The 57,671-nt window shown below is 56.4% G+C and carries 44 protein-coding genes, 2 tRNA genes, 1 other RNA gene, 1 pseudogene and 1 riboswitch (2 of these 49 running past the window's edge); of the genes and pseudogenes, 15 read left to right on the top strand and 33 right to left on the bottom strand.

Features of this window, described 5'->3' with window-relative positions; translation table 11 throughout:
* The 18 genes from B5F22_RS00310 to glgB all read right to left on the bottom strand — a co-directional run.
* A protein-coding gene (locus B5F22_RS00310; protein ID WP_087230267.1) for a DUF3267 domain-containing protein crosses the window boundary here: on the bottom strand, window positions 1-274 show its 5' end (the start). Its footprint begins 359 nt before the window's first position; only the first 274 of its 633 coding nucleotides appear in the window; the start codon lies at window positions 272-274; its stop codon lies off the left edge, out of view.
* Between the two features lie 998 nt (window positions 275-1,272).
* The gene (locus B5F22_RS00320) at window positions 1,273-2,136 is read right to left on the bottom strand and encodes a class C sortase (RefSeq protein ID WP_087389582.1); all 864 of its coding nucleotides are present in this window, start codon (window positions 2,134-2,136) and stop codon (window positions 1,273-1,275) included.
* Window positions 2,123-4,063, bottom strand: coding sequence for a SpaH/EbpB family LPXTG-anchored major pilin (locus tag B5F22_RS00325; RefSeq protein ID WP_087389584.1), 1,941 nt, complete (start codon window positions 4,061-4,063; stop codon window positions 2,123-2,125). Before B5F22_RS00325 ends, B5F22_RS00320 begins: the two co-directional genes overlap by 14 nt.
* A gap of 15 nt (window positions 4,064-4,078) precedes the next feature.
* Complete coding sequence (locus B5F22_RS00330; protein WP_143482138.1) at window positions 4,079-5,593, bottom strand: SpaA isopeptide-forming pilin-related protein; 1,515 nt, start codon at window positions 5,591-5,593, stop codon at window positions 4,079-4,081.
* A 278-nt stretch (window positions 5,594-5,871) separates the two neighbouring features.
* Window positions 5,872-6,546, bottom strand: a complete 675-nt coding sequence (locus B5F22_RS00335; RefSeq protein ID WP_087389588.1) for a hypothetical protein — start codon at window positions 6,544-6,546, stop codon at window positions 5,872-5,874.
* A 343-nt stretch (window positions 6,547-6,889) separates the two neighbouring features.
* Window positions 6,890-6,974: transfer RNA gene (locus B5F22_RS00340), tRNA-Leu, on the bottom strand.
* A gap of 47 nt (window positions 6,975-7,021) precedes the next feature.
* A complete protein-coding gene (locus tag B5F22_RS12175) occupies window positions 7,022-7,333 on the bottom strand; it encodes a hypothetical protein (protein ID WP_158096558.1) in 312 nt (103 codons plus the stop codon).
* A 730-nt stretch (window positions 7,334-8,063) separates the two neighbouring features.
* Window positions 8,064-8,726, bottom strand: a complete 663-nt coding sequence (locus B5F22_RS00350) for a hypothetical protein (RefSeq protein ID WP_087230251.1) — start codon at window positions 8,724-8,726, stop codon at window positions 8,064-8,066.
* A gap of 227 nt (window positions 8,727-8,953) precedes the next feature.
* Entirely contained in the window at window positions 8,954-11,122 is a 2,169-nt protein-coding gene (ppk1, locus tag B5F22_RS00355; RefSeq protein ID WP_242955017.1) for a polyphosphate kinase 1, read from the bottom strand.
* Window positions 11,095-11,994: a hypothetical protein gene (locus tag B5F22_RS00360; protein ID WP_087389596.1), complete on the bottom strand. Its 900-nt coding sequence runs from the start codon at window positions 11,992-11,994 to the stop codon at window positions 11,095-11,097. The genes ppk1 and B5F22_RS00360 overlap by 28 nt, the downstream gene beginning before the upstream one ends.
* A gap of 177 nt (window positions 11,995-12,171) precedes the next feature.
* A complete protein-coding gene (locus B5F22_RS00365; protein WP_242955018.1) occupies window positions 12,172-13,443 on the bottom strand; it encodes a glucose-6-phosphate isomerase in 1,272 nt (423 codons plus the stop codon).
* A 35-nt stretch (window positions 13,444-13,478) separates the two neighbouring features.
* The gene (locus B5F22_RS00370; protein WP_087389602.1) at window positions 13,479-14,390 is read right to left on the bottom strand and encodes an ROK family glucokinase; all 912 of its coding nucleotides are present in this window, start codon (window positions 14,388-14,390) and stop codon (window positions 13,479-13,481) included.
* A 38-nt stretch (window positions 14,391-14,428) separates the two neighbouring features.
* Window positions 14,429-16,264, bottom strand: a complete 1,836-nt coding sequence (locus B5F22_RS00375) for a glycoside hydrolase family 13 protein (protein ID WP_087389604.1) — start codon at window positions 16,262-16,264, stop codon at window positions 14,429-14,431.
* 33 nt (window positions 16,265-16,297) lie between these two features.
* A complete protein-coding gene (locus B5F22_RS00380) occupies window positions 16,298-18,703 on the bottom strand; it encodes a glycogen/starch/alpha-glucan phosphorylase (protein WP_087389607.1) in 2,406 nt (801 codons plus the stop codon).
* A 120-nt stretch (window positions 18,704-18,823) separates the two neighbouring features.
* Entirely contained in the window at window positions 18,824-20,254 is a 1,431-nt protein-coding gene (gene glgA, locus B5F22_RS00385; protein ID WP_087389609.1) for a glycogen synthase GlgA, read from the bottom strand.
* A complete protein-coding gene (gene glgD / locus B5F22_RS00390; RefSeq protein WP_087230226.1) occupies window positions 20,251-21,369 on the bottom strand; it encodes a glucose-1-phosphate adenylyltransferase subunit GlgD in 1,119 nt (372 codons plus the stop codon). The genes glgA and glgD overlap by 4 nt, the downstream gene beginning before the upstream one ends.
* Window positions 21,370-21,383: 14 nt before the next feature.
* Window positions 21,384-22,574 carry a glucose-1-phosphate adenylyltransferase gene (locus B5F22_RS00395; protein ID WP_087230223.1) on the bottom strand — a complete coding sequence of 397 codons (1,191 nt, stop codon included), beginning with the start codon at window positions 22,572-22,574 and terminating at the stop codon, window positions 21,384-21,386.
* A 47-nt stretch (window positions 22,575-22,621) separates the two neighbouring features.
* A complete protein-coding gene (glgB, locus tag B5F22_RS00400; RefSeq protein WP_242955019.1) occupies window positions 22,622-24,604 on the bottom strand; it encodes a 1,4-alpha-glucan branching protein GlgB in 1,983 nt (660 codons plus the stop codon).
* A gap of 283 nt (window positions 24,605-24,887) precedes the next feature.
* Here glgB and B5F22_RS00405 point away from each other — a divergent pair.
* The 3 genes from B5F22_RS00405 to thiC all read left to right on the top strand — a co-directional run bounded on the left by B5F22_RS00405 (window position 24,888) and on the right by thiC (window position 28,357).
* A tRNA-Ser gene (locus B5F22_RS00405) sits at window positions 24,888-24,978 on the top strand.
* A 139-nt stretch (window positions 24,979-25,117) separates the two neighbouring features.
* Window positions 25,118-26,830 (top strand): ABC-ATPase domain-containing protein, encoded by a 1,713-nt coding sequence (locus B5F22_RS00410; RefSeq protein ID WP_087389616.1) that lies wholly within the window; start codon window positions 25,118-25,120, stop codon window positions 26,828-26,830.
* 37 nt (window positions 26,831-26,867) lie between these two features.
* Window positions 26,868-26,972: riboswitch (TPP riboswitch) on the top strand.
* A gap of 80 nt (window positions 26,973-27,052) precedes the next feature.
* On the top strand, window positions 27,053-28,357 hold the full coding sequence (gene thiC / locus B5F22_RS00415) for a phosphomethylpyrimidine synthase ThiC (RefSeq protein WP_087389619.1): 1,305 nt from the start codon (window positions 27,053-27,055) through the stop codon (window positions 28,355-28,357).
* A gap of 45 nt (window positions 28,358-28,402) precedes the next feature.
* Here thiC and B5F22_RS00420 read toward each other — a convergent pair whose 3' ends face one another.
* From B5F22_RS00420 to B5F22_RS00435, 4 genes and pseudogenes are all read right to left on the bottom strand, one after another.
* On the bottom strand, window positions 28,403-29,842 hold the full coding sequence (locus B5F22_RS00420) for a hypothetical protein (RefSeq protein ID WP_087389622.1): 1,440 nt from the start codon (window positions 29,840-29,842) through the stop codon (window positions 28,403-28,405).
* Window positions 29,843-29,967: 125 nt separating this feature from the next.
* On the bottom strand, window positions 29,968-30,363 hold the full coding sequence (locus B5F22_RS00425; protein WP_087389623.1) for an arsenate reductase ArsC: 396 nt from the start codon (window positions 30,361-30,363) through the stop codon (window positions 29,968-29,970).
* 35 nt (window positions 30,364-30,398) lie between these two features.
* Window positions 30,399-30,833: pseudogene (locus B5F22_RS00430) on the bottom strand (permease); the annotation flags it as partial.
* 84 nt (window positions 30,834-30,917) lie between these two features.
* Window positions 30,918-31,205, bottom strand: coding sequence for a metalloregulator ArsR/SmtB family transcription factor (locus tag B5F22_RS00435; protein WP_204210464.1), 288 nt, complete (start codon window positions 31,203-31,205; stop codon window positions 30,918-30,920).
* Window positions 31,206-31,405: 200 nt separating this feature from the next.
* Between B5F22_RS00435 and B5F22_RS00440 the strand changes: the two genes are divergently transcribed.
* From B5F22_RS00440 to B5F22_RS00455, 4 genes are all read left to right on the top strand, one after another.
* On the top strand, window positions 31,406-32,071 hold the full coding sequence (locus B5F22_RS00440; RefSeq protein WP_087369345.1) for an ABC transporter ATP-binding protein: 666 nt from the start codon (window positions 31,406-31,408) through the stop codon (window positions 32,069-32,071).
* Window positions 32,072-32,084: 13 nt separating this feature from the next.
* Window positions 32,085-35,255: an FtsX-like permease family protein gene (locus tag B5F22_RS00445; RefSeq protein ID WP_087389629.1), complete on the top strand. Its 3,171-nt coding sequence runs from the start codon at window positions 32,085-32,087 to the stop codon at window positions 35,253-35,255.
* 74 nt (window positions 35,256-35,329) lie between these two features.
* On the top strand, window positions 35,330-36,832 hold the full coding sequence (locus tag B5F22_RS00450; RefSeq protein WP_087389632.1) for a Y-family DNA polymerase: 1,503 nt from the start codon (window positions 35,330-35,332) through the stop codon (window positions 36,830-36,832).
* Window positions 36,829-37,263 carry a hypothetical protein gene (locus B5F22_RS00455; RefSeq protein ID WP_087389635.1) on the top strand — a complete coding sequence of 145 codons (435 nt, stop codon included), beginning with the start codon at window positions 36,829-36,831 and terminating at the stop codon, window positions 37,261-37,263. Before B5F22_RS00450 ends, B5F22_RS00455 begins: the two co-directional genes overlap by 4 nt.
* Before the next feature lie 38 nt (window positions 37,264-37,301).
* Here B5F22_RS00455 and B5F22_RS00460 read toward each other — a convergent pair whose 3' ends face one another.
* The 11 genes from B5F22_RS00460 to rnpB form a co-directional block, all read right to left on the bottom strand.
* Window positions 37,302-39,008: a hypothetical protein gene (locus tag B5F22_RS00460; protein ID WP_087389638.1), complete on the bottom strand. Its 1,707-nt coding sequence runs from the start codon at window positions 39,006-39,008 to the stop codon at window positions 37,302-37,304.
* 122 nt (window positions 39,009-39,130) lie between these two features.
* A complete protein-coding gene (trxA, locus tag B5F22_RS00465; protein ID WP_275532466.1) occupies window positions 39,131-39,463 on the bottom strand; it encodes a thioredoxin in 333 nt (110 codons plus the stop codon).
* Window positions 39,464-39,511: 48 nt separating this feature from the next.
* Window positions 39,512-41,809 carry a molybdopterin cofactor-binding domain-containing protein gene (locus B5F22_RS00470; protein WP_087389641.1) on the bottom strand — a complete coding sequence of 766 codons (2,298 nt, stop codon included), beginning with the start codon at window positions 41,807-41,809 and terminating at the stop codon, window positions 39,512-39,514.
* 3 nt (window positions 41,810-41,812) lie between these two features.
* Window positions 41,813-42,286 (bottom strand): 2Fe-2S iron-sulfur cluster-binding protein, encoded by a 474-nt coding sequence (locus B5F22_RS00475; RefSeq protein ID WP_087389645.1) that lies wholly within the window; start codon window positions 42,284-42,286, stop codon window positions 41,813-41,815.
* A 1-nt stretch (window position 42,287) separates the two neighbouring features.
* Complete coding sequence (locus B5F22_RS00480; RefSeq protein ID WP_087389648.1) at window positions 42,288-43,079, bottom strand: FAD binding domain-containing protein; 792 nt, start codon at window positions 43,077-43,079, stop codon at window positions 42,288-42,290.
* 118 nt (window positions 43,080-43,197) lie between these two features.
* On the bottom strand, window positions 43,198-43,776 hold the full coding sequence (locus tag B5F22_RS00485; RefSeq protein WP_087389651.1) for a nucleotidyltransferase family protein: 579 nt from the start codon (window positions 43,774-43,776) through the stop codon (window positions 43,198-43,200).
* Window positions 43,777-43,846: 70 nt separating this feature from the next.
* A complete protein-coding gene (locus B5F22_RS00490) occupies window positions 43,847-45,190 on the bottom strand; it encodes an RsmF rRNA methyltransferase first C-terminal domain-containing protein (protein WP_087389654.1) in 1,344 nt (447 codons plus the stop codon).
* A gap of 28 nt (window positions 45,191-45,218) precedes the next feature.
* Complete coding sequence (locus B5F22_RS00495; RefSeq protein WP_087389658.1) at window positions 45,219-46,016, bottom strand: HAD family hydrolase; 798 nt, start codon at window positions 46,014-46,016, stop codon at window positions 45,219-45,221.
* Window positions 46,017-46,129: 113 nt separating this feature from the next.
* A complete protein-coding gene (locus B5F22_RS00500) occupies window positions 46,130-46,834 on the bottom strand; it encodes a queuosine precursor transporter (RefSeq protein WP_087389661.1) in 705 nt (234 codons plus the stop codon).
* A complete protein-coding gene (locus tag B5F22_RS00505; RefSeq protein ID WP_343223903.1) occupies window positions 46,831-47,544 on the bottom strand; it encodes a radical SAM protein in 714 nt (237 codons plus the stop codon). The genes B5F22_RS00500 and B5F22_RS00505 overlap by 4 nt, the downstream gene beginning before the upstream one ends.
* Before the next feature lie 237 nt (window positions 47,545-47,781).
* An RNA gene (gene rnpB, locus B5F22_RS00510) (RNase P RNA component class A) lies at window positions 47,782-48,133 on the bottom strand.
* A gap of 104 nt (window positions 48,134-48,237) precedes the next feature.
* On the opposite strand from rnpB, the gene murD reads away from it, so the two are divergent.
* The 8 genes in view from murD to B5F22_RS00550 are tightly spaced (at most 47 nt apart) and all read left to right on the top strand, a layout consistent with a single transcriptional unit that may run on beyond the window.
* Window positions 48,238-49,629, top strand: a complete 1,392-nt coding sequence (murD, locus tag B5F22_RS00515) for a UDP-N-acetylmuramoyl-L-alanine--D-glutamate ligase (RefSeq protein ID WP_087389668.1) — start codon at window positions 48,238-48,240, stop codon at window positions 49,627-49,629.
* Window positions 49,626-50,663, top strand: coding sequence for a M20/M25/M40 family metallo-hydrolase (locus B5F22_RS00520; protein WP_242955020.1), 1,038 nt, complete (start codon window positions 49,626-49,628; stop codon window positions 50,661-50,663). Before murD ends, B5F22_RS00520 begins: the two co-directional genes overlap by 4 nt.
* A complete protein-coding gene (locus B5F22_RS00525; protein WP_087389671.1) occupies window positions 50,660-51,685 on the top strand; it encodes a M42 family metallopeptidase in 1,026 nt (341 codons plus the stop codon). Before B5F22_RS00520 ends, B5F22_RS00525 begins: the two co-directional genes overlap by 4 nt.
* Before the next feature lie 15 nt (window positions 51,686-51,700).
* The gene (locus B5F22_RS00530; protein WP_087389674.1) at window positions 51,701-52,705 is read left to right on the top strand and encodes a M42 family metallopeptidase; all 1,005 of its coding nucleotides are present in this window, start codon (window positions 51,701-51,703) and stop codon (window positions 52,703-52,705) included.
* Window positions 52,706-52,710: 5 nt separating this feature from the next.
* Complete coding sequence (locus B5F22_RS00535; RefSeq protein WP_087389677.1) at window positions 52,711-53,961, top strand: methionine gamma-lyase family protein; 1,251 nt, start codon at window positions 52,711-52,713, stop codon at window positions 53,959-53,961.
* Window positions 53,962-54,008: 47 nt separating this feature from the next.
* The gene (gene yunB / locus B5F22_RS00540) at window positions 54,009-54,665 is read left to right on the top strand and encodes a sporulation protein YunB (RefSeq protein ID WP_158096559.1); all 657 of its coding nucleotides are present in this window, start codon (window positions 54,009-54,011) and stop codon (window positions 54,663-54,665) included.
* Between the two features lie 25 nt (window positions 54,666-54,690).
* Window positions 54,691-56,712 carry an NAD-dependent DNA ligase LigA gene (gene ligA, locus B5F22_RS00545; protein ID WP_087389679.1) on the top strand — a complete coding sequence of 674 codons (2,022 nt, stop codon included), beginning with the start codon at window positions 54,691-54,693 and terminating at the stop codon, window positions 56,710-56,712.
* Between the two features lie 18 nt (window positions 56,713-56,730).
* On the top strand, window positions 56,731-57,671 hold the 5' portion of the coding sequence (locus tag B5F22_RS00550) for an aminotransferase class I/II-fold pyridoxal phosphate-dependent enzyme (protein ID WP_087389681.1). It continues 238 nt past the right edge of the window; the window shows 941 of its 1,179 coding nt (coding positions 1-941); it begins with the start codon at window positions 56,731-56,733; its stop codon lies off the right edge, out of view.

The raw sequence follows: 57,671 nt of genomic DNA on the forward strand, positions 1-57,671 counted from the left end.
CATGCAGAACAATCAAGACGACAAGCAGAGGAAAGAAGCTCCATCCGATACGAAAAGACAAAAGATCTCCCGAAAATTTGGTGCAGAGATATATTACTCCAACAATCACACAGAATGGCAGCATCATCAGAGGCCCCACGACATTGGCGAAAATAACCCCCACAGTCAGGTCCCGTTTACGATAACCATCTGCACTCATTTTTTGGGAAATCTGTTCCAATCGTTTTTTTCGTTCCTGCTCTTTATGCGTTAGTTTACGTTCCTGTTTTTGCATTACCCTTTCCTCCTGATTGGAGATTGGTGTTTGCCTTAGAATATCACAGACTACTCTTGCTGTAAACTGCTTTCCTCCGCTTAACCCACCAGAGACCCACCGGGACAGCCACGGCCAGCATGGCAAGGTAGATGCCAAATCCGATGCACAGAGCTGTGCGGTATTCGCTCCACCAACTGCTTTCCCCATGAAATCCAGTTCCTTTTTCCAAATTATCGAGGATATACGATGCATGCAATCAGTGTAGTCAACCACGCTACAGCAATGCACAGGAACATAACGAATACGGGAATATTTTTCTTATTATTCTTATGCGACTCCTGTTCGGTGGTGCGACAAGCTATCATGATATTCAAGAAATTTCCTAACACTACGACTACCAAGGAAAGAATATAAAATTTCAATGGCAGAAACCCGAACAAACACAATACATTCCAAACAAAGGCCAACAGGAAAACGGTGCTAAGTATAAGGCATTGGTTCTGAGTTTTCATAGCTTCCACCCTCCATAGCTGAAGTATAGTTTTTATCGGAATATCATCCATATCCGCTGCAAACATATCTGCCTTACAGCGTGAGCACTCTATCTCGTTTTTTCTTTACGGTTTTAGAGAACAAATAAAACTGATATGGTAAGGTAATAACCGCTTGGGACACACATACGGGCAATATTCACAATATTCATGTCGTATTGCCCACACATGAGGAAATCACTTTTGCTTATCGAATATGCTCCCTATTTTCATGCCAAAAAGAAACCCAGCAAAGCCGATTACCGCTGACCAAATGCTACCTGTAAAATAGATTGCAATTCCTGTCCCGACTGTGCCAATTAGACTACCAACCAAAGCGCCTAAACTTTCACATCTCATGATATATCCCCCATTATGTTTTATTAGTTGTCCTCCATTTTTCGTTCGTAAATGCTGACTTTTCTATCATCGTACTATAAACCCTTTGTGCTGTAAACCCTTTTTCCTGCGGTCCAGTCAGACTTCCTATTCTTTCTTCCTACGAGTGAACCTCCAAACGCCAATGGGAACAGCTATCGCCAACATAGCAAGATAGATACCAAACCCGATGCACAGTCCCATACGGTATTCCCTCCACCAACTGCTTTCGTGGTTCGTGGTCTCTGTAGCTGGAATTGCTGAGTCCTCCGCTGTCCACTCTGTTCGGGCACCACGGACCAGCAGGCGATGGGAGTTTATCCCGTAGGGGGTACAGGTGAGCAAGGTCACATAGTCCCCGTTGGGGTCAATCCCGATCTGGCTCACGTCATCGGGGAGCACCACGGAAATCTGATCCACCTCATAGGCCAGAGTTTCGTCCAGTACACGCAGGAAGAACACATCTCCTTGTGTGAGCTGATCCAGGTCGGAGAGGAGCCGGGATGAGGCTAGGCCGCTGTGGCCTGCCAAAACCGCATGACTTCCCTCCCCTCCCACCGGAAGGGAGCTGCCCTCCACCACCCCCACACCAGCGGTGAGGGTAGTGGATTGGGTGCCGTAGTACACGGGCAGAATCACGTTGATAGCGGGAATCTCCAGGGTGGCCAGCATCCCGCCTCCGGTGGGGTCCAGGGCAGTTAGTATTGTCTCGTCCGGGGTTGGCGCACCAGAGACAGAGAATCCGGCCACCGAGCAGCTCTGCTCCAGCAGCTCTCGGTTGTAGTCTCGGGCCAGCTCCAGGGCCACCTGGGTGTCCTGGTTGTCCAGCGCTTCCGCAGCTGCCTCATACTCCGTGATGACCTGGGAGCGTGTTTGCCCCGAAAGCCAGTTGCTGGCCATGGGGTAGAGCATCATCCCCATAGCCAGCACACAGCCCAGCCCCAACAAAAGAGGAGCTTTACTTCTTTTCATCCAGCTCACCCTTCCGCTTCCAGTAGCGAAGGGCGATACACCCGGTGAGCATCCCGCTGGCCAGCACGATGCCTACCACAGTGGTCACCATGGTGCCTTTGCCGCCAGTCTCGGGCAGATCAAAGCCACGGGTGTTGAGGACGGTCAGGGGAACCAGGGCATTGCCGCTGTCCCCCATGGCCTCCATGGTGGCGGAATAGCCGTCCACGGTGGCGGTGGCGGTGAGGGAGCCCACCTGCACACCGGGGGTGTACTTGGTGTCGATGTCCACGGTGATCACATCTTCCAGCAGGGTGTAGCCAGCATCGGTCTGGGTCTCAGTAAGCTGGTAAGTGTCCTCCTCCACACCATACAGATACAGGTGGCCGGTCTCATTAGGGGTCATGCGGGTGGCTTCGTCCACGTTGGTGGTGGTGCCGGTGGCATAGTACACACCCTTTGCAGGGTTGGCCTCTGCCACCACATAGTAGTTGCCGGTGACGTTGGTCACATTCTGGGCAATGAACTGGACGGCATCAAAGTTGGTGCCTCCGGCGGAGAACTTCTTGGTGAGGTGGATGCCATAGCTGTATACCTTGGCTTCGTCGGTGAGGGTGTCAATATAGTCCTGGCTGGTGCGCTCCCAGGTGAGGGTGACGGTATTGGGATTGCCCTCGTCACCCAGGATCATGTCCTCGGTGCTGTTGATCTTGGCGGTGTAGTACACCACGCAGGTCCAGTCGGAGTAGCGGCCTTCCTGCTGGCTGTTGTCCACGGGGGTATTGATGCGTTCCAGACCAGCCTCGTTGAACTGGAGGGTCATCATAGTGGAGCCGTCACTGCCACTCATATAGGACACATCGAAGTATGTACCCTGTCCCTTCTCATTGCACTCCCAGATCTCCACAGCAGTGGCACCCTGGGTGGCAGGGGTGTTGGGGGTGGCAACGGTGTAGTCCTTCTGAGCCGCCTCATAGCTCTCGTACCAGCAGACTTTCACGTCAAACTGGTTGTACTCCAGGCCGGGAGAGAGAATATCCTCGAAGCGGTACTGGGTGAGCTGGGTGGCGTTGGAGGTGATGGTGGGCAAGGTGGACAGGTAGCGGTAGCCCATCACATCTCCGGTGCTGCCGGTGGCTACATCCCGGTAGCCCAGCCCGTCGATGTCGCCGGAGAAGCTGATGCCGTGGGCCAGGTCTGCCACCTCTTTCTCCAGGGTGGGGTTCCCGGTCTCGTTCTTGGGGTAGACATGGACATCGTAGAACCAGCCGTCCCAGGTCTGGGTGTCCGTCATGGGCAGGGACACCAGGAAGGGGTTGACGGTGGAGGTGACATTCTCCGGCACCTCCGTCTCCACCACCAGATACAGGCCCAGGTCCAGGCCGTCCACGGAAGTGGTGCCGGTAATGTCATCGGTGAGAGGCATGGCGGTGCCACTCTGGTTGGCCTCCGCCTCCAGAGCATCCTTGGTGGCTCGGCGGTTGGCGGTGAGCTGTTCCTCCAAAGCGTCGATCAGGGTATCAGAGGTATACCAGGGGATGCCATCCTCGGTTTTCACCACGTCCTCCGAGGTGAGCCCCAGAGTGTCCCGCACATCTTCGTTGTCCACCCCGCAGATGACCTGAAGGGTGGCATTGGCAGCATTTTGGTCGGAATACATGTCGATGCCCCCCAGGCGCAGGTACGTAAACTCCACACCGCCCAGGGTGTAGTCCTGGAGCATGGTCTCCGCCTCGGGATTTTCCTTGCCAGTGGCCACCAGCCCACCGGTGCTTACCCCTGCCTGAGTGGCGGCGGTGAGGTCATACTTGGTGACGGTGAGACTGGCGGTACGTCCGTAGTCAATGGTGGCATCCTGGGGGGTATAGGCCAGGGCCGTTCCGGACAGGCCAAGGGCGGCACACAGGGCCAGACCCATGGCGGTAAAGCGATGCATCTTCTGTTTCATGATTCATTGTCCTCCTCAGTGTTTAATTTGATGTTTTTTATACACAACCAGCCCGGTGACGCACAGGAAGGCCAGGGCCAGTCCGGCACTCATCAGCCAGACGGCATAGCCTCCTGTGGCGGGCAGGCGATACACCAGGGTGTTGCGCAGGTCGTAGGTGAGATGGTAGTAGTAGTTGGTGCCATTGCTGTAGTACACCTCATCACTGGTGATGTCCTTGGCTCCGGCTACCCCATAGGGCAGGGTGATGGTGACGGGCTGGGGCAGAAGCTGATAGCCTTCCTCTGTCTGGATTTCCCGCAGGGTGTAAGTGCCAAAGGGGATGTTCACCAACTCCACCCGGCCTTTCTCATCGGTGATAAGGGTGTCGGTACCTTGCCCAGGGACAAACTGGCCGCCCTGCACCACCAGAGCGGCATAGCGTCCATCCTCCTGCTGGCTCCAGGTCACCACGTTTCCCTGGTTATCCAGCAGTTGGAGTTTCACCCCAGAAAGGTCCTGGTCTCCCTGCCCGGACTTGTGGATGGTGAGCATCCCCAACGGCTGGGTGCGCAGCTGTAAATAAAAAACCACCGGGTCTTGGACTCCGGTGGCTAAGGTCTGGCCCACGCCGTTGGACCAGATGAGCAGGGCTCCTGTATTTTGGGGAACATTCTTTCGCACGGTCAGGGTAACGGGATCGGTGATCTCCTGGGTGGTGGAGAAGGTATAGGTGTTTCCCTGACGGGAGACGGTAATCCCGCTGGTAGAGGGAAAGGTGATGTCACAGCCGGTGTTGTTGGTATCTGTGAGGGTCACTGTGTATTTACCGCTGATGGCATCATACTGCATGCTGTGAGCCATATTGAGGCCCACATCCGTGCTGGCAAAGCTGGGAATCACTCGATGTTCAGCCATTTGGTCCAGCATCCAGTTGTAGCAGTTCTTAGCCGGATGTCCCTCGATCCACTTCACATAGTTGTCTGCCTCGATGGTTTTGCCCCCATAGGATAGATCGGAAATGGATGTAGGGCTGGTGCGGATGCCGCTCTGGGCCTCCCAGATGATGATCTGGGTGGCAAAAGCAAAGTCGTCCACGTTGAAGGCACATCCCACCTCACTTTCGGTGGGCATATAGCTGGGGTTTTCCGGGTTATAGCCGTAGAGCATGGCCAGCATGATACCTTCACGGGCTGTGGGGGAGAGCAACTTGAGGTAGTCTGATGTACCAGCTTCTCCAGAGGTGTAGTCACCTCCGTCAAAGGCTTTGCCGGACTCGATGCAGTAGGCCAGGGTGTCTCCCACATAGTACTTGTTGTTGGTATAGCTGCTGGTTTGGGTTGCCGTCATAATCTTTTTACTGCCGTCAGTGTAATAACGCATGAAACTGAATTTTAACAGAGCGTACTTATGGCCGGTGATGGAGGTGTAGGGCTCTCCCTCCCAGGTGTTGACCACCTCACCGGGAGACCAGGCCGACATGGTGGCCAGCAGGGGCATTGCTTCCTCTGTGGTAGCCTCAACGGTGGGTTCAGCTGCCTCTGTCACCACCTCTTGGGATGGCTGCGTTTCTGGGGGTGCCGCTGCTCCAGGCAATACCCCGAGACACAGAGCACCGCACAGAGCTGTGGTAAGGATGCGTTGGATGAGTTTCACTTGTATCACGTCCCTTCTGAATTGAAATGATCTGTCTCATCTCTGTAAAAGTGATCCGGGTTCCTCGCTATCATAGAGGGGAATCCCGTGTGAAGTAATGGGGCATGGGCAATGTCCTCCTTTCGCCGAAATAGAAAAAGCGCCGGAGTCTTGGTTAGAACTCCGACGCAATTTCACATGGTCTGCTGGGGGATATAAGGTTGTGCGAGTTGCTGTTCCTGCTCTTTGATGCGATCGACAACATCGGGTATGCCATTTTCAATCTGATCCTGAATACCCCGGATGCATGCCTCCTGTTTGGGAGACAGGTTCAGGTTGGTGTTTAGGGTATCAGCGCAGCAATGAAAGATTTCGGTAAGTTGTTCCTGATTGAAAACTTGGTACTTGGGGACAAGGCCGGAACGGATAGCAAAGTCTTGCTTGGCAGCCAGGTAATTGTCTTGAAAGTAGTGGCCGTAGTTGAGACCTGTCCAGCGGAAGTCCCGGTCCCAGGTGACAAAGTGGATGCCGAATTTGGTCTGGTGCCCAGCCAGCACAGTCCCGTTGAAGTCGGCCAGAACTCGAAAGTCTCCGGTCAGTCCCTGTGCCCTCAAGGGGGGAGCCTGCTCCAGCAACGTCATGTATTCCCTCGCTGTACCGGCCAGATGGGTTGCCTGCTCACAGGCCTGTTCCCGTTCCAAAGTTGCCACATCCTCCTGTCGGTAGCGTACACCGCCGCCCTCTGTGATCCTGCAAAGAGGGTGGCCATCCCACTCCACAGGTAACAGACTATCCTGTCCTGCTTGGGTGGTGAATCCTTCTCGCTGAAGGACTCTGCGTAGCTCCTGAAAAAATACTGCTCGATCCATTTTGATTACCTCCTTGGGCTTAGCGCCCTTTTTGAATTTTGCTGGAAATGAAAAAAGGCGCCAATCTGATGGTCAGTCACGACCAACAAATTGACGCCTAGAAACGCTGTATATTCTATTTGGAGAAGAGTAGCGTCCTTTTTCAAACTGCTTTGTTCAAAAAGGGCGCTGTTTGCCTATATCTGTGCCAACGGCAGGGAAGAGGGGGTTCGAGTCCCACCAGTCGGGGGAAACAGGCCGTTGGCATCTATGGAATTTTCGGTGAAATTTTGAGAGAAAAAATCCCGGAAACGGTTGATGCCGTAGGCGTTGCGCCTACGGCATCTATAGTGTTTGGATAACATGGTGCGGGCATGGGGACTCGAACCCCAACGCCGGAAAGCACGAGAACCTAAATCTCGCATGTCTACCAATTCCATCATGCCCGCATATATGAGCGGCGGATATAAATCACCGCTTTTTATAAAAAGCTTTCTTAAATTTCGCAATATTTAACCATATCAAGTTTGGGCCTCAGATACCTGTCGGTAACATCTTCGCGCAGGTGATAATTACCTAAGAAGGCGTTACAGTGAGGACAGTGGTTTGCTGCATACGGAACGGAGACATAACTTGATTTTACTAAGCTGATATAAGGGAAATTTCCACTTTTTAGTACAATTGAATCGAGATTCTCATCATCACCTAACAGTTTTATTGGATAATTGAGGGCTAAAGAATTATCATCGAAATACGGATTTTCCTTATGTGAGGGCATTTCTGCGTAAATCCATCTGACCATATTCATATCTAGAGGGAACGTAACATCTATGTCATATTCTCGAAAGACAAGATATGTGAAATAAGTTACATCATTACCGCAGTGATAGCAGTTAGAATTATATTTATATATTATCATTCTAACCTCCATATCCGATCACTCAAATAACATTACCCAAATCCCGTATGTTTACCAATTTCATCATGCCCGCATATTCAATTTTCCTATTTTTTTGTTCGGGTAGTTTTGCGAATCACCATGTAGACAGACATAAGCAACCACGCTGTGAACCCAACCTGGATGCCAATGCCAACGACAGAGTCCAGCTGGAGCCGAAACAGAATTTGCATAACCAGCATGACCACCACGGCACATAGACACAGAGCTACCAGCACAAGCATCCACAAAACTGCATACTTCATATAGAATAACATAAGCACCAACCTCCCATTTGCGGTTCACAAAACTGCAGGGGTGTGGGACTAACATATTTCGTTTCCCTCTATTTTTACTCGGAGAGGGGATGCCCGAGGCGGAGTATTGCGCTTGATCCGCATCTGTAAAAACAGGCCATGCCTGCTTTTACCTGATTAATGAATAATTCTTCACTGAGGTGACAGCACCTAAATCCAGCGCGTCTGCCAATTCCATCATACCCGCTTATATGAGCGACAGGAGTTTTTCCTGTCGCTTTTGATATCTCGTTTTTGCTTGAGAAGGATAGATGCAGACAGCACATCCTGCTTGCGCTGCTCTTTCACCCTTCTTTTTCGGTACCGTCCGAATACTCGTATACATCGTATTCCCCGCAGTACGCGCATACGCCCATTCTTGGGGAATTGACCACGGGCAGTGCGCATCCTTCGTGCTCGTGGGACGCCATACATTTCTCGCAGAAAAACGGGTACTCCTCCATCGCGTCACATTCACAGCAGACGTAATCCGCCGCCTCGCCGCACTGTCCGCACTCGAAAAGCAAAGGCAGATTCCGAGCCAGCAAACGGACAGCCTTGCGCTGTTTGGGACGGGACACAGGATGCAGAAACGTAATCCGAAGCTCTGTCGTACTGCCGAAATCATACTCGTAAAAGAGAACGGAACCGGTCGGAATGCGCTCCAGCTTTGTGCTCTTCCCTATCTCCACCCCGCCGCGTTGATAAAATGCGCTCATATGCCCACAGCACTCAAGCCAGATCTCCCGCAAAAAAGTATCCAGCGTTTTAAGCGTAGAGGTCAGCGGCATATCGAGGTACAGCCAATACACCTTATCCTCGGCGTCCTCCACCTTAAGGAGGACACATTTCTGGTTCTCCGCTTCCTCCCCGCCAGAATGTCTGGAGGAAAAATGCTTCAAAAAACCCGATTTTGCAACGATTGCGCCACAGAGATAGCAATGCCCTTTTGTCATCTGACTTTCCATACCACACCTGCACTTTCTTCACTGAGGTGACAGCACCTAAATCCTGCACGTCTGCCAATTCCGTCATACCCGCATATATGAGCAGCAGGAACTCCCTGCCGCTATTTTTACAAAAACTTCTTCACTGAGGTGACAGCACCTAAATCTCGCATGTCTACCAATTCCATCATACCCGCATATCTCATTATGACTACGGGTATGGAGTATACCACAGAATTGGGGAAATTTCAATACTTTCTTGTAATGGTCCAGGGGAAGCGATCCTTCAGCCGCTGCAATAGGGAGCCCTGGGTCTTGGACTTAGCAGGTGCGGAGCTAGGCTGTGCCGTATGAGAAGAGGTACGCATAAACTCCTCTTGACTGTTGAGAGGAGAGACGGTACTGGTTTTTCTCAGATAGCTTCCGTCGCTGAGCATGGAACTGGCCTTTACATTGTCCAGCAACTGGGTGCGGAGAATCCATTCCAGCTGGGATTTTACCTGTGGGTCGTCGATGGGGCAGGCAATCTCAACCCGGCGCAACAGATTTCGGGTCATCAAGTCCGCCGAAGAGATGAAATACTTGGCCTGTTCTCCCCGACCAAAGCAGTAGATGCGGGCGTGCTCCAGATAGCGGCCCACAATGCTGGTGACGTGGAGGCTCTCGGTTTTTCCGGGAATTCCGGGCCGAATACAACAGATGCCCCGGAGAATCAGCTGTACCTCTACGCCTGCTTGGCTGGCTTGCTGAAGCTTGTTGATAATGGCCCGTTCTGTGAGGGAATTGGCTTTGATGCAGATATATCCCTGATGTCCCAAGATAATCTGTTCATCCATGTGGTCTAAGAGAGCCTGGTGAATACCGTTGGGGGAGACCAGAAGGCGCTGATAGCTGCCGTTGAGATTGCTCACCAGCATATTGCGGAAGAAAGCGGCACCGTCCAGGCCAATCTGCTTATCAGCAGTCATAAAGCACAGATCCGTGTACATAGCACAGGTCTTTTCGTTGTAGTTTCCTGTGCCGATCTGAGTGATATAGTTGAGGGTATCGCCCCGGCGCATGGTAATCTGGCAGATCTTGCTGTGACACTTGTAATCCTCTACGCCATAAATGACCCGGCATCCGGCTTCTTCCAGCACTTTGGACCAGGCGATGTTGTTGGCCTCGTCAAAACGGGCTCGCAGCTCCATGAGTACGGTGACTTCTTTCCCATTTTCCGCCGCTCGACAGAGAATACGGGCAATCTTGGAAGAAGAGGCCAGACGGTAGATAGTCATTTTAATGGCGATGACATCCTTGCGCTCGGCGGCCTCTTGAAGCAATTGCAGGAAGGGGTTGACGGAGTCAAAGGGATAGAACAGGAGTCGGTCTCGCTGCTGAATCTGTTGAATCATGCTCTGCTTGGGGTTCAAATCCTCCGGTTGGCGAGGCTGATAGGGAGGAAAGAGGAGTTTCTCACTGACATCAGCAGGCAGCTGACCAATCAGGGCAAAGACATAGCTCATGTTCAACGGAGAGCGGTCCACAAACACCTGGTGCGCTTCCAGGTCCAATCTGTCCCGTAAAATGTCCAGAAAGGCCTGAGAAATGGGCCGAGAGACCTCTAGGCGCACCGCAGACTGTTTGCCCCGAAGATGGAGCAGCTTGCTGACATGGTTCCGGAAGTCCTCTTCGGTGGTGTCCTCAAACTTATCTACGTCAAAGCTGATATCTGCATTGCGGGTGACACAGATGACACAGCTGTCTGCCACCTTGTATCGCTCAAAGAGGGAGGGTGCCCAGTGGAGGAGCATCTGTTCCATACGGAGATAGCGGCCATTGGAATTGGGCAGCATGAGAAAAGCGGGCAGGGAGGCAGGGAGGGGGACAAATCCCAGGGAAAGTCGATCTTTTTTCTCCCGTAACAGCAGAGAAATGTAAAGCCGCTTTGTTTCCAGGTGGGGGAAGGGGTGGTGGGAGTCCACAATCTGGGGAGAGAGGGTGGGAAGTACGTTGGCGGTGTAATACCGGGAGACGTACTGCTGTTCCGCCTCTGTCAGCTGGTCCATGGACACATCCACGATGCCCTCTTCTTCTAGCTGAGTGCAGAGGGACTCGTAGAGATGGTTTTTTAGGTCGATGAGGGGAGGAATGGTCTCGTAGACACAACGCAGCTGCTCCCGGGGAGACATGCCGCTTTTGTTATCCCGCTCTTTGTTGTTGGAAATGGCAGCCAGGTCGAAGAGACTGCCCACTCGAATCATAAAGAATTCATCCAGGTTGCTGGTGAAGATGGAGATGAATTTCAGGCGCTCCAACAGCGGCACGGTCTGATCCGCTGCCTCTTCCAACACGCGGCGATTAAACCGCAGCCAGCTCAGTTCTCGGTTTTGGGTGTAGCTGTAATCTTTCATAGTTTTGACTGTATCTTCTGGCATAAATAACCCTCCCGGACACCGTACCGACTGACGATGACCTCGTTTGCTTGACAAGTTTTCACCACATGGCGCAGAATCATCAGGCCAGGGATGAGTGTGTGCAGCCGCTCAGGTGCTGCCTTCAAAATCAGATCGGTGGCCGTGCGCTGGTCGGAGCGGAGTAGGGCAAATACCTCATCCAGCTGGTCAGCGGTGACAGACCGGCAGGTCTGGGGCAGCTGGAAGACCGTGCGGGACAGCTTCAAAGCGGCTCGGGCAGAGCCGCCCACCGCTGCAATTTGATGGGAAGTAAGGTCCTGGGCAGGCAGTTTGCCCAGCTCCCGCTTCAAAGCTTTCTCCATGCGATCATAGGAGCCGTTTCCGGGAAGAATCCGCTTGACACAGTCCCGGTACAGCTTCAGTGAGCCAATGGGGAAGCTGGAGGCCTGGTTCACCTGGCCATGTTCAAACTCCACCAACTCGGTACTGGCGCCGCCAATGTCCACAAACAGTCCACTGTCCATGGCAGTGTCCTGCATGGCACCCACATAACCGAACGTGGCCTCCTCCTCGCCAGAGAGCACCTCGATGGGGAACCCCACCATCTGGCTGATGGCGGCAGCAGCCTGCTGGGAGTTATGGACGTTACGCAGGGAGGCGGTGGCAAAGGCGGAGATGTTGGTGATCTCCAGGTGGTCCAGCGTCTTTGCAAAGGAGAGCAGTCCAGCTCCAGCTCTGCGGATACCTTCTTCCGTCAGGATGCCGTGCTCCATATAATTGGCCAGCCCGGCCATAATCTTTTCTTTAAACAGAACGGTAAAACTCTCTTTTTCCACGGAATACACCGTCAAACGCATGGAGTTAGAACCGATATCAATCACTGCATGCTTCATGTCTATCCTCCTGTTATATGATCTTCACAGCGGTTTTAGCTGTGAAATGGACGTAATACACCACTATCTATACTTTACAAAACCTGTGTCAAGATTTCCTGTCGTATTTTGTAAAGAGTATGTAAAAACTCCTATGGCTGCCCAGAGACAGCCATAGGAGTTTGCACGAAAGAAAAATTAGGGACGGCCCAGGAGAGCAAACATGTTCTTCTTATAGGCCTCCACGCCGGGCTGGTTGAAGGGGTTGACCTGCAGCACGTGGCCGCTGATGCCGCAGGAGAGCTCAAAGAAGTAGAAGAGCTCGCCCAGAGTGCGGGCATTCATCTTAGGGCTGCGCAGGACCATAGCAGGAGCGCCGCCGTCGTGGTGAGCGGCCAGGGTGCCCTGGCAGGCCATCTCACGGACAAAGCTCAGGGGCTTGCCTGCCAGATAGTTCAGGTTGTCGCCGTCGTCGTCGCAGTGGGGCACAGCCACGTCACAGCCAGTGTCATCCACATAGATCACAGTCTCGAAGAGAATGCGCTCGCCGTCCTGGATGAACTGACCCATGGAGTGCAGGTCGGTGGTGAGCTGCACGCTGGCGGGGAAGATGCCCTTGCCATCCTTGCCCTCGGACTCGCCGAACAGCTGCTTGAGCCACTCGCCGAAGAAGGTATAGGAGGGCTCGTAGTTGCAGAAGATCTCGATCTTCTTGCCCTGGCGATACAGCAGGTTACGAGCGGCGACATACTGCCACACGGGGTTGTCCATGGAGCGCAGGTCATACTTCTCCATAGCCTCGGCAGCGCCGGCCATCAGCTCGTTGATGTCGGTGCCGGACACAGCGATGGGCAGCAGGCCCACAGCGGTGAGGACGGAGAAGCGGCCACCCACCTCGTCGGGAATGACAAAGGTCTCCCAGCCGTTCTTGTCGGCCACGGACTTCAGAGCACCACGGGCCTTATCGGTGGTGGCGTAGATACGGCTGTTGGCCTCAGCGCCGTACTTCTTCTCCAGGTGCTCACGGAAAATACGGAAGGCGATGGCGGGCTCAATGGTGCCGCCGGACTTGGAGATCACGTTGATGGACCAGCTGCGGTTGCCGATGCGGCGCATGACCTTCTGAATCTCATTGGGGCTGAGAGAGCAGCCGACAAAGCAGATATCGGGACCGTCGGAGGGGAAGATCTCCAGGGCAGTGCGGGCCCCCAGGTAGGAGCCGCCGATGCCGATGACCACCAGTACCTCGGAGTCAGAGCGAATCTTCTTGGCGGCCTTGAGGATGCGGTCAAACTCCTCCTTGTCATAGGCCTCGGGCAGACGCACCCAGCCGGTGAAATCGGAGCCGGGGGCGGAACTATCATACAGCTTGGCGTGAGCGGCGGCCACTTCGTCGGTCATAGCGGTCAGCTGCTCCTGGGATACGAAACCATCCAGATGAGACAAATCCAACGTTAACATAGTGTGCAACTCCTTGTGAAAAAATTTACCCTTGGTTAAGGGAATTAAGCATGATAGAAGAACAGACCAGCGCCGCCATAAATTCCGGCGTTGTTGCCCAACTGGGCCAGAGCAAAGGTGGCCTGACGGGCAGGGGAGAACACGTTTTCCCGGTAGACATCCACCACGGGGTCCATGAGGATAGAGCCAGCAGCAGACACACCACCGCCGATGATAAAGATCTCGGGGTTGACGATGCAGCCGATCATAGCAGAGGCCACACCCAAGGCCTTGGCTGCGGTCTGAATGACCTCCATGGCCTGCTGGTTCCCCTCCTTGGCTGCGTCAAACACGTCCTTAGCGGTGACTTTCTCCATGTCCTGGAAGGGCTGGAACTCCCGGGCGGCACGGATGATGCCGGTAGCAGAGGCGGTGACCTCCAAGCAGCCATACTTGCCGCAGGAGCACTGCCAGTCCTGGTGGAAGCTCATGGGCATATGGCCAGCTTCACCGCCTGCACCGTTGGCGCCAGAGATGATTTGGCCGTTGGAAATAATGCCACAGCCAATGCCAGTGCCCACGGTGAGCATGGCCAAGCTCTTGCGGCCTTTGCCGGCACCGTGCCACAGCTCGCCCAGAGCGGCCAAGTTAGCGTCGTTTTCCACCTTTACCACCAGACCGGTGCGGCTGGACAGCTCGGTGGCCACGTTGATATCCCCCCAGCCCAGGTTGACGCAGCCCTTGACCTGTTCCTGGTTGAACACAGGTCCGGGGACGCCCACGCCTGCACCTACAAAGGCACAGTCGTCGAATTGCGCCTTTACCTGCTGGATTTCCTGAGCAATCCGGTCAAACATGGCGGCAGGGTCACGGGGAGAGGGAAATTCGCTCTTGTGCAGCAGAGGGCCTTCTTCGTCCACAAGCCCCAGCTTCACGGATGTTCCGCCGATGTCCACGCCAAAACACACTTGCTTCATTGCGCTCAACTCCTCTTTTTCTTGTCGTCAAGATACGCTTATTCCAAAATAATGGCAACACCCCAGGGCTCCAGATGCAGCAACCGCTTTTCCATATTGATATAGGACTGGAACAGCAGCTGTCCCGTGATGGGGAGGGTCATGGGGTCGGAGCCTCCGTTGACAATGGTGTGAATCCGCTGGCCGTTCAAGGTGCGGATGAAATGAATGACATGATCGTTAGGGTTTTCAAAGGTGATATGGCCTCGTTTGAGGGCGGCATATCTGCCTTTGATGCGGCTGAGAGACTCATAGGCTGTCTGCAGAGAGGTCAACTCACGTCCCCAGGGGAAGCACCGGCGGTTAAAGGGGTCTTCAAACCCTTCCAGCCCGGCCTCATCTCCGTAGTAGATACAGGGCATACCAGGCAGCGTGAACTGCAGCGCCGCCGCTGCGCACTCCCGCCGTACCGCCCAGAGTTTGGCGTCCTCACTGAGGAATCGGTTGGCCTTTTCCTGCTTGGAGCCGTCAAAGCTGTCGCCCAACAGGGTGAGGATGCGGGGGGTGTCGTGAGTAGACAGGCTGTTCATGAGGCAGTGGAGAACCTCCTGGGGATAGTGCTCCACCACCGACATGATGTTGGCCCGGAATCTGTTGGCATCCGGCTGGGCCAAGAAGGAGAGAATGGCACTGCGGAAGGGATAGTTCATCACCGAGTCCAGTTCTCCGTGGGAGAAATACTTTCTTCGGGCTCCGTAGCTGATCTTGTTGGAGGCATCCTCCCACACCTCACCCAGAAGCAGTGCCTCAGGGTTCAGCTCCTTGAGACGCTGGCGGAACAGGGCGATGAAGTCGTCGGGCAGCTCGTCGGCCACGTCCAGACGGAAGCCATCGGCGCCTAAGCTCATCCAGTGGGCAATGACGCTATTCTCTCCTGTGATGATGTGCTCCAGAAAAGCCGGGTCCATCTCATTGACGCAGGGGAGGGTGTCGATGCCCCACCAGGAGGTGTAGCGGTTGGGGTACTCCTGGAAATCAAACCAACTGCGGTAGGGGGAATTGGGGTCACTGACTGCACCGTGTCCGAAGATATGGTTGCGGTCAAAGTACACGCTGTTGCTGCCGGTGTGGGAGAACACGCCGTCCAAAATCACCTTCATACCCAGCTTGTGGGCGTCGGCACACAGGGCGGAAAAGTCCTCCTCGGTCCCCAACATGGGATCGGGACGCATGTAGTCGGCAGTGTCATAGCGGTGATTGGAAAACGCCATGGAGATGGGGTTGAGATAGATGACGTCCACATGCATCCGTTTGAGATAGGGCAGCTTTTCTCGAATTCCCCGCAGATTTCCGCCGAAAAAGTCGTTGTTCAGCACCTCTCCGTGCTCGTTGGGGAGATAATGGGGGGTGTCGTCCCAGTTTTCGTGTACCCAGTAGGGCTGCAGTTTCTCGGTCAAATCACAGGAGCCCGAGCGAAAAAAGCGATCGGGAAAGATCTGATACATCACGGCTCCGGCATAGGCCTTGGGCGTGTGAAACTGCCGCGGGTAACAGGTCAACTGCCAGAGGTCTCCCTGGTTGATGCTGGTATCCGTCTCTCCGCAACGGTAGACCTGGAACGGCCCCTGAGCACCCTGGCAGCGGAAGTGATAGAAATACAGTCCGCACCGGGGGAGGGAAAACTGCGTCTTATAAATTTGATATCCGTCCTGCGTGTCGGTCAACTCGAAGGATACCTGCATCCCGTAGGCGGTGTCGGTGGTGAGAATCACATCCACGCCGCTGACGGCGTAGTAGTCCGGTACCTTCACCGTCAGGGAACAGGGCTGGTTTTCCATCACACAGCCAAAAGGAGTCTTATATTCTTCTAACAGGCAATTAAACGCGACATTCATCCATCAAAACTCCAGACAATGAGGAAAAATAGGTCACTTCAGATGCCAGATGTTCTCGGCATATTCGGTGACGGCGCGGTCGGCAGAGAACAGACCGGCCTTGGCGATGTTGACCAGGGACATGTTGGTAAACTTGCGCTGGTCAGCATACAGGGCGGACACATCGTTCTGAGCCCGCACATAGTCGTGGAAGTCTGCCAGGCACATATAGGGGTCGGCAGGTCCACGGTGGTTGGTAATCAGGGAATTGACAATATCGTCAAAGCGCATGTTGGAGAAACCAGTGCGCAGCAGATCCATCACAGCCTGGAGCTGGGGATCGTTATGAATATATACGAGGGGATTGTACCCGTGATGCCACAGGTCGTTGACCTCGGGGGTACGCAGGCCGAAGAGCACGATGTTCTCATCGCCCACCTGCTCCCGAATCTCCACATTGGCCCCATCCAGTGTACCCAGGGTAACGGCACCGTTAATCATCAGCTTCATATTACCGGTGCCGCTGGCCTCCTTGCCGGCAATGGAAATCTGCTCGGAGATTTCGGCGGCAGGGATGATCTTCTCAGCCAGAGAGACGTTGTAGTCCTCCATAAACACCACTTTCAGCTTGTCGCGCACCACGGGATCGGAGTTGACCAGGCGAGACACCGCGCAGATGAGCTGAATGATCTGCTTTGCCATGATATAGCCAGCAGAGGCCTTGGCGGCAAAGATGAAGGTGCGGGGCTGGAAGGGGGCATTGGGGTTGTGCTTGATCTCCAGGTACATGTGCAGAATCTGGAGGACGTTGAGCAGCTGGCGCTTGTACTCGTGCAGACGCTTGATCTGGACGTCAAACAAGGAGTTGGGATCCACCTGAATGCCGTTGCGCTGGAGAATCAGATCGCTGAGGCGCTGCTTATTGGCCAGCTTGATCTCCTGCAGGCGGCTGAGCACGCTGGCATCGTCCCGGTACTTCAGAAGCTTCTCCAGCTCTCTGGAGTCCTTGACAAACCCGTCGCCAATGAGCTCTTTGAGCAGAGCGCTGAGGTCGGGGTTGGACTGGCACAGCCAGCGGCGGTAGGCGATGCCGTTGGTGACGTTGAGGAAGCGATTGGGCTCCATCTGGTAATAGTCCCGGAAGATGCTGTCCTTGAGAATCTCGGTGTGCAGCTTGGACACGCCGTTGATCTTGTGGCAGGCAGCCAGACACAGGTTGGCCATGCGAATCTCACCGTTGGCGATGACGGCCATGTAGTTGATCTTGCCCATGTCGTTGCCATACTTGGCCCGCAGATCCTCCACCAGGCGGCGGTTGATTTCGCACACGATCTGATACACACGGGGCATCTGCTCGGAGAAGAGGCTCTCGCTCCAACGCTCCAGAGCTTCGCTCATAACGGTGTGGTTGGTGTAGGACAGGGTATTGCAGGTGATCTCCCAGGCCTCATCCCAGCCGTAGTCGTACTCGTCCAGCAGCAGACGCATCAGCTCGGGCACGCACAGAGCGGGGTGGGTGTCGTTGATGTGGATGGACACCTTGTCGGCCAGGTTGTCCAGACTGCGATAGGTCTTCAGGTGCTTGCGCAGAATGGTCTGGAGGGAGGCAGATACCAGCAGGTATTGCTGGCGCAGGCGCAGACGCTTGCCAGCAATGTGGTCATCGGCAGGGTAGAGGACCTTGGAGATGACCTCGGCCATGGTATCGCCCTCCAGGGCCTTGGCGTAGTCGCCCCGGGAGAAAGCGGTCATATCAAAGCTGCGGGGAGACTTGGCGCTCCACAGCACCAGCTTGTTCACGGCGTCGGTGTCGTGGCCGGAAATATACATATCGTTGGGCACAGCCATGACGGACTGATAGTTGACGTGGGCCACACGGTACTTGCCGTTGTCGTCCCAGCCGTGGGCTTCGCCGCCGAACTTGACCTCCACGGCCTCGTCCTCTCGGGGCACCAGCCACACATCGCCCATGGTCAGCCAGTCATCGGGGAACTCCATCTGCCAGCCGTCGATGATCTTCTGCTTGAAGATACCGAACTCATAGCGAATGGAATAGCCTGTGCAGGGAATGCCCAGAGTGGTGGCAGAATCCATATAGCAGGAGGCCAGACGGCCCAGACCGCCGTTGCCCAAACCGGCATCAGGCTCCATCTCATACAGGTCGTGGATGTCGATGCCGCACTTATCCAATGCCTGGGTGAACAGCTCTTCCAGACCTAAATTATACAAATTATTCCGCAGGGAGGTACCAACCAGGAACTCCATGGACATGTAGTATACCTGCTTGTCCTGGTCCTTGTTGGTCTTGCGGTTAAACTGTGTGTTCTTTTCCACCAGCATCTCATTGACGAGATAGCAGAGACAGCGGTAGATCTGTTGGGGAGAGGCGGTGTCAGAATGACAGCCATAGCGTCGTAACAAGGTCTCTTCCAGTTTTTCAATAATCTGTTTCTGATTCATGAAACTGAACTCCTCTGTGCGGATCACAAGGCATCCGCAAAAATTTGAAAACCGTGTTGCCCGTACCCGAGCACAGCCCGCATGAGCGGGCTGTAATCGGGGGGAGGCAACACGGTACAATTATAACATGGAACGATAGATTTGCCAATACTCCTGAACGGACTGATTCCAAGAACTATCAAATTTCATGTCATTTTTTTGCAGGAGCTTCCAGTGCTTGCTGTCCTGATAGAAAGCAGCAGCGCGCCGGACAGCATCCAGCATGTCATGGGCGTTGTAACTTTTGAAGGTAAAGCCGCGCCCTTCCATGGTCTCCGGGTTCAAAGCGGGTACGGTATCGTACAATCCGCCGGTCTCCCGGATGATGGGTACGGTGCCGTAGCGCATGGCGATGAGCTGCGTCAGGCCACAGGGCTCCATTTTGGAGGGCATCAGCACCAGATCGCCGCCGGCGTACGTCTCGTGAGCCAATTTGTTGTCGAAAACGATGTTAGCAGACATCTTTTCCGGGTACTGGTCGGCATAGGAGCGGAACATATCCTCATAATTCTGCTCGCCTGTGCCGATGATGACCAGCTGGATATCCTCCTGCATCAGGTCATCCATGACAGCCTGCACCAGGTCCAGGCCCTTGTGGGAGACCAAGCGGGTGATCATAATCACCATGGGCACGTCGTCCCGGCACTCCAATCCCAGCTTTTCCTGGAGCGCCCGCTTGTTCTCCGCCTTCTTGTCTAGCTGATCACAGGTGTAATTCACCGGGATCAGGGGATCGGTGGAGGGGTCAAAGATGTCGGTGTCGATGCCGTTGACCACGCCGCTGAGCTTGTAGCTGTGGTGGCGCAGCACTCCGTCCAGCCCGTGGGCGTAATAGGGGTCCTGAATCTCGTAGGCGTAGGTGCGGGAGACGGTACTCACCCGGTCAGACACCAGAATGGCGGCCTTCATCATGTTGGTGCAGCCGTCAAACTGGGTGGTACCCCGCCAATCCTCCGGCAGGCCCAGCACTTCGTCCACAAAGGACTCCGGTGCTTTGCCCTGATACTCCATATTGTGGATGGTAAACAGGGTGCGGATGGGCTGGTAGGCATCCAGACCCATGTAGAAGGCCCGGAGGAAGACGGGAATCATGGCAGTTTGCCAGTCGTTGGCGTGGATGACATCGGGATACCAGTTGAGGTATTGCAGGGACTCCAAAACGGCCTTGGAGAAGAAGGCGAAGCGCTCGCCGTCATCGTAGTAGCCGTAGGCGTTGTCCCGATAGAAGTAGTACTCATTGTCGATGAAGTAGTACTGCAGGTTTCTCTGGGTGTCCTTGGCACGGAACACACCACAGTATACACTGCGCCAGGACAGAGGCACCCGGAAGTTACAGAGAAACTCAATGTCCCACCGGGGACTGTCTTTGATAGCCTTGTAGTAGGGGAGAAAGACAGCCACCTGTGCGTTTTCATCGGCACTGAGCGCTTTGGGCAGCGCAGATGCCACGTCGCCCAGCCCTCCCGTTTTTAAAAAGGGAGCGGCTTCACTGGCGGCAAATAAGATTTTCATACAGTGACTCCTTTGCGGATGATCACGGGAGCAGTCTCCAGGCCCTTGAGCTGGCTACCGGCGGTGATGGTGGCCCACTTGTCCACAATGACGTTCTCCAGGCTGGCGCCCTCGCCGATGACGCTGCCCTGCATGATGATGCAGTTCTTCACTGTGGCACCCTTGGCGATGCGTACGCCACGGCCAATGACGGAGTGCTCCGCATTGCCATCCAAAATGCAGCCGTCGGCGATGATACAGCCGGAGATGTTGCAGTCCATGCCGTAGTGAGAGGGAACCTCGTCGTTGACACGGGTATAGATGGGACGGTCAGGACGGAACAGGGCATTGCTGATGCCCTCGTCCAGCAGAGCCATATTGCTGCTGAAATAGCTCTCAATGTCGTTGACCCGCAGGACGGGATCGGTGAAGGGATAGATGTTGATGGACAGGTCCCCGGTGTTGAAGCGGGACTGAATGAAGTCACGCTCCAGGAAGTAGACACCCCGGGCGGTAAACTCAGACACGGTGTCAATGAGCACCTGACGGTCCATGACCATGATGCTCATGCCACAGTAGTCGCCGGGCTGGGGCACGTGGTCCAGAGCGTAGCTGGTGACCCGCATGTTCCCATCCACCTGGATGACGGACTTGTAGGTGTTGCTGTTGCTCATCTTGCTCTGGGTGGCAACCACAGTGATGTCACAGCCGCTGTTGATGTGGGACTCCACCACGGGGCGGAAGTCCATGTTGCAGATCACGTGGGCATCTGCCATCACCACATAGGGAGAGGTGTCTTCCCGGAGGAAGTCCAGAGCGTTACGCAGCTCGTCCAGCTTGCCGCGGTTGGCCTGGTTCAGGCTCTCGCTGGCGTAGGGGGGGAGGATCTGCAGGCCGCCGTTCTTGCGGTTCAGGTCCCACTCCTGGGTATTGCCCAGGTGGGTCATCAGAGAGTGGTAGTGCTGCTTGGCCAGCACGCCCACGCTGGTGATGCCGGAGTTGACCATGTTGGACAGGGCGAAGTCCACCAGGCGGTAACGGCCGCCGTAGGGGATAGCCGCCATGTTACGGTCATGGGTAAAAGCGTTCAACTCATCCGAATACATCTCGGAGAAAATAATTCCACACATTTTCATCTTTGTAGCCCCCCTTAAACAATTTCCTTGGGTTTGATCACGGTGCCAGAGGGGATGGTCTTCTTATGACCCACAACACTGATACCCCAATCCTCGCCCAGGCAGTCCTCCGGGCGTGCGCCGATGGTGACGTTCTCTTCGATGACACACTGCTCACCCACGATGGCGTAGCTGACGGTGCTGCCCTTGCGGACGATGGTGTTGGGCATCAGGACGGTGCCGCTGACCACAGCGCCTTCTTCCACCTCGCAGCCGGTGTAGATCACGGAGTTCTCCACCGTACCCTTGATGCGGCAGCCCTCGGTGATGAAGGAGTTGGACACCTTGGAGGAGGGGGCGATCATGGTAGAGGGGCTGGCATAGTTCCGGGCATAGATCTTGGAGTGGGGGTTACGCATATCCAGGGGGTCCTTGGGGTCCAACAGGTCCATGTTGGCATCCCACAGACTGCCCAGAGTACCCACGTCCTTCCAGTAGCCTTCAAAGGGATAGGCATACATGGGACGGCCGTCCCGCAGGAAGGCGGGGATGACGTTCTTGCCGAAGTCGTTCTCGGAGTTGGGGTCGGCCTCGTCGGCGATCAGGTACTTCTTCAGAGCGGCCCAAGTGAAGATGTACACACCCATGGAGGCCTGGGTGCTCTTGGGGTGGGCGGGCTTCTCCTCGAAGTCCACGATGGCCTGGTTCTCGTCGGTGCTCATGATGCCCATACGAGTGGCGTCTTCCATGCTGACGTTGATGACTGCAATGGTGCACTCGGAGCCCTTCTCCTTATGGAACTGCAGCATCTTGTTGTAATCCATCTTATAGATGTGGTCACCGGAGAGAATAAGCACGTATTCGGGCTGATATCTCTCGATGAAGGGGATGTTCTGATAGATGGCGTTGGCTGTGCCCTTATACCACTGGTTGCTGGTGGTCTTGGTATAGGGAGGAAGCACATGGGCGCCGCCGAAATTCCGGTTCAGATCCCAAGGCTGGCCGTTGCCGATGTAGTCGTTGAGCTCCAGGGGCTGATACTGGGTGAGAATACCCACGGTATCAATGCCGGAGTTCACGCAGTTGGAGAGAGAGAAGTCAATGATGCGATACTTGCCGCCGAAAGGCACGGCGGGTTTTGCGGTGTTTTCTGTCAGTACATACAATCTACTGCCCTGGCCGCCGGCCAAGAGCATGGAGATGCATTCTTTTTTTCGTTCGATCACAGTGAAGCCCCCCTAATTCATCTTTCCTCGCTGGTTATATGTGATGGTTATTTGCTGGTCTTTTTACCAGCGGATTGTTTTTTGGAAACTCTGGTTTTTTTCACCTTTGCGCTGGGCACGCCTTCCACCGTCTTGCGGGTTCTCTGGGGCGCCTCTCGCTCGTAATATACGGTGGAGAGGGGCGGCAGAGTCAATTCGATGGAGTATTTCAGCCCGTGCATGGGTTTCGCCTTGGCCTTGACCGGCTTGAGCGGGGTACCAGTGCCACCATATTTCACGTCGTCGCTGGACAAAACAGGAATATAAGTACCGGCTTTGGCCGCACCGATGCAGTAGTGCTCGCGGGTGACCGGGCAGAAGTTGCACACAACCACAACCTCTTTTCCCTTGGCATCCACGCGCCGGAAGGAGATCACGCTCTGGCTGTTGTCGTCACAGGCAATCCACTGGAAGCCGTGCCAATCGTTGTCATTCTGCCACAGGGCAGGATGGGCCAGGTAGAAGTGATTCAAATCCCGGACATAGTCTTGCAACTGACGGTGCTTATCATATTCCAAAAGGAACCAGTCCAGTTCCTTGGTGAAATCCCATTCAATAAACTGACCGAACTCTCCGCCCATGAACACCAGCTTTTTGCCGGGATGGGTCATCATATAGCCGTAGAAGGCCCGGAGATTCTGGAACTTCTCCTCGTAGTCTCCCGGCATCTTGTTGAGCAGGGAGCACTTACCGTGGACCACCTCGTCATGAGAGAGGGGGAGGATAAAGTTTTCCGAGAACGCGTAGGTCAGAGAGAAGGTAATGTTGTTGTGACGGCCCTTGCGGAACAGGGGGTCGGTAGACATGTAATCCAGCATGTCATGCATCCAGCCCATATTCCACTTGAAGTTAAAGCCCAATCCGCCGTCATACCCAGGCTTGGTGACCATGGGGAAGGCGGTGGACTCCTCGGCGATGACCAGAGCGCCGGGGTTAAATTCGAAGGCAGCGGCGCTCATGTCCTGCAAGAACTTCACTGCGTCCAGATTGGTATTGCCGCCGTACTGGTTGGGGCGCCACTGACCATCCCGGCGTCCGTAGTCCAGATAGAGCATGGAAGCCACGGCGTCCACTCGAATGCCGTCCACATGGTACATGTCTAACCAGTAGACCACATTGGAGATGAGGAAGGACCGCACCTCGTAACGGCCATAATCGAAAATGTGGGTGCCCCAGTCCGGGTGCTCCTTGCGCAGAGGGTCGGAGGGCTCGTAACAGCAACCGCCGTCGAACTCATACAGACCCGTCTCATCCTTGGGGAAGTGCGCGCCCACCCAGTCCAAAATCACACCAATACCTGCGCTGTGGCAGATGTCTACAAACTTCATAAAGTCCTTGGGTGTACCGTACCGGGAGGTGGGGGCATAATATCCAGTGACCTGATAGCCCCAGGAGGGCTCAAAGGGATACTCGCTGATGGGAAGCAGCTCGATGTGGGTATAGCCCATATCCTTGACATACTTGACCAAATCCTTGGCGTATTCCTCGTAGGTCATGTAGTTGCCATCGGCATGCTTACGCCAGGACCCCAGGTGCAGCTCATAGATGTTCAGAGGACGGGTGAGCGGCTGCTCCTTGGCCCGGGCAGCACAATACTCCTGATCGGTCCACTCAAAGCCGTCCAGATCATAGATCTTGCTGGCAGTTTCGGGCCGAGTGCAGGTATGTACGCCGTAGGGATCGCTCTTGAAGACAAAGGAGCCATCCGGGCGTTCGATGTAGAATTTGTACTCGTCAAAGTGTTTGGCCTCGGGCAAAAACTGCTCCCAAATTCCATCGGTAAGCTTGTCCATGGCCGGCACATCGGTGTCCCAGTCATTAAATCGGCCCAAAACCCGGACAGAGCGGGCATGAGGGGCCCAGACACGGAACACATAGCCCTCCTTTCCGTCCCGGACCTCCTTGTGACAGCCCATAAATCGATAGGCGTCGTGGCTGGTTCCGGCGCTGAAACGGGCGATGGCATCGTTGAGATATGCGGTGTGATTCAAGGTATATGCCTCCCAATTCCTCGAACAACTCATGAGGTAATGATGCTGTGGTTTATTTTGTGGCTTTCATTATACTGCGATAGAACAATAAAGTCAAGATGCACAAAAAAGCAAATGAAAGCGCATATACTTTTAGTATACTATGTGTTGTTTTCGTAAAAAATGATTACGAGCCCTTAAATTCCCATTAAATGCTGTCAATATCTTACTATAACCTGTAGTAGCGAAAAAGAACGTTGACTTTTGGAGGAAAATCATGTATTCTATATCAGCTATCATTGATGGAGACGTATCGAAGTGGTCATAACGAGAACGACTCGAAATCGTTTGACGGGTAAAACCGTCCGTGGGTTCGAATCCCACCGTCTCCGCCAAAAAGTCCAGCAGCCTTTGGGTTGCTGGACTTTTTTGATTTCATCCAGTGAATTTTATGGCCATGTACACCACTTGAACCGGGGCAGGGGGTGGGGTATACTGGGGAACAGAAACCATGTGTATCAGGAGGGCAAGACCATGCAGACCGCTGCACAACTTCAACAGCTGCTTACCCGCATAGACCGCAGAAGTTACCCGGCCTATAAGGACACCCGAGGAACCTATCAGTTTCCGGGCTATATACTGTCCATCGACCACGTCCAGGGAGACCCTTTTGCCGCTCTCTCCAAACTGAGCATCCATGTCAAAGGAGAGAAGGCCGGGTTTCCTCATGAGCTGTACCAGATGCCCTGTCAGCGCATCGCCTTGCAAGATGCCATCACCCGCCTGTTTGCCCGGAAAGCTGGGCAGGTATCCGGACTGGCCAGAGGCTCCGGGCACAGCGGGCTTCTTTCCACCAGCCGCTGTGGACAGGAGGTATTGGAGCGCACGGCATGCAGTATGGACCCGGTCTCCGGAGACGCTGTGTTGCGCTTTGAGGCAGGATTTCCCGCCAATGGCCGTACGGTAAACGCTGGAGAACTGAGAAAGATACTGTTTGAGTTCCTGCCCCAGTGCGTGGAAGCATCCCTCATGTACCGAAATTTGGACGGAAAGAGGCTGCAAGGGGTGGCAGATCTGGCGGAGGACCAGCAGTATATCCGTAAGACGCTTCCCAAACTTGGCCTGTGCGCCTTCGTGGCAGATGGCAGCATTCTCCCTCGAGCCACTGGCATCTCTGCCCAGCCCATGAAGGGCAGTGTACCATTTCAGTCACCCCAGGAGTTGTCTGTCACCTTGGAACTGCCACACCGGGGAACCGTCACCGGCATGGGTATCCCTAAAGGCATCACCCTCATTGTGGGCGGTGGATATCACGGAAAATCCACCTTGCTCAAGGCACTGGAGGCAGGGGTATACAACCACATTTCCGGGGATGGGCGGGAATACGTCATCACGGATCATACCGCCGTCAAAATTCGGGCGGAAGATGGCCGAAGCATTGCCCAGACGGATATCTCCATGTTCATAAACCATCTGCCCAATGGAACGGACACCACCCGCTTCACCACCCAGGACGCCAGCGGCAGTACCTCCCAGGCTGCCAATGTGGTGGAGAGTATGGAGGCTGGAACCTCTCTGCTGCTCATGGATGAGGACACCAGCGCCACCAACTTCATGATTCGGGACGAGCTGATGCAGCGGGTCATTCACCGGGACATGGAGCCCATCACCCCGTTTTTGGAGCGTGTGGAAGAGCTGTATCACACCCACGGCATCTCCACCATTTTGGTGGCAGGCAGCTCTGGCGCCTATTTCCACCCCGCTCACCACATCATTCAAATGGACCGATATATCCCCAGGGACATTACCGCACTGGCCAAAGAGGCGGCACAGGCATTCCCCTCCACCTGTGCCCAGCTGGAGCCTGCACCGGCTCCCAATGTACACCGCTGTCCCCGTAGATCGGAGGAGTTTGGCCAAGGTGATCGGGTAAAACTGAAAACCTTGGGGCGGGATGGGGTATCCATCAACCGCGAGACCATCGACCTTCGGTACGTGGAGCAGCTCACTGACCCGGAACAACTCACTGCACTGGGGTACTGTTTGATATACGCCCAGAAGCATCTCATGGACGGCAGGCGCACCCTGCAACAGGTGGTGGAGGAACTGGAACAAATCATGGACCGCAAGGGCCTGGAGGCTCTGTGCGGACGGGAGGGAGCCTTTTTGGCCCGGCCCAGACGACAGGAGATCTTCGCCTGTTTCAACCGGTACCGGGGGCTGAACCTGGCTGGAAAAACTTCTTGAGTTCTCTTCTGAATCGTTGTATAATACCATTGTTTACAATTGAAAACGGGGAGCTTGTAGACAGGCTGAGAGGAAGGTGTGCCCTTCGACCCATGAACCTGATTTGGATAATGCCAACGTAGGGAGACATATGCCGTCATCAGCGGGGATACCAAGTCAGGTATCCCCGCTGTTTCTGTTTCAACGCTCATCCAACCCGCAGCCAGAAAGGAAGAGATCAACATGAGAACATACACAACCCAGATGGACGCAGCCCGTCAGGGCATCATCACCCCGGAGATGAAGGCGGTGGCCGCCAAAGAGTACCGCACGGAGGAGGAGATTCGGGAGCTGGTAGCCAAAGGACAGGTGGCCATCTGTGCCAATAAACTCCACACCTGTCTGGACCCCAACGGCGTGGGTTCTATGCTTCGCACCAAAATCAACGTCAATCTGGGGGTGTCCCGGGACTGCAAAGACTATGACGTGGAGATGCAGAAGGTGATGGCGGCAGTGAATATGGGGGCAGAGGCCATCATGGACCTGTCCTCCCACGGCAACACCCAGCCGTTCCGCCGGAAGCTGACCCAGGAGTGCCCTGCCATGATCGGCACGGTCCCCGTATACGACAGTGTCATCCACTATCAGCGGGATTTGGCCACTCTCTCCGCCAAGGACTTCATCGACGTGGTGCGACTCCACGCCCAGGACGGGGTGGATTTTGTCACCCTCCACTGCGGCATTACCCGCAAAACCATCGACCAGATCAAAAACCACAAGCGGAAAATGAACATCGTCTCCCGGGGCGGCTCCCTGGTGTTTGCCTGGATGAGCATGACCGGGGAAGAGAACCCCTTCTATGAGTACTTTGACGAGATTCTGGATATCTGTCGGGAATATGACGTGACCATCTCCCTGGGAGATGCCTGTCGCCCCGGCTGTCTGGCCGATGCCAGTGACGTATGCCAGATTGAAGAGCTGGTACGCTTGGGCGAGCTGACCCGCCGAGCCTGGGCCAAAAACGTACAGGTGATGGTGGAGGGCCCCGGCCACATGCCCCTGGACCAGATTGAGGCCAACATGAAGCTCCAGCAGACCATTTGCATGGGCGCTCCCTTCTATGTGCTTGGTCCCCTTGTCACGGATATCGCCCCTGGCTACGACCACATCACTGCCGCCATCGGCGGGGCAGTGGCCGCTTCGGCAGGCGCTGCCTTCCTGTGCTATGTGACCCCCGCCGAACATTTGGCTCTGCCCAATGTGGAGGACGTGAAGCAGGGAATCATCGCCTCCCGCATTGCTGCCCACGCCGCGGACATCGCTAAGAAAATCCCCCATGCCAGAGACCTGGACGACGCCATGGCCGATGCCCGGCGGACCTTCGACTGGGACAAGCAGTGGGAATGTGCCATTGACCCGGAGACCGCCAAGGGCATCCGGGATGACCGGGCCCCGGAGCACGAGGACAGCTGTTCCATGTGCGGCAAGTTCTGCGCCGTACGCAGCATGAACAAGGCCCTCAGCGGGGAGTACATCGACATTCTGTAACGAAAACAGGGATTCCTCCTAAAATCGGAGGAATCCCTGTTTTGATTACTCTTCCAGAGAATAAGGGGCAAATTGCAGCATGGTTTGAACGGTGGAGAAGGGGCGTCCCGCCCCTAAAGAGGGACTCTTTTGCTGGTGGTCTGTGGCCGTGAGCACCGGGTACTGAAATCGTGAAGTCTGGTGGGTGTACTGAACCCAAGAATCGATCCAGACTGTTTCGCCAGGAGAAGTGGGAAACACAGAGTATGCCACATAGCCCCGGTGATTGCTTCCCTGACGATGAAGAGAGAAGGAGGCAAACCAATCTGAATTCGTTTGCTGGCCCCAAAAGATGGAGTCGTAGGTGTAAGAGGCTTTCTCCAGGCGGGCATAGGGAGAGACGAAGGTCGCGCCGTTGTCGTCGTACAGAAGGCGGCCGTGCACCGCATCTTCGGCAGGAATCCAATACGAGGTATTGGTGTAGGCAGGGGTGAGTTGGAACGACTCTGTACCATAAAAGGCCGGGCTATCCTCCCACTGGAAGTGGTGGATGAGCTTCCAACGCTCCGGCTCTTCGGACAACTGCACCCCGATGCCCGTCAGGTGCAGCTGAGGTACTTTACCCTCGGAGGTGGTATGTTCCTCAAAGGAGCGGGTGTACTCATCCACCACCACCTGCTGGGCGCCCTGGCAGTCCTGCAAATCCTCCATAGAGAGGTCATTTAAAACCGTGTCTGGGAAGCCCAACTCTCGAAGCTTTTCTTTGATTTCTTGTTCCTGAGAAGAGGGCGGCGCAGACAGGAGCATCCAATCCATGGAGTAACTGTGGAAGAAGAGAAATCCGCCTGCCACGCCCACCAGAATGCACCCAGTGAAACACAGCGCAAACCGTCCCTCTGAGAGCCAAGCCCGCAGCCGAGGGAGCGGGTATCCGGCGGTGGTGACTGCCTGGGAGAATCGGAAGATACGGTAGAGGCAAAAGACATAGAGAATGATCAGAACGAGAAATCCAAACAGTCCAATCACTCCAAACACGGACAGCAGGGCCAATCCCACATACCACACCACCAGTCCACTGGCGGCTCTGGTGGATGCCTTCACTCCGGAGGCCTTTCGCAGCTGAAGCAGTCCCCGCCACAGGGAGAATAGAGTGACCAGCACCAGGAACATCGACGCCAGGTTTGTCAGATATCCCAAAGCAGAGGTATAGAATTGATTTTGAAAGATGGTGGCGTTTAGGGCAAACATCGGTACCAGGGCGATGCAACGCACTGCGGTGAAGACATAACAGCGGAACAGCCATTTGTTTTCCCGTCGTACGGCTCGGAAGCCCAAGTACAACAGGAGTAAACCAAGGAAAGACAGCAGCTCTTGCAGCAGAGGAATCTCCAGGGTGAGGGTACTCAGGGCCAATCCCCAGAGGATTTGGGTCATCGTGGTCTGCCAGCTGGGCGTCGGATCAGAACGGGACTCGGGGGCATCGGGTACAACGTGGTAGGTTTCCATAGGTCGGCCTCCTCCCTGATTTTGATAAATTCATCATATCTCATCTCGCCTCAAATGCCAAGTAGAGAAACAAAAATCCCCCGTGCTCGGAACAAGTTTCACCGAGTACGGGGGAGTGATTTTTCTCAGGAGAGTTTTTCCTTCAGTGCTAGGATCTTGTTGCAAATGGTTTGAATGGTCTCTTCAAACACTTCGTCACTCTGCCCGGTGGGGTCTTCCAGGCCCCAATTCTCCGTATAAGGGGCGGTAAAGGCCGGACAGCTGACATTACACCCCATATAAATTACCACATCCGGTTGGGGCAGCTGGGAGACCAGCTTGCTGTACTGGGTCTCCTCCATGTCGATGCCGTGGAGCTGTTTCATCATGCGCACGGCGTCGGGATTGATGCGGTCTTTTACCTCGGTGCCGCCGGAGTAGCTCTCAAATACATCTCCCGCCAACTTTTTGCCCAGGGCCTCCGCCATCTGACTGCGGCAGGAGTTGTGAACGCACACAAACGCAACCTTGGGTTTTCCCATGTCATTCATCTCCTTTATTCCTTGCCATCCTTGGTGCCAAACACGCTCATCAGCAGCACCAGGGAGCCCAAGTCCACCATGGGGGAGGAGATGAGAAAGGAGAATGTCACGCCCACCGGAAGCCCAGCACTGGTAAAGCCCATGAAAATGGGGATAGACGAACAGGAACAGAAGGGAGTCACCGTTCCCAACAGGGCAGCAACCACATTGGCCCACAGCCCCTGGAATCGACCCAGAATCTTCTTGGTGCGCTGGGGTGGAAAGTAACTCTGCAAATACGAGATGCCGAAAATCAGCACCGAGAGCAAGACAAAGATTTTAATGGTGTCATAGAGAAAAAATTGGACAATCCCGCCCAGGGTTCCATCCAGTCCCACCGCAGCCAGACCATTTCCAATGAGTTCGTTGAGCCATTTCATTCCCAAGACTTGATCTTGGAAGAAGAGCCAACCCGCTCTGATCCATTCCATCTCATCCATACCTCCAATCATAGTTCTAAAAATTTCGATTTGAACAAGTTGAGAAAAAACCATCTCAAGAAACAGATGGTTTTCTCATCCACAGCAGTTGTCTGAGGCGCCAGCAGCCGAGGTGTCCGTCAATTCCTCCAACCGCTGCCGGGCATAGGCACAGCCCTCCTCCCGCAGGGAATAGTGGGTCCACTTTCCCTCCGTACGTCCCACCACCACACCGGAGTCACAGAGAATCTTCATGTGATAGGAGAGGGTGGACTGGCTGATGTGCAGGTGCTCCAACAGCGCACAGGCACACTTCTCACCGCTGCGGAGCAGCTCCAAAATTTGCAGCCGATTCACATCGCAAAAGGCCTTAAACACTCTCATATCTGAGGCGTGATCTCGCACAGCAATCCCTCCTATCGCATCGAAGAATTTCAATCTAATGGCAGTATATTCAATCCATCGAGAAATGTCAATATGTCATTCACCAATATGGTTATTTTGACCATAGAGCCGTTGCATCATTTTGTGGCATGTTGTATACTTAAACAAACCACAAAATACAAAAAAAGGAGCGGTGAATCATGGGAGTATTGGAACTTAGAGACGTCAGCTATACGTATCAGACGCAGTATCAAAAGGTAGAGGCCCTGCGGAATATCACCGCATCCTTCGATGGTGGAAAGGTGTACGCCGTGGTTGGCAAATCGGGCAGCGGAAAAACCACGTTGCTCTCCCTGTTGGCGGGGCTGGACCTGCCCACAGAAGGAGAGGTGCTGTGCCACGATGTGGCCACCAGCCAAATGAAGTTGGAGCAGTACCGTCGGGAGCAGGTGGCGGTGATTTATCAAAATTTCCGGCTGTTCCCCTTGCTCACGGTGGCGGAAAATGTGATGTACCCCATGGAGCTGCGGGGGACAAGCCCCAAGGAGGCAAGGGAAAAGGCTAAGATTTTGGTAGAAAAAGTAGGACTGCCCGAGACCGTGCTGGGCCGTTATCCCACCATGCTCTCCGGCGGTGAGCAGCAGCGGGTGGCCATCGCCCGCGCCCTGGGCATGGACACCAAAATTCTCTTGGCGGACGAACCCACCGGAAACCTGGATACGGCCAACAGTGAGAATATCTATTCCATCCTCCAGAGTTTGGCCCATGACGACGGGTACTGTGTCATCATTGTCACCCACGACCGCACCCTGGCCCAGAAAGCAGATGACATTCTGGAACTGAAAGACGGTCAGGTGGTAAAGTGAGGAGGCGAATCCCATGGTGATACGAAACGGTATTCTCAGTACAGTTCGGGCCCGAGGGCGTACCGTCCTATTCAGCCTGCTCATCCTGCTTTTGACCCTCTCCCTGTCCCTGGGAATGGCCCTGTGGAGCTACTGCGCCCAGACGCTGGAGGCCATGGACCAGGCTTACACCTCCATTGCTTTGGTGGAACACATGGGAGAGAACTATCCCGACCCCTATGCAGCGGACGATACCGCCCGCCAGTCCCTGGCGCAGTTGGGGGACTATAGCCAGGTGCCTGGGGTAACGCTGTGGGAGACCACCGATTGGGGCGTCGCCCTGTCCGAGGGATATCAGCGTCCGGACGGCACCATTCCCTATGAGAACCAGGTGGTTTTGGCTGTGTTCCAGATCACCCAGAAGTACGTTCAAGAGTCCTTCACCATTGAGCCAGAAGACCTCCCGGAGGAGTATATAATTCGGGAAGGCCCCACCTGCACTGTAAAAACCAAGGAGGGCATGTGGGAAGATATTCAGTATTATTCCCTGCTCTCCAGCAGAAAAGAGGATGTCCGAGTGGTTGCCAGCCCTAGACTCACTCTAATAGACGAGACCCGCAACATCACATTGGATTTGAGCTGGATGGAGGAGGCAGGGAACGTCTTCGATCGTGGAGAGTCCTATGGGACAGACCCTGCCACAGGTGAGAGCTATTGGGTAGAATATTTCTTGGGATATCGACAGGCTCCGGCAGGGTATACAGGCATCATCGGGAAAAATCTCTACTCCTATGAGGGGAAGAGTGGTGTTCTGGTGGAAATTGACCCCGGGGACAGCGGCTTTGTACCCGAGCCCGGAAAGCGTTACCTCCTCCACGGAGAACTGTACGACAGCGGCAGTTCCAGCCGTGCCATTCGGGTGACGGAGTTCTACGAGGGCTGTGACCAGTCTCCCTGGGTGGCCTTTGACAGTTATGATGACCCAGTATTCAACGACAGCATCTTTACAGAGTACGCCCAAAAATATGAGTTGGGCAACAACTACATCCAAGTGGAATCCAGCGATCACATCGCCGCTCTGGAGCCCTTCCAACAAGGGACCTTGTATCTCACCGATGGGCGATATCCCGAAGCGGTGGAGAGCGGCGTATGCGCCATAACCCAGGACATTGCCAAACAGCTGAATTTGAAGGTGGGGGACACCATTTCTCTGTCCATGATGCAGTCTACCGAATACGACCCCTTTGCCTTGGAAGAAATAGATGACGCTCGAACCTGGACCGTGGTTGGGATTGTGAACCAGGCCAGCGGCTACGAGGGGCGCATCTGGGTTTCCAGGGGAGAGGATCTACCTCAAGCACCCCTGTTTGGCTATCTGTTGGGCCGGGCCGTTTTGGACAACAACCGTGCGGTAGAGGCAGTGGACCAGATGGAAGCCATGGCTCCGGACGGGGTGCGCATCACCCTATATGACCAGGGCTATGCAGCCGCAGCTCAACCCCTACAGGCCATGGAGTCCACGGCTCAGGGCGTCACGTTTGCCTCCCTGGTGGGCGTGTTGGCTGTCTTGTGCCTGTTTGCATTCCTCTTTGTGGGGCGACAGCAGCAGGCGGTGGACGTGATGGTCTCCTTGGGTACGCCCAAGGGTAAGATTCGGCTGTGGCTCCTCTCCGGCGTGACCCTGGTGGCAGGGGTAGCTGTACTGGTAGGGATGGCGGTATCTGCCGCCTCCATGCAGCTGCTCATTGCTCTGGCCTTTCAAGGGGCCCGTGCCCTGTATGCCGCCGACCGGCGGTATAGCAACGGGGCTCTGGGCACCACCAAAGAGGTAGAGCTGCCCCAACAAGTACCTCTGTGGCCTGCCCTGGTGGCAGGCGTGGTGGTGTTTGTGGCGGCGGTAATCCTGTGCGTGGCCTTTGTGGGCCAGGCGCAGCGAAAAAACACACTTCGCCAGGGTAAAACCCGGGTACGTGTTCCCCGCAGCGGCACCAGTGTCGCAGGGAAGGGTGCTGTGCGCTTTGCCTGGCTCTCTGCCCGCCGAGGCGGTTGGCGCTCTGTGGTAGTTCCCGTAGTGGCACTGGTGTTATCCGGATTTTTGGGCTTTTTGATGGTAACCGCTCAGGGCTGGGAGAGCCAGCGCCGGAGTCTCTACGATAACACCACCATCACAGGTCAATTTACCTCTGCCAATGGAAGACAGTATACAGATTTGCATCTATCCGATCCGTTCCAGATCAGCGACTCCGGCATGGTGTCTGACATTCAGGTCTATCGCAGCTACCACTACTGGCTGAGCAAGGACATGCCACAATTCGCAGACAATGTATATGGCCAAGACCGCAGAGCCGGGTGGATTGAAAAGCAGGAAGACATGGTATTCCTCAACGGCTTCGCAGTTGCGCCAGACTTCATTTACAGCGAGAAAAGCCCGGAAATCACATGGCTAGAGGGCTGGGACGAGGGATTCCTGACAGAGCCCAGCAACTACACCAATGGCATGGAGGGTATTACCCCCTGTGTTGCCAGCACACGCTGGATGAAAGAGAAGGGGGTGGAGTTGGGCGACCAAATTTCCGTCTATACGGAACTGGCAGGCGATATTCCCGTGTGCATCGTGGGTTCTTTTACTCCGTGGGGAGCTGCTGACAACCTCTACGCACCACTGAGTTGCTTGCAAACTGACATCGTCGATTATCTGGGTTGCCGTTTCACCCTGAAATCCGCCTATGATTTGGATAATTTCCGGGAGTATCTGGCCCAGGAAGAATATTCTGTCCCAGGAGATTTAAACGGCAATCGCATCGTAGTCATGCTCAACGACTCCACCTTTACTCAGACTGTGGAGGCTCTGGGGCGCTATATCACCCTGAGCCAAATTCTCTTCCCCGTGCTTTTCCTCCTCATGGGAGTCATGGGCTTTGTGGTGTCCTGGCTGATGGTCAATGGTCGGCGCATGGAGTTTGCCATTATGCGAGGGCTGGGTGCCTCCCAAACGCGGGTGTTCGGCTCCTTCTTCCTGGAACAGATGGGGCTGTGCCTGATCGGATGTATCCTCAGCGGAGTGGTCCTGACCCTTTGGAGCGGGCAGCCCCTGGTCTGGCTGGCTTCCATTGGCTTTGCTCTCTTTTATTTGGCAGGATGTGCTCTAGCGGTGCGCACAGTTGGGAAAACTAAAATTTTCGCCTTGCTCACCCATGCCGACTGAGAGGATGAAAGTCCTGGTTATGGGACATCCTCTGTGGTAGAATAGTCCCATCACCGAGAGAGGAGCGCAGGGGCATGCAGGAGAAGACCTATCTATCCATTGATTTGAAATCCTTTTATGCCTCCGTGGAGTGCATGGAGCGGGGACTGGACCCCATGACCACCCATCTGGTGGTGGCCGACCAGAGCCGTACCGAGAAGACCATCTGTCTGGCGGTGTCTCCTGCCCTGAAAGCCTACGGCATCTCCGGGCGGGCCCGGCTCTTTGAAGTGGTGCAGAAGGTGAAGGAGGTCAACGCCCAGCGGCGGCGCAAGGCCCCAGGCGGAGTCTTCACGGGAACCTCCCACCAGGCTCCCCAGCTGCTGGCCCGGCCGGACCTGGCTCTGGACTACTTGGTGGCCCCGCCGCAGATGGCCCACTATATTTCGTTCAGCACCCGCATCTATAACGTGTATCTGAAATATATCGCCCCAGAGGACATGCATGTCTACTCCATTGACGAGGTATTTCTGGATGTGACCCCCTATCTGGACACCTATGGCATGACGGCGGAGGAGTTGGCCCGTACCATTTTGCTGGATGTGCTCCACACCACCGGAATCACCGCCACCGCTGGCATTGGCAGCAATCTGTATCTGGCCAAGGTCGCTATGGACATTGAGGCCAAGCACATCTCACCGGACGAAAATGGGGTTCGCATTGCCCGTCTGGACGAGATGAGCTACCGCCGCAACCTCTGGGCCCATCGTCCTCTCACCGATTTCTGGCGGGTTGGCCGGGGGTACGCCAAAAAGCTGGAACAGCAGGGGCTGTACACCATGGGCGACATTGCCCGGTGTTCTCTGGGCAGGCGAGAGGACTACTACAACGAGGAACTGCTCTACAAACTGTTTGGGGTGAATGCGGAGCTGCTCATTGATCACGCCTGGGGGTGGGAGCCGTGCACTATCGCTGATATCAAATCCTATCGCCCCACCACCAACAGTGTGGGGTCGGGCCAGGTACTGAAAACCCCATACCCGGCGGAAAAGGCGCGGCTGGTGGTGCAGGAGATGGCAGATCTCCTGGTGCTGGATTTAGTGGACCATCGACTGATGACCGACCAGCTCACTTTGACGGTGGGCTACGACCGGGAGAATCTCACCGATCCCCAGCGGAGGCTGGCCTACCGGGGTGCTGTCTCCACCGATGCCTATGGACGAGCCATCCCCAAGCACGCCCACGGCACCACTCATTTGCCGGAATACACCTCCTCCACCACAGAGATTGTGGAGGCAATAACCAGATTATTTGACCGAATTGTCAATCCACAACTGCTCATTCGGCGGCTCAACGTCACCGCCAACCGGGTGTTGCGGGAAGACTGCCTGCCTACGCAAGGGTTCCAACAGTTGAGCCTATTCTCTGACGACGGGCAACAGCGGCAAGCCCAGCGAAAGCGAGAGCGCCAGAAGCAACAGGCCATTCTCAGTATCAAGAAGAAGTACGGAAAAAACGCCCTTCTCAAAGGGATGAACTTTCGGGACGGGGCTACCACCCGGGAGCGCAATGGACAGATTGGGGGTCACAAGGCATGAGGGAGAAGCGACACCCCTACGAGGACATCCTTTCTGTGCCTCGGCCCACCACTCACGTGCGCCCACCCATGCCCCGGCAGGACCGGGCGGCACAATTTGCCCCCTTTGCTGCGCTCACCGGCCACGATGCCGCCATTCGAGAGACGGCCCGTACTACCCAGGCCAGACGCCAGCTCTGTGAGGACGAAAAACTCATATTGGACCGAAAGCAGCAGTTCCTGCTGGAACAGGTGCACCAACACCCACAGGTCACAGTCACCTATTTTCAGCCGGATGCACGCAAGGCAGGCGGGGCATACCAAGTGTTTACCGGACATGTGCGTGCTCTGGACACCTTCCGACGGCTGTTACGCACCGTGGAGGGCAAAGACATTCACGTGGACGACATCGTGGATCTGGAAAGCCCTCTGTTTTCTCAATTGGAACTGTAAAAAGCACCACCGGCGAAATCGTCGGTGGTGCTTTTTACTTAAGATTCTGGGGTTGATGCCGGCGCAGCTGCGTCAATGCTCAGGGAATATCCCTGGAGAATGGCAGTGGTATCCTCCGCCATTTCGTGCTCGATGGTCACTTGATCGCCCACATTGAGGATGACGGCAGTGGGATTCTCTACGGCGGAGAGGGAGTAGAACACGTTCTCTTCCTCCAGACGCACATAATAGTAGGTGTTGCCGTTTAGTACAGCGCTGCGAATCTCCGCCACGACACCCTGGGCCGTGGTCTGAGGCACTTCCTCCTCCTCCGTCAGGCCCTTGTCTGTGAGCATGCGGATATACTGCTGTTCACACTGGGCTACGGTGCTTCCCGTGGCCACCAGCTGATACTGGGCCACGTTGACCATGGCATAGCTCTTCACCAGCAGGGTATTATCCTGGAGGGGTATGAAATAGGTGGGCTGTCCTGCCACATTGATCAGCAGGGGGAAGGTGGCGGTGTAGCCCAGGTCCTGCACCACACCCTCGGCAGATGCCTGAGCCGCCGCCTCTGTGGCACCGGGAGCATCGTAGAAAATGGTCTCCTTGGTGCGCTGGTTGGAGAGGAGGAAGCCCAGATTGGACTGGTCGGAGTTGGCGGAGGTGACACCGGTGTACACATACACGTCATCGTTGATGGCGATATAATTATACCCCTCTGTGGTCACGGTCACATCCTTCTGGCCGAAAATGGAGTTGATAAATCCGTTGACCAGGGTGCCATAGTAGTCATACTGCTGCATGATGAGGGCAGGGGTATACAGGTTATCCACCCAAGAGGGCACCTCGTCATAATACTGGCTTTCTCCGGTGATGGCGTTACAGAGGACAGCGCCCTGAATGTCAGTGCCGCCAAACAGGCCGATGGTCTTTACCACCCGGGGGGCAATCCACCAGGGCTGTCCATCCTCGTCGATTTCAAAGCGAGGAGTGGAGAACATGAAGGTGGGGTACTGGAAGCGGAGGTGGCGCATGATGTTCCGGTTCAAAGGCTCGGAGAAGGAGTATTTCATTCCCTCCTCCAGCCGCACCACCTGAGCCTCCTGGGTGACCATGTCCACCAGCACATAGGCGGGCAGACCTTCGCCCCGGTTGGTCAGCCACTTGAACAGATCGGCATAGGCCACAGGGGCCACGCGGACGGGGCGGCCCTGGTAGTTGATCTGGGTGGAATCTCCGCCGTACTCAAACTGGCTGACCATGTCGCTGAGGGTACCCATCTGGCGATCCCCCAGGTACTCGGCAGAGGTGCGGTCCAGGGTGGGAATCTCATCAAAGGAAATCTGGCTAATATCCTGAGAGAATTCACCGCTGTTGACCGTCAGCAGCTCCCGGTAAGCCTGGGCCCGGAAAATGGGGAGGGAGACCAACTGTCCCACCACACCCACTACCACCAGCAAGAGCATGAAAATCCCGATGGGCAGACACTGTTGTTTGATGAAGCTAAGATAATGGCGCACCTTATCTTTTCCGGTGGTCACCACCGTGGTGTCCTGAAATCCTGAGGTAATCAAGGCGCAGACCATATAGACCAGGCACAGCAGGAAGAGGAATCCGTAAAACTCCGTGGCCTGTAGATTGAGGGCAGGAAGGGTGATATAGAAGTAGAGGAACCCCACCACCGCTGTAACCAGGAGGTTCAGAAGGATTTTTCCCAGTTTGCCTTTGGGCCAGAGAAAGCCCTTTTTTCGTCGCTCTTTCATAACATGGAACTCCTTTCGAATCCATAGAGAGTTGATGTAAAGTATACCTGCTTTTCTCAGAAAAAGCAATCAAAAGAGAAACCCGCAGCTGAAGGTATCCAGCTGCGGGTTTTGTCATGATGTTAGATCATGCGAAGAATGGCTTCCTTGGGCTGCACACCCACAGACTGGGCCACAGCCTCGCCGTTCTTCATCACCACCAGGGTGGGGATGCTCATCACGCCGAACTGACGGGCCAGCTCGGGCTCGTTGTCCACGTTGACCTTGCCCACCTTGATGTCAGTGCGCTCAGCGGCAATCTGGTCCAGCACAGGGGCCAGCATGCGGCAGGGGCCGCACCACTCAGCCCAGAAGTCCAGCAGCACAGGCTGGGAGGCCTGGAGAACCTCAGCGTCAAAATTGTCCTTGGTGATGGTAATGGTATTCATGAGGAACGTCTCCTTTTCTTGTTGAATTTTGTACTCTGAGCATACACCCTTTTATGATTCCCTTCTGTGACAAACTCACACAGAAGATGTTTCGTAGTACTTCTCACCCAGTAGGATCTTCTCCGGGGTGATGGGCAGCTCCCGGTGCCACACACCAGTGGCATTATAAACGGCGTGGGCAATGGCAGGGGAAGGGGTATTGATGACGATTTCGCCGATGGACTTGGCCCCGAAGGGGCCCGTGGGCTCATAGCTGGACTCAAACTCCACATGGATGCGTCCCACATCCTGACGGGTGGGAATCTTGTACTGCATGAAGGAGTCCTCCCGGATGGCGCCCTTGTCGGTGTAGGTGATGTCCTCATACAGGGCCATGCCGATGCCCTGGGCAATGCCGCCCTCAGTCTGGACCCGGGCCAGGTTGGGATTGATGACGGTGCCGCAGTCTACGGTGGCCTCATAGTTGAGTACCTGAATGGCTCCGGTGGCCTTGTCGATCTCCACCTCCACCATGCCAGCCATATAGGGGGGCGGGGAGACCGGGGAGGAGGTGGTGGCGGTGAACTGGGTCTCAAACTGGTTGTTGACCATGGAGGCCGTGGCCACATCCACCAGGGAGACGCTGCGCTGCGGGTCGCTGACACAGCGGACCGTCTTGCCGTCAAACTCCGTGTCCTCCACGTCGCACTTCATCAGAGCAGCACCAATCTTCTGGATGCTCTCCCGCAGCTTCTCACAAGCTTCTTCCACAGCGCGCCCGGTGAGGTAGGTGGTGGAGGAGGCATAGGAGCCGGAGTCATAGGGGGAGGCATCGGTGTCGGCACCGTAGACCACCACGTTGTCCACGTCACACTCCATGACCTCAGCGGCCATCTGAGCCAGAATGGTGTCACATCCGGTGCCCATGTCAGCGGCACCAATGGTCAGGGCATAGAAACCGTCGTCGTTGAGCTTGATGGTAGCGCCGCCGATGTCCACATTGGAAATGCTGGACCCCTGCATGGCCAGAGCCACGCCCACGCTGCGCACCTTGCCGTTGCCCATATCCCGGCAGGGATATTTCTCGTCCCAACCCATGCGCTGGGCCGTTTCCTTCAGACAGCGGTCCAGGGCACAGGCGTTACAGGGCTCATAGTAGTAGGCAGGGGGCACCTGCCCCTCTGCAATGAGGTTCATCAGCCGCAGCTGCACCGGGTCCATCCTCAACTCAGCGGCCAGCTCGTTGACAATGGACTCTACAGCAAACAGACCCTGGGTGGCACCGTAGCCACGGTAGGCACCGGCGGCCTGCATATTGGTGTACACCACGTCATAGGTGAAGCGGTAGGCCTCCTGGTTGCGGTTATAAAGCGGGATGGACTTGTGGCCGGACAGGCCCACGGTGGTGGGGCCGTGCTCGCCATAAGCGCCGGTGTTGGACAGGGTATACATGTCAAACCCACGGATGCGACCATCCTTCATGGCTCCGATGCGCACCGTGATCTCCATCTCGTGGCGGGGGCTTCCGGAAGTCTGGCTCTCCTGGCGGCTATACACCAGGTAGGCAGGCTTTCCGGTCTTCCAGGTGACCAGAGCGGGGAACACCTCGGTGACACAGCTCTGCTTGGCGCCAAAGCCGCCGCCGATGCGGGGCTTAGTCACCCGAACCTTGGACTTGGGAATGTCCAGGGCGTGAGCGATGATGCGCCGGGCGTGGAAGACGATCTGGGTGGAACTGAGCACATTCAGCCGCCCATAAGTGTCCATATAGGTGTAGGTGCGGAAGGTCTCCATCATGGCCTGGCTGTTGGCCTTGGTGTGGTAGGTGCGCTCCAGCACCACATCACAGTCGGCCAGCACCGCCTCGATGTCCCCGTGCCCCATCTCATCGTGGGCGCACAGGTTTCGGTGGTTGTCCGCCCCCACAGGGCAGTGGGCCACCCAGTTGTCCTCCGGGTGCACCAGCACCGGGTTATCCTTGGCAGTGCGGAAATCCAGCACCGCAGGGAGCACCTGGTAGGTGACCTTGATGAGCTTCAAGGCCTTGTCCACAGCCTTTTCATTCTCACCAGCCACCACGGCCACGGCGTCCCCGTGGAATCGCACATGGCGGTCCAGCAGCAGGCGGTCATAGGGGCTGGGCTCAGGATAGGTCTGTCCAGCCATGGTAAACCGCTTCTGAGGCACATCTTGATAGGTGAAAATGGCCTCAATACCGGGCACCTTCATGGCGATGGAGGTGTCGATATTCTCGATCATGGCATTGGCATGGGGGCTGTGAAGCACCTTCACCACCAGGGCGTTGGGGTCCCGCAGGTCCCCGGTGTACACCGGTTTGCCGGTAACCAGGGCCATGGCGTCCTTTTTACGAACGGGTTGATTCACATGGCGCATTCCTCACACCCCTCCTTTCTTCTGGGCATCCTTGAAGGCCAGATAGGACTGAATGCCCCGCAGCTGTCCCTCATAGCCTGAGCAGCGGCACAGGTTGCCGCTGAGGTAGGAGAGAATCTCCTCCTCGGTGGGGTGGGGGTTCTCCCGGAACATGGCAATGGCATTCATCATCAGGCCGGGGTTGCAGAATCCGCACTGCTCCGCGCCCTGGTCAGCGATGAAGGCCCCGAAGTCGGCAGCCTCGTCCTGAAGTCCCTCCAGAGTGGTGACTTTGCGACCCGACACCCGGGCCGCCAGCACCGAGCAGGACAGCACCGGCTTGTCGTCCACAAAGACGGTGCACAGGCCGCAGTTGGAGCTCTCACAGCCCCGCTTGACGCTGGCGCAGCCCAGGGAGCGCAGCGCATCCAGCAGCAGGCTGTCCGCCTCCACCACAGTGGCAATGTTCTTGCCGTTGAGTTCAAATTTCAATTCCATGTCACTTCACCTCACAGGCTGCCAGCACGGCCCGCTGCACCAGTACGCCGCAAATCTGACGGCGATAGGCAGCGCTGCCCCGCATGTTGGACCCATAATTCAGTTGCCCGGCCACACAGTCTCCAAATCGGGCGGCGCTGGTCTCATCCACACCGCCACAGAGCAGCCCCTCCTGATCTCGCACCAGAGCCGCCTTGTGGGGACGGGCACCCACGGATGCCTGCCACACCCCATCCACGCAGGAGACCGCACAGGTGAGGATGGGGAAGTCGGTGCGGGCATGGCGCATAGCCTGGTAGGACACCCGCATGGGCTGCTTGTCCACCACCAGCTTCACCAGGATGTCCCGGTCCGCGGGCATCTGGGCATACTGCTCCAGGGGAATCTCTCCGGCGTGGTGGCACACCACCTTGGCGTTCAGGGCCAGGAACACGGTGAGCACGTCGGAGAAGCCGTAGCGGCCAAAGATGGAGCCGCCCACCGTGGCGGTGTTGCGGAACTGCACGCCCACAATGTCCTTGACGGCATCGGCCACAGCATGGTTCGTCCAGGCATTGAGGGCAGGGTGCTGCTCCAGTTGGCGCAGGGTGACCATACAGCCGATCTCAAACGTATGGTCTGTCTCCACAATGGTGTCCAGCCCCAGGCCGGACAGGTCAATGGCAGTGTCCACACTGCGGGTGGTCATTTTCATCCAGTGCATACCGCCCAGGATGAGATTGGCTTTCTTTTGGTTCAATTCGTAGGCCTGTTCCAGGCTCTCCGCCCGGACATATTGTCTGATGGTCAACAAGACACTTCCTCCAAACCTTGTATTTTCAAATCATATGGCCAATGCACAACGATACACAATATATTGTACCGTACTTTCATGAGGATGTAAAGCGACAAAAAGCACACCCCGTGCCAATTTAGGGGTGTGCCTGTAAATATTGCTGAATTCTGGACAATTTTTCCGGCGTGTCCGCATCCCACAGCTCCTGGGGCCCCGCCGCCTCGGTATACCACACCGGGGCATCTCCCACGGCAGCCATACCCCCATGTTCTCCCGTGAGCTTCTTCAGGGCAGGAAAGAGGTGGGCAGGGAAGAGGGTGGGACTGGAGGGCTGGCCCTGATATGCCAAACGGTGCACCACTTGGGGCCGGGCTTGAAAGGCAACCACCAAGCGGCGGATGCTATCCGAGCTGCATAGGGGCTGATCTCCCAAAACAAACAGGCATCCATCTGCGTCCTGGATAGCCTCCAACCCCAGGCGGATGGACTGGCTCTGGGGGCCACCCTGGTAGGCCACCGTCTTCACCCCATGACGACGGCACAGAGTCTCCACCTCAGGGTCGCTGACCACCGCCGCCACCTGGGAAAAGCAGGGGAGGGGAATGGCCTCCAGGGTATGCTCCAGCAGCGGCTTGCCTGCCAGAGGGGCCAGCAGTTTGTTTCCGCCAAACCGTGTACTCTTTCCGGCGGCCAGGACGATACATGCAATGCGCATTTTCCCTCACCTCTCAACACATTTCACATGGCAAAATCAGTTTGCCCGATTTTCCCATCTTGATGCATCCTTAGCGCAGCGCACGCCGCAGGCCCTTGGGAAAGTGGTTTTTCAGCACGCCGTTGCTGCCCTTTGTCCAGCCCAGGGAGAGCCCATCCACTTTCAGAAGAGTCCATCCCGTCTGGGTACCGGGGATGGTGTTCCCGGATAAGTAGGCGGCAATTTCCGGAGCGTCTACCGAATAGTCCACCTGAGAGGCGGATCCTTTCAGCCACAGGGCCAGGGCGTGGGCGGGCTCGAAGCGATTTTTCAGCAGTTGGCCCAGCTCCAGGCCAGCCCGCAGCACCTTGAGCCCCTTCAAGGCGGGCATATCTTCTGGGACCATCCACAGATTCTTTCCAAAAGAGATGAGCTTTCCCTGGGGCAGCGTGACCCCAGCGGCGTCACAGAACTCCCGCAATTCCTTGGGTGTGGCAATGGCGGGCTCCAAAGGCTGGTCCTGACCCGCTGCATCTCCCTGACGCTCCAACACCGCTGCAAAGTGGCCTTCGCCGTGGAGCTTATGGGGCCAGAGGCGGAAGGTATGCTCTAAGCCGCAGGGCGGGGCGTCCACCCAGTCCGCGCGGCCCGGTGCAAACCAAGGGGCGTCCACGGAGACCAGGGAAAAGTCAGGGTGGGTCTGGAGAAAGGCGGCAATGACCCCCTCGTTCTCTTCAGGGGCAAAGGTACAGGTGGAGTACACCATGCGGCCACCGGGGCGGAGCATTTGGGCGGCAGAGTGGAGAATCTCGCCCTGGCGGTGGGCACACATCTGTACCGTCTCCACACTCCAGTCGGTGGAGGCCGCCTCTTCCTTGCGGAACATGCCCTCGCCGGAACAGGGAGCATCCACCAGAATCCGGTCAAAATACTCCACGAACCGCTCTGACAGCTTGCGGGGATGCTCGTTGAGCACCAGGGCATTGGCCACTGCCATGCGCTCCAGATTGCGGCTGAGAATCACCGCCCGCTTGGGTTCGATCTCGTTGGACACCAACAGCCCCTGTCCGTCCAACAGGGCAGCTAGCTGGGAGGACTTCCCGCCAGGGGCAGCGCACAGGTCCAGCACCCGCATGCCTGGCTGCACATCCAGCAGCCCTGCCGGGGCCATGGCACTGGCCTCCTGGAGATAATACAGCCCCGCCTCATGGTAGGGAGACAGGCCGGGCCGGGTATCGGGGTCATAGTAATAGCCGCTGTCTGCCCAAGGCACCGGGGAGAGGCCAAACTGGGGCAGAGGGGGCGGGGTGTGGGTTTTCAGTTTGTTCAGGCGCAGCGCCACCCACCGGGGATGTTCGGCCGCCGCCAGAAACTCCGCCAGCTCTTCCGGGCCCAGCTGGGCCTCCAGCCGTTTGAGAAATCCTTCTGGAAACATGAGTTGTCCTCCGTTTTGTATGGTGAAATTAGGGCAGCTGATTAGTAGCCAGGAAGTGGCGCAGCACGTCCTCTACTCGGTGGCAGGTGGTGGGGAACTGCTCCAGAAGTCCCTGCTCTGCGGCAGCCATGAGATAGGGGTGGCCCACCACAGAGAGCATGGCCGCATCGTTCCAGTTGTCGCCGAAGGCCAGCACGTCCTTTGGGTCAATGCCCATGGAGCGGCACAGGCCTAGCACGCCCACGCCTTTGTCCGCCAGGGTGAAGTCCAGCCAGTCCTCTCCGGCCACAGCCATGTGGAAGACGGTGGACCAGGCAGGGCCCAGGGCCTCTGCAGCGGGCTTGGTGCCCAGAGGACAGTAGGCGGAAACCTTCAAAATCTCCTCCGGGATCTCTTCCACGTCCTCTACAATTTTCAGCTGGAAACCCTTGAAATCCCGCATGTGCACCACGTAGTCCTGGGTGCACTGGCACAGGTAGGCATATTTGGGACCGGTGATGAGCAGCTGGCTGTCAGGCAAGTTTAAAATCTCCCGTGCCAGAGCCAGAGCGGAGGAGCGCTCCATGGGCGTAGAACCCAAGATGGGGGCAGTGTCCTCGGTGCCTGGTCCGTAAATCACGCCGCCGTTTTCGCACACATAGGACAGTTCATCGGCAATGTGGGGAAAGAGGGAGCGGATGGAGTGGTACTGCCGACCGGAGGTAGGGCAGAAGGGAATGCCCCGCTCTTTGAGCTGCTCAATGAGAGAAAAGATTTCTCCGGACAGCTTGGTCTCCCCGTAGGGCAGCAGGGTGCCGTCGATATCGCTGACAACCAGTTTGATCATTGCTTGTCTCTCCTTTATATCAAAACCTATGAAATCTCGGTGATTATACCATAGCTCATTTCGTTTCACAAGAGAAACCCCTCCACGGGTTTGCACCGTGGAGGGGGAATTTTTTATCCAACCGCCTGACGCTTTTCGTGGATGAGCCGAGCCCAGTACACAATGGGGGTGTCCAGCAGAGAAGTGAAAATGAAAATGACATAGCTGGAGAGGACAATGGACACCAGGGTAGGCAGGTCGTATCTGCCGTAGAAGGCAAACAGGGTGTATAAAATAGCGTTGAGCAGCTGGGAAACCAGGGTAGAGCCGTTGTTTCGCACCCACAAAAAGGCCCGCCGATCTCCGCTGCGGCGCTGGGTGAACTCCCACCACTTGTGGTACAGCCACACATCAAACACCTGGACAATGGCGTACACGGCCAGAGAGGCCAGCATAAGCCGGGGGGTATTGGAGAAAATGGCCTGCATATACGGAGTAGCCCAGTCGTTCACCGAGGGCACATACATCAGCCAGGACTGGGAGACCAGCACAAAGAGAACATTGGCGGCAATGCCAATCCATACCGCCTGTTGGGCCTGCTTTTTTCCTGCAATCTCGCTGAGAATATCCGTGACCAAAAAGGTCGTGGCAAAGAGGATATTGCCCAGGGTCATCTCCATGCCAAAGGCTTGGACCAAAATCAGCACCTCGATATTGGCGGCAATGGTGGCAAAGACGGTAAAGGCCATGAGGCCACTGGTGCCAAACAGGAAAAACCACAGCAGCACAGAGCCATACAGGACCAAAAGGGTGACAATCAATAGCAGTTCATTTCTCATAATTTCTCTCCTACACCAAAGTCTGTATTCTCCAACAGAATGTCCACCCGGGGGTTGTCCTTGTACAGGGGGTAAATCTCCCGCACAAAGGCTGCCCGAACCTCCAAATCAGGAAGAACAGGGGTGGTGTTGGGAACCATCACGTTGATACAAACCCGGTGAAAGTGAGCAAGGCCTGTCTCCACGTCCCGCTTCATGCCCTCCACACTCTGGCCCGACAGGCCAAAGAGGAGACAGCACTCATCGAAGGGGGCGGCAATGGCGGCAGGGTCCGTCTCGTCAATGCCCTTGTCCAAGATGCGCTCCCGGTAGTCGGCATCGAAGGTCTCCACTCCAATTTTCACGTGGAGGGTCACCCCCAGCTTTGCAAAGTGCTCCCGCAGAGCCGGAATGGTCTTGCGAAACAGCCAGTGGCTCTCCACATGCAGGTCCCGGATGCCCCGCTCCTGGCACACCCGGTCCACCTCCGCCAGGGTAGAGGGGTGGAGCTCGGCAAAGGACCCGGAGTTGATGACTTCCAGGCGGCCATAGCGCCCCGTGACATGGGACAGCGCCTCCCGGTTGAGAATCAGGTTGGCTTCCTCGTCCTGGGAGGCATCCAGATGGTAATCGCAAAACCGACACCGCTTCCAGGCGCACCCCCGGCCCCGCAGCAAAACAATTTCCCGCGGGTTTTTATCTTCGATGACAGAATAGCGACTGAGTTCCACCTTGAATCCCTCCATGGACAAAAAATAAGGTGCACCCTCCGGTTTCGGAGCGTACACCATCCTCGTTGTTTGCGCACAAAAGCGCACCACAGCCCAAGGCTGTGGCTTTCCCGTAGTTTTGTTTAGAGACAGGATGGTTCCGAACTGTCTGTTATGGAATTGCGGATTTTATTATAACGGATTTTCCCCGCCTGTCAAGAGAAAAACGGCTTACCCCGGACGGGGCAAGCCGTTTTTGGTACAAGTGAGCCTGTAAGCCGGGTTCTGTCCTTTAAGACAGCCATCTATCTAGGCACAGCGTTGCCGCTGCACTCCAGCCACCTCCTCAACGCAGCCGGGCCGGCTTTGTGTGCGTTTCCACGGTGTTGCTCCGGATAGAGTTTACAGCGATGAGCAGTTCCCAGTCATCGGGCGGGCGCTTATCTCCGCCTTTCCACCCTTACCTTGCAAAAGCAAGGCGGTATATCTCTGTTGCACTTTTCCTGAAGTCGCCTTCGGCGGGCGTTACCCGTTATCCTTGCCCTACGGAGCCCGGACTTTCCTCATGGACGGCCTTTCGACCTGCCCACGCGGCTGTCCAGCTTACTTGCTCTATGATTGTACTTCAACTTTGCATGATTGTCAAATGGGAGTTTATGCGTTATAATAATCTGATGTCATTTTACTCCTATGAGGAAAGGGAGGCAACGGTCCATGCAATCAATTCTATGGGATTATTTGAATTCACTCAAGGGTAAAAAAATTGCCGTCATCGGCATGGGGGTATCCAACGCCCCGCTGGTAAAGAAAATGTTACAGGCCGGACTGACGGTCCGTGTGTGTGATAAACGAGAGAGAGATGATTTTGACGGTCTGTCTGAGCTGGAGTCCAAGGGCTTGAAGGTGAGTCTGGGCCCCAACTATCTGGACGGCCTGGAGGGGGCAGATGTGATTTTCCGCACCCCTGGTGTGCGGCCTGACCTGCCCCAGATCGCCAATGCCGTGGCAGCAGGTGCACAGTTGACCTCCGAGATGGAGACATTTCTGGACCTGTGCCCGTGCAGTGTCATTGCAGTCACCGGCTCGGACGGAAAGACCACCACTACCACTATCATTGCCGGACTGCTGAAAGCAGCAGGCTATCGCACCTTTGTGGGCGGCAACATCGGCCACCCGCTGCTGTGCGAGGTGGACGAAATTCGTCCTGACGACATGGTGGTGTTGGAGCTGTCCTCCTTCCAGCTGATGACCATGCGTCAGAGTCCCAACGTGGCTGTCATCACCAACCTGTCCCCCAACCACCTGGATGTCCACAAGGATATGGAGGAGTACATTGCCGCCAAGCGCAACATCTTCGCCTATCAGGACACCGGGGACAAGCTGGTGCTCAATGCAGACAATGAGATCACCGCTGGATTTGCCTCTCAGGCCCGAGGTGAAGTTACCCTGTTCAGCCGCAAAAAGAACCTGGAGCGGGGCGTCTGTGTCCGGGACGGGATGATCTGCTACCACACCCGCCCCATCCTGGCGGCCGACGACATTCTCATTCCCGGAGTCCACAACCTGGAAAATTACATGGCCGCCATTGCGGCTGTGGACGGTCTGGTGTCCGATGAGACTATTCGAGAGTACGCCAAGTCCTTTGGCGGCGTGGCCCACCGCATTGAGCTGGTACGCCAGCTGGACGGTGTACGCTATTACAACGACTCCATTGCCTCCAGTCCCACCCGTACCATCGCCGGCCTGCGCTCCTTCTCGGAGAAAGTGATTCTCATTGCCGGCGGCTACGATAAGCACATTCCCTATGATGTACTGGGCCCGGAGATCGTCAAATCCGTGAAGTGCCTCATTCTCACCGGTGCCACCTCGGACAAAATCCAGCAGGCTACCCAGCAGGCTCCAGACTACACCCCTGGCAATCCCGAAATCCGGCGCTGCGAGAATCTGGAACAGGCCGTCCATACCGCCCACGACGTGGCACAGCCCGGAGACGTGGTAATTTTGTCTCCTGCCAGCGCTTCCTTTGACTGTTTCCGCAACTTCGAGGAGCGAGGCAATAAGTTCAAGCAGTACGTCAATGCCCTGGAGGGAGTGACCGCCCGTTGAATACCCTGGAATGTCTCAAAACCCTGTGCCAGACCGGAGGCCCCTCCGGCTATGAGGCACCCGTGGCAGACCTGGCCGCCCAGCTTCTCACCCCCTGGATGGATGAGGTGTGGACGGACCGACTGGGTAACGTCATCGGCCTGCGCCGCTGTGGCAAACCCAACGCCAAAAAGCTGCTGCTGGACGCCCATCTGGACCAGATTGGACTGATGGTCACTGGAGCAGAAGACGGGTACCTGCGCTTTGCCTCCATCGGCGGGGTAGACCCCCGGATGCTCCCGGACCGGGAAGTAACCATTCTAACCCAGCCGCCTAGATTTGGTGTGATTGCATGCCTTCCTCCTCATGTGCTGTCGGCAGAGGACCGGGAGAAGGCCCCGGCCCTAGGGGAATACTATGTGGATACCGGCCTTTCTCAGGAGACGGTGGAGCGGGAGATTCCCGTGGGTACCCCCATGGTGTTCCGGGAGAGCTTTTTGGAGTTGGCCGGTGGCAAAATTTGTTCTGGCGCTCTGGACGACCGGGCCTGTTTCGCCGCTCTGCTGCGCACGGCAGAATTGCTCAACCAAGAGCAATTGGACGTAGACCTGTACATCATGGGCAGCACCCGGGAGGAGACCGGGGGTACTGGTGCCATGGTGGGCACCTGTACCATCGACCCGGACTTCTGCGTGGCGGTGGATGTCACCCACGGTGCCACTCCGGACAGCGCCAAAGGCCGGGCCTATGACCTGGGCGGAGGACCCGCCGTGGGCATTGGCCCCAATATGACCCGGTGGATGACCCGTCGCATGCTGGACAAAGCCCAAGAGCTGGACATTCCAGTCCAAAAGGAAGTCATGGGCGGAGACACCGGAACCAACGCCTGGGGCATGCAGATTTGCAATGAGGGCATTGCCACAGCGGTGCTCTCTCTGCCCCTGCGCTATATGCATACCCCCGTGGAGGTGGTGGACCTGGCTGACCTGGAGCAGACTGCTCAGCTGTTGGCCGCCTTCACCCGAAAGCTGGGAGAGGAGGGAGCACAGGTATGATGGATTTGTTGAAACAGCTGTGTGCTCTCCCCGGCGTATCCTCCTTTGAGGACGCCGTACGAGATTACATCAAAGAACAGGCAACCCCCTATGTGGACACCATGAATGTGGACGCTATGGGCAATCTGATTTGCTTCAAAAAGGGCGCAAAGGCCACTGAAACTAAGCTGATGCTCTGTGCTCACATGGACGAGGTGGGACTCATGATCCGCTCCATCACGGAGGACGGGTATCTGAAATTCGTCTGTGTGGGGGGGATGGACCGCCGGGTGCTGCTGGGCAAGCAGGTGCTGGTGGGGGACCGCCAGGTCCCCGGCGTCATTGGCCTGAAAGCCATCCATATGACCACTGCCGAGGAGCGCAAAAAGGTGCCCAAGCTGGAGGACTACTACATCGACATCGGAGCTTCCAGCCGGGAAGAGGCGGAGGCACTGGTGGAGGTGGGAGACCCCTGTGTCTTCCGCAGCGACTGTGTGGAGTTTGGAGACGGATGCCTCAAGGCCAAGGCTTTAGACGACCGCGTGGGCTGCGCAGTTCTCCTGGAGCTGCTGCGTCGGGACCTCCCCATGGATTGCACCTTCGTCTTCACCGTCCAGGAGGAGGTGGGGACCCGGGGTGCCTTTGGAGCGGCCTTCTCTGTGACTCCAGACATCGCCCTGGTGCTGGAAGGCACCACCGCAGCGGACGCCCCCAGCCAGGACCCGGAGGCTCAAATCTGCCACTTGGGGCAAGGCCCGGTGCTGTCCTGGATGGACAAGGGCACCATCTATGACCGGGACCTGTTTGAGCGCCTGCGTGCCGTGGCCCAGGCCCATCACATCCCTTGGCAGCTGAAACACTACGTGGCGGGCAGTACCGACGCCAAAGCCATTCAGCGCACCAAATCCGGTGTGCGAGTAGCTGGTATCTCTGCCCCCGTGCGATATCTTCACGCCCCTGCCAGTGTAGGGAACATAAACGATGTGGAGCAGGTGCTGGAACTGGCCTGGCTGTTTTTACAGTCTGTTGCCGGGGATTGCTGACAGGAGGAACCCAACATGGAATGGATCAATACACTCAATACCCTGTGCCACGCCTTTGGCCCATCTGGGGCCGAGGGGGGAGTGGCACAGATCATAGAAGAGATGGCCCGCCCCTATGTGGATGAGATCACCCGGGACACCATGGGCAATCTCATTTGCCGCAAAAAGGGAAGTGGCCCCCGGCTCATGTTTTCCGCCCACATGGACAGCATTGGCCTGGTGGTGACCCACATCGACGACAAGGGCTTTTTGCGAGTGGGAGCCATCGGCGGCGTTCACGCCGACGCTGTGGTCAACACCCCGGTGCGCTTTCAAAACGGCACCTGCGGCGTCATCGCCGCCCAGGTGGGTTCCACGCCGGGAAAGCGCACCATGGCTGACCTGTACCTGGACATTGGAGCCACCTCCCGAGAGGAGGCGGAACAACAGGTGCAGATTGGCGATGTGGCGGTGTACAACACCCCGGTTTTTCCAGCGGGTGCTCTGGTCGCCGGACCCTATATGGACAACCGCATCTCCTGCCTGGTGCTGTTACAGGCCATGGAGCGGCTGCATGACTGCCCCAACGACGTGTACTTCGTCTTCTCCACCCAGGAGGAGGTGGGCCTGCGAGGAGCCAAAACCGCCGCATGGTCCATTGACCCAGACTATGGCATCGCCGTGGATGTCACCAGTGAGGACGGCATTCCCGGTGCCAAGCACACCGCCAGCAGTCTGGCGGGGCAAGGGGCGGCGGTGAAGGTGATGGACCGCTCGGTAATCTGCCACCCCAAGATGGTAAACCTTCTGATGGAGCTGGCCCAGAAGCAGGGCATTCCCACCCAGCGAGATGTTATCCAGGCGGGTGGAACCGACGCCGGAGCCATCCATCAGACCCGCAGCGGCGTGTGCACCGGGGGCATTTCCATCCCCTGTCGCTACACCCACACCCCCTGTGAGATGGTGTGTGCCACCGATGTGGAGGCCTGCGTGGAGCTGGTGGCCGCACTGGCCCAAACTAAGTTAGAGAAAGAGTGTTAAGGAATATGTCTTTACAGTTTTCTGAGGAGTTGCTCACTCTGGCCCGCCGGGCAGAGAAGACGCTGAAAGAGCAGTTTGCACGCATTGACGCAGTGGCTGAGGCCAACACCCTGCGGGTGCTGGACGCCTTCCGCCAGTATCGAGTGGCGGAGAGCTATTTTGCCGGAACCACTGGTTATGGCTATGACGACCTGGGCCGGGATAAGCTGGACGAGATCTACGCCCACCTATTTGGCACGGAGGACGCCCTGGTGCGCATCGGGTTTGTCAATGGCACCCACGCCATTTCTGCGGCCCTGTTTGGCTGCCTGCGTCCCGGAGACGTGCTGGTCTCCGCTGTTGGCGCTCCCTACGACACCCTGCTGGGTGTCATCGGTGTCACGGACAAGGGCACTGGGTCCCTGAAGGACTTCGGCGTGGAATACCGCCAGGTGGACCTCACCCCGGAGAATACGCCCGACTTGGAGGGACTGGCCCAGGCCGTGTCCGATCGCAAGGTAAAAGCGGTGCTTATCCAGCGCTCCAAGGGCTACTCCACCCGGGCCTCTCTGTCTGTGGACGAGATTGGCCACATGTGCGAGATCATCCGCCAGCACAACCCCAATGTTGCCATTTTGGTGGACAACTGCTACGGGGAGTTTGTGGAGGAGAAGGAGCCTACCCACGTGGGCGCTGACCTGGTGGTAGGCTCCCTCATCAAGAACCCTGGCGGCGGTCTGGCCCCCACCGGAGCTTATCTGGCCGGACGCCACGACCTCATCGAAGGGGCTGCTATGCGTCTGACCTGCCCCGGCATCGGTAAGGAGTGCGGCTCCACCTTGGGCAACAACCGTATGCTATATCAGGGGCTATTCATGGCCCCCCACACCGTGGCCCAGGCGTTAAAAACCGCTGTGTTCGGAGCCGCCCTCATGGAGCAGATGGGGTATGAGACCGAGCCCCACTCTCTGGCACCCCGCCATGACATCATTCAGATGATTCACCTGGGCAACGGGGAAGGTGTCAAAGCCTTCTGCCGGGGAATTCAGTCCGGCGCCCCTGTGGACTCCTATGTCACCCCAGAGCCCTGGGACATGCCTGGATACGACTGTCAGGTCATCATGGCAGCTGGTGCCTTCATTCAGGGTGCCTCCATTGAGCTGTCGGCAGACGCCCCCATGCGGGAGCCCTATACGGTATATCTCCAGGGCGGCCTGACTTACGAGTCGGGCAAGGCCGGTCTGATGTTGGCCGCTCAAGAGTTGCTGGGTCACTGAATGGGTCAGGCCCCCGGGGGCATACAATGTCCCCGGGGGTGATTGTCGTGTCGGTACCGCTGCGCCGCCGTTGGAGGCGGTGGAAACAGCAGCCTCTGTGTTTCATTCTGCTGCCCATCCTCATTGCCATGCTTCTCATCGCTGTGGTCTTCTTCCAATTTTCCCGGAGTATGCGCCCAGTAGTGGAGACGGTGGCGGTAAGCCAGGCCACCAATCTCATCTCGGTGCTGGTGGCGGATGTGGTGGACCAGTGCATGGAGGAGCAGAACTTAGGCTACAATGATCTGATGAACCTGCAACCTTCCGACGGCGACGGTCTGACCACCGTCACTGGGCGCACAGCCACCATTAACCAGCTACGTAATCAGATTACCCAAGCTCTGGTGGAGCAGCTGGAGGACCTGGACTCCGGGCAGCTTGGAGTCCCCCTGGGCAACCTTACCGGATGGATGATTTTCTCCGGACTGGGCCCCAAGCTTCGGGTCTCCATCGACTCGGTGGGGGACGTCATGACCCAAGTCCACAACCAATTTGACAGTGCCGGGATCAATCAGACCCATCACCAGGTGCTCATGGATATCTCCGTCACAGTCCACCTATTTATCCCTGGGGAGATCACCTCTGTCACCGTGGATACCACGGTGTGTCTGGCTGAGACGGTTCTCATTGGCACCGTACCAAACACCTATATACAAAATGGATAACTCATCACAAAGGAGATCAACGGATATGGATTCCTTGCAGCAAATTGAGCAGCTCCGCCGGGAGCTCAACCACCACAACTATCTGTACTATGTCTTGGACCAGCCCACCATCTCCGATTTTGAATACGACCGCATGCTGCGTCAGCTGGAGGAGTTGGAGCAGGCCCACCCGGAGTGGATTACCCCCGATTCCCCCACCCAGCGGGTGGGTGGGAAGCCCCTGGACAGCTTCTCCCAGGTGGTGCACCGGGTCCCCCTCCAGTCCCTACAGGATGTCTTTTCCCCTGAGGAGCTGATGGAGTTTCATCAAAGGGTCTCTCAAGGCGGAGAAATCGAGTATCTGCTGGAGCCCAAGGTGGACGGCCTGTCCGTAGCTCTGGAGTATGAGAACGGCGTCTTTGTCCGGGGCGCCACCCGGGGAGACGGCATGGTGGGGGAGGATGTCACCGAAAATCTGCGCACCATTCGCTCCATCCCTATGGTGCTGGAGGGTGCACCGGAAACCCTCATCGTCCGGGGCGAGGTCTATATGCCCCGGAAAACCTTTGAGCGCCTCAACCAGGAACGGGAACTGCGGGGCGAGCCTCTCTTTGCCAATCCCCGCAACGCCGCTGCCGGGTCTATGCGTCAGTTGGACCCGAAAGTGGCCGCATCCCGGGGATTGGACATTCTGATTTTCAACATCCAATATGTAAATGGAATTTCCTTTACATCTGACAGCGACAGTCTGGACTATCTGCATGATCTCCGCTTCAAAGTCATCGACTATGTGAAGTCTACGGACATGGCAGAGATTCAAAAGGAAATTCAGAAACTGGGCGATCAGCGAGAGAAATATCCCTTTGACATTGACGGAGCTGTTATAAAGGTAAATAACTTGTCAGACCGTGAAGCTCTAGGGGAGACGGCAAAATTTCCCCGCTGGGCTGCCGCTTTCAAATACCCGCCGGAGCAGAAGGAGAGCGTGGTTCGAGACATTGTGGTGCAGGTAGGCCGCACTGGAGTGCTCACCCCCAAGGCGGTGGTGGACCCGGTGCGTCTGGCAGGCACCACAGTGACCAACGCTACCCTTCACAACCAGGATTTTATCACGGAAAAGGACATCCGAATCGGGGACACCGTGGTGGTGCAGAAAGCAGGGGAAATCATCCCGGAGATCGTGTCTGTGGTCATCGCCAAACGTCCGGAGGGCACTGTACCTTATGAGCTGCCCCACCAGTGCCCCGTGTGCGGTGCTCCGGTGGTACGGGACGAGGATGGGGCCCACGTGCGGTGCACCGGGGCCGAGTGTCCCGCCCAGTTGCTGCGCAACCTGACCCACTTTGCCAGTCGAGATGCCATGGACATTGAGGGCTTAGGGCCTGCGGTGGTGGAAGGCCTGGTCCAGGCCGGACTGGTGCACACCCCCGCAGACCTGTACCAACTTCAGCAGGACCAGGTGGCCGCTCTGGACCGGATGGGCCAGAAATCGGCGGAGAACCTGCTGGCCGCCATTGAGCGGTCCAAGTCCAACGATCTCTCCAAGCTGCTCTTCGCTTTTGGCATTCGCCAGGTAGGGCAGAAGGCCGCCAAGGTGTTGGCTGCCAAGTTTGGCTCTCTGGAGGCCCTGGCCCAGGCTGGCGTAGAAGAGCTCACCGCCATTGATGACATTGGCCCCATCACCGCCGAGTATCTCACGGCCTGGTTTTCCTCCCCCCAGAGCCAGCACCTGATGCACAGTCTGGCCCAGGCAGGGGTGAACACTTTGAGTACTGCCGCCCCCGTGGGAGATCGTCTGGCAGGCCTCACCTTTGTGCTCACCGGCGAGCTGTCCCACTGCTCTCGCAAGGAGGCAGGGGGAATGCTGGAGGCCCTGGGAGCCAAGGTGTCCGGCTCTGTGTCCAAAAAGACCAGCTGTGTCATTGCTGGAGAGGCGGCGGGCTCCAAGCTGCGCAAGGCCAATGAACTGGGCATTCCCGTCCTGGATGAGGCCCAATTCCTCCAGCTCGTCAGCGATGACCCCCAGCAGTACCAGCCCATTCTCACCGACCTCACCACCCAGAAATAGAATCGAGGTAATCCTTTCATGAAACTCAACGTTGCCCAGCGCATGGAGGAATTCCAGCCTGGTATTTTCAATGTCTTGGATGAACGCCGCCAGCAGCGGCTGGCCCAGGGGCTTCCGGTGTACAATCTGTCCATTGGCACCCCGGACTTTCTCCCGGAACCCCACGTGGTACAAGCCCTGGCCCAGGCGGCCAGCCAGCCCACCAACTACCGCTATTCTCTCACCGAACTGCCGGAGCTGGTGGAGGCGGTCCAGCGCTGGTATCTGCGCCGCTACGGCGTGGAATTGGAGACGGATGAGCTGATGAGCATCTACGGCTCTCAGGAAGGGCTGACCCACATCGGCTGGGCTCTGTGTGACCCAGGAGATGTGGTGCTGGTACCTGACCCCGGCTATCCCATCTTTGAGATGGGCCCCGCCCTGTGTGGGGCAGAAATCGTCCATTACCCGCTGAAGGAAGAAAACGGCTACCTTCCCGATTTGGACGGGATGGACCCGGAACTGGCAGACCGAGCCAAGATGATGGTGGTGTCCTATCCCGCCAACCCTGTGTGTGTCACCGCTCCCGACGAGTTCTACCACAAGCTCATCGCTTTTGCCAAGGCCCACAATATCATCATTCTGCACGACAACGCCTACTCCGACATCATCTTTGACGGACGGGTGGGGAAGTCCTTCCTGGCCTACGAGGGAGCCAAGGAAGTGGGGGTAGAGTATAACTCCCTGTCCAAGACCTACAACCTCACGGGTGCCCGTATCTCCTTTGTACTGGGCAATCGTCAGATCATTCAGACCTTCCGGCGGCTGCGCTCCCAGATCGACTACGGCATTTTCCTTCCCGTGCAGCATGCCGCCATCGCCGCCCTCAACGGGCCCCAGGACAGTGTCGCACGCAACCGTGCCGAGTACCAGGCCCGGCGGGACGCCCTGTGTGGTGGCCTGCGGTCCATTGGCTGGAA

Source organism: Pseudoflavonifractor sp. An187 (assembly GCF_002160275.1).
Lineage (GTDB): Bacteria > Bacillota > Clostridia > Oscillospirales > Oscillospiraceae > Enterenecus > Enterenecus faecium.

Coding starts and splice junctions, on each gene's coding strand:
- B5F22_RS00350 (WP_087230251.1), bottom strand. CDS start 8,726: ATGGAAAGTCAGATGACAAAAGGGCATTGCTATCTCTGTGGCGCAATC.
- B5F22_RS00530 (WP_087389674.1), top strand. CDS start 51,701: ATGGAATGGATCAATACACTCAATACCCTGTGCCACGCCTTTGGCCCA.
- B5F22_RS12175 (WP_158096558.1), bottom strand. CDS start 7,333: ATGAATATGGTCAGATGGATTTACGCAGAAATGCCCTCACATAAGGAA.
- B5F22_RS00380 (WP_087389607.1), bottom strand. CDS start 18,703: ATGAATCAGAAACAGATTATTGAAAAACTGGAAGAGACCTTGTTACGA.
- B5F22_RS00495 (WP_087389658.1), bottom strand. CDS start 46,016: ATGATCAAACTGGTTGTCAGCGATATCGACGGCACCCTGCTGCCCTAC.
- B5F22_RS00455 (WP_087389635.1), top strand. CDS start 36,829: ATGAGGGAGAAGCGACACCCCTACGAGGACATCCTTTCTGTGCCTCGG.
- B5F22_RS00425 (WP_087389623.1), bottom strand. CDS start 30,363: ATGGGAAAACCCAAGGTTGCGTTTGTGTGCGTTCACAACTCCTGCCGC.
- B5F22_RS00435 (WP_204210464.1), bottom strand. CDS start 31,205: ATGAGAGTGTTTAAGGCCTTTTGCGATGTGAATCGGCTGCAAATTTTG.
- B5F22_RS00320 (WP_087389582.1), bottom strand. CDS start 2,136: ATGAAAAGAAGTAAAGCTCCTCTTTTGTTGGGGCTGGGCTGTGTGCTG.
- B5F22_RS00375 (WP_087389604.1), bottom strand. CDS start 16,264: ATGAATGTCGCGTTTAATTGCCTGTTAGAAGAATATAAGACTCCTTTT.
- B5F22_RS00440 (WP_087369345.1), top strand. CDS start 31,406: ATGGGAGTATTGGAACTTAGAGACGTCAGCTATACGTATCAGACGCAG.
- B5F22_RS00485 (WP_087389651.1), bottom strand. CDS start 43,776: ATGCGCATTGCATGTATCGTCCTGGCCGCCGGAAAGAGTACACGGTTT.
- B5F22_RS00475 (WP_087389645.1), bottom strand. CDS start 42,286: ATGGAATTGAAATTTGAACTCAACGGCAAGAACATTGCCACTGTGGTG.
- B5F22_RS00335 (WP_087389588.1), bottom strand. CDS start 6,546: ATGGATCGAGCAGTATTTTTTCAGGAGCTACGCAGAGTCCTTCAGCGA.
- ppk1 (WP_242955017.1), bottom strand. CDS start 11,122: ATGCCAGAAGATACAGTCAAAACTATGAAAGATTACAGCTACACCCAA.
- B5F22_RS00470 (WP_087389641.1), bottom strand. CDS start 41,809: ATGCGCCATGTGAATCAACCCGTTCGTAAAAAGGACGCCATGGCCCTG.
- B5F22_RS00370 (WP_087389602.1), bottom strand. CDS start 14,390: ATGAAGCAAGTGTGTTTTGGCGTGGACATCGGCGGAACATCCGTGAAG.
- B5F22_RS00490 (WP_087389654.1), bottom strand. CDS start 45,190: ATGTTTCCAGAAGGATTTCTCAAACGGCTGGAGGCCCAGCTGGGCCCG.
- B5F22_RS00500 (WP_087389661.1), bottom strand. CDS start 46,834: ATGAGAAATGAACTGCTATTGATTGTCACCCTTTTGGTCCTGTATGGC.
- B5F22_RS00525 (WP_087389671.1), top strand. CDS start 50,660: ATGATGGATTTGTTGAAACAGCTGTGTGCTCTCCCCGGCGTATCCTCC.
- thiC (WP_087389619.1), top strand. CDS start 27,053: ATGAGAACATACACAACCCAGATGGACGCAGCCCGTCAGGGCATCATC.
- ligA (WP_087389679.1), top strand. CDS start 54,691: ATGGATTCCTTGCAGCAAATTGAGCAGCTCCGCCGGGAGCTCAACCAC.
- glgD (WP_087230226.1), bottom strand. CDS start 21,369: ATGAAAATGTGTGGAATTATTTTCTCCGAGATGTATTCGGATGAGTTG.
- B5F22_RS00410 (WP_087389616.1), top strand. CDS start 25,118: ATGCAGACCGCTGCACAACTTCAACAGCTGCTTACCCGCATAGACCGC.
- B5F22_RS00535 (WP_087389677.1), top strand. CDS start 52,711: ATGTCTTTACAGTTTTCTGAGGAGTTGCTCACTCTGGCCCGCCGGGCA.
- B5F22_RS00450 (WP_087389632.1), top strand. CDS start 35,330: ATGCAGGAGAAGACCTATCTATCCATTGATTTGAAATCCTTTTATGCC.
- B5F22_RS00420 (WP_087389622.1), bottom strand. CDS start 29,842: ATGGAAACCTACCACGTTGTACCCGATGCCCCCGAGTCCCGTTCTGAT.
- B5F22_RS00445 (WP_087389629.1), top strand. CDS start 32,085: ATGGTGATACGAAACGGTATTCTCAGTACAGTTCGGGCCCGAGGGCGT.
- B5F22_RS00325 (WP_087389584.1), bottom strand. CDS start 4,063: ATGAAACAGAAGATGCATCGCTTTACCGCCATGGGTCTGGCCCTGTGT.
- B5F22_RS00360 (WP_087389596.1), bottom strand. CDS start 11,994: ATGAAGCATGCAGTGATTGATATCGGTTCTAACTCCATGCGTTTGACG.
- murD (WP_087389668.1), top strand. CDS start 48,238: ATGCAATCAATTCTATGGGATTATTTGAATTCACTCAAGGGTAAAAAA.
- glgA (WP_087389609.1), bottom strand. CDS start 20,254: ATGAAAATCTTATTTGCCGCCAGTGAAGCCGCTCCCTTTTTAAAAACG.
- B5F22_RS00460 (WP_087389638.1), bottom strand. CDS start 39,008: ATGAAAGAGCGACGAAAAAAGGGCTTTCTCTGGCCCAAAGGCAAACTG.